This is a genomic window from Mycobacterium sp. FW102-FHT13B02, assembly GCF_058790275.1.
In genome coordinates this window covers 164156-218801 of record NZ_JBYTCM010000007.1, presented here as the reverse complement: position 1 = coordinate 218801, position 54646 = coordinate 164156, and the positions used below count along the sequence as shown (strand labels likewise).

At 64.8% G+C, this 54646-nt stretch carries 66 protein-coding genes and 1 pseudogene (1 of these 67 only partly in view); 18 read left to right on the top strand and 49 right to left on the bottom strand.

Going from position 1 to position 54646, the window contains the following annotated elements; genetic code table 11:
- Positions 1-527, top strand: the 3' portion of a protein-coding gene (locus AC3WTE_RS15170) for an NYN domain-containing protein (protein ID WP_492438665.1). The gene continues 145 nt to the left of window position 1, outside the view; only the last 527 of its 672 coding nucleotides appear in the window; its start codon lies beyond the left edge, outside the window; its stop codon occupies positions 525-527.
- Between the two features lie 214 nt (positions 528-741).
- Here the strand turns inward: AC3WTE_RS15170 and AC3WTE_RS15165 are convergent, their stop codons facing one another.
- The 27 genes from AC3WTE_RS15165 to AC3WTE_RS15035 form a co-directional block, all read right to left on the bottom strand.
- Positions 742-1248 (bottom strand): hypothetical protein, encoded by a 507-nt coding sequence (locus tag AC3WTE_RS15165; protein WP_492438664.1) that lies wholly within the window; start codon positions 1246-1248, stop codon positions 742-744.
- A 61-nt stretch (positions 1249-1309) separates the two neighbouring features.
- The gene (locus AC3WTE_RS15160; protein WP_492438663.1) at positions 1310-2194 is read right to left on the bottom strand and encodes a hypothetical protein; all 885 of its coding nucleotides are present in this window, start codon (positions 2192-2194) and stop codon (positions 1310-1312) included.
- A gap of 385 nt (positions 2195-2579) precedes the next feature.
- Positions 2580-2852: a hypothetical protein gene (locus AC3WTE_RS15155; protein ID WP_492438662.1), complete on the bottom strand. Its 273-nt coding sequence runs from the start codon at positions 2850-2852 to the stop codon at positions 2580-2582.
- A 55-nt stretch (positions 2853-2907) separates the two neighbouring features.
- The gene (locus tag AC3WTE_RS15150; RefSeq protein ID WP_492438661.1) at positions 2908-4365 is read right to left on the bottom strand and encodes an AAA family ATPase; all 1458 of its coding nucleotides are present in this window, start codon (positions 4363-4365) and stop codon (positions 2908-2910) included.
- A gap of 45 nt (positions 4366-4410) precedes the next feature.
- A complete protein-coding gene (locus AC3WTE_RS15145; protein ID WP_492438660.1) occupies positions 4411-4614 on the bottom strand; it encodes a hypothetical protein in 204 nt (67 codons plus the stop codon).
- Positions 4615-4622: 8 nt separating this feature from the next.
- Positions 4623-5405: a hypothetical protein gene (locus AC3WTE_RS15140; RefSeq protein ID WP_492438659.1), complete on the bottom strand. Its 783-nt coding sequence runs from the start codon at positions 5403-5405 to the stop codon at positions 4623-4625.
- 311 nt (positions 5406-5716) lie between these two features.
- Complete coding sequence (locus tag AC3WTE_RS15135; protein WP_492438657.1) at positions 5717-5941, bottom strand: hypothetical protein; 225 nt, start codon at positions 5939-5941, stop codon at positions 5717-5719.
- 127 nt (positions 5942-6068) lie between these two features.
- Positions 6069-6200 carry a hypothetical protein gene (locus tag AC3WTE_RS15130; RefSeq protein WP_492438656.1) on the bottom strand — a complete coding sequence of 44 codons (132 nt, stop codon included), beginning with the start codon at positions 6198-6200 and terminating at the stop codon, positions 6069-6071.
- A gap of 813 nt (positions 6201-7013) precedes the next feature.
- Entirely contained in the window at positions 7014-7823 is an 810-nt protein-coding gene (locus AC3WTE_RS15125; RefSeq protein ID WP_492438654.1) for a hypothetical protein, read from the bottom strand.
- Entirely contained in the window at positions 7816-7965 is a 150-nt protein-coding gene (locus AC3WTE_RS15120; RefSeq protein WP_492438652.1) for a hypothetical protein, read from the bottom strand. Before AC3WTE_RS15120 ends, AC3WTE_RS15125 begins: the two co-directional genes overlap by 8 nt.
- Before the next feature lie 138 nt (positions 7966-8103).
- Entirely contained in the window at positions 8104-8334 is a 231-nt protein-coding gene (locus AC3WTE_RS15115) for a hypothetical protein (protein ID WP_492438650.1), read from the bottom strand.
- Positions 8334-8480: a hypothetical protein gene (locus AC3WTE_RS15110; protein ID WP_492438648.1), complete on the bottom strand. Its 147-nt coding sequence runs from the start codon at positions 8478-8480 to the stop codon at positions 8334-8336. Before AC3WTE_RS15110 ends, AC3WTE_RS15115 begins: the two co-directional genes overlap by 1 nt.
- On the bottom strand, positions 8477-8800 hold the full coding sequence (locus tag AC3WTE_RS15105) for a hypothetical protein (RefSeq protein ID WP_492438646.1): 324 nt from the start codon (positions 8798-8800) through the stop codon (positions 8477-8479). Before AC3WTE_RS15105 ends, AC3WTE_RS15110 begins: the two co-directional genes overlap by 4 nt.
- A 194-nt stretch (positions 8801-8994) precedes the next feature.
- Positions 8995-9606, bottom strand: coding sequence for a hypothetical protein (locus AC3WTE_RS15100; protein WP_492438644.1), 612 nt, complete (start codon positions 9604-9606; stop codon positions 8995-8997).
- Between the two features lie 38 nt (positions 9607-9644).
- The gene (locus AC3WTE_RS15095; RefSeq protein WP_492438642.1) at positions 9645-10361 is read right to left on the bottom strand and encodes an HD domain-containing protein; all 717 of its coding nucleotides are present in this window, start codon (positions 10359-10361) and stop codon (positions 9645-9647) included.
- Positions 10362-10452: 91 nt separating this feature from the next.
- Positions 10453-10671 (bottom strand): hypothetical protein, encoded by a 219-nt coding sequence (locus AC3WTE_RS15090; protein ID WP_492438640.1) that lies wholly within the window; start codon positions 10669-10671, stop codon positions 10453-10455.
- Complete coding sequence (locus AC3WTE_RS15085) at positions 10672-11112, bottom strand: hypothetical protein (RefSeq protein ID WP_492438638.1); 441 nt, start codon at positions 11110-11112, stop codon at positions 10672-10674.
- Positions 11113-11186: 74 nt separating this feature from the next.
- Positions 11187-13127, bottom strand: a complete 1941-nt coding sequence (locus tag AC3WTE_RS15080; protein ID WP_492438636.1) for a beta strand repeat-containing protein — start codon at positions 13125-13127, stop codon at positions 11187-11189.
- A gap of 101 nt (positions 13128-13228) precedes the next feature.
- Complete coding sequence (locus AC3WTE_RS15075) at positions 13229-13483, bottom strand: hypothetical protein (protein ID WP_492438634.1); 255 nt, start codon at positions 13481-13483, stop codon at positions 13229-13231.
- Positions 13483-13614: a hypothetical protein gene (locus AC3WTE_RS15070; protein ID WP_492438632.1), complete on the bottom strand. Its 132-nt coding sequence runs from the start codon at positions 13612-13614 to the stop codon at positions 13483-13485. Before AC3WTE_RS15070 ends, AC3WTE_RS15075 begins: the two co-directional genes overlap by 1 nt.
- A gap of 252 nt (positions 13615-13866) precedes the next feature.
- Entirely contained in the window at positions 13867-15345 is a 1479-nt protein-coding gene (locus AC3WTE_RS15065) for a hypothetical protein (protein WP_492438630.1), read from the bottom strand.
- Between the two features lie 41 nt (positions 15346-15386).
- A complete protein-coding gene (locus AC3WTE_RS15060) occupies positions 15387-17147 on the bottom strand; it encodes an ATP-binding protein (RefSeq protein ID WP_492438628.1) in 1761 nt (586 codons plus the stop codon).
- A gap of 94 nt (positions 17148-17241) precedes the next feature.
- Complete coding sequence (locus tag AC3WTE_RS15055; protein ID WP_492438626.1) at positions 17242-17469, bottom strand: hypothetical protein; 228 nt, start codon at positions 17467-17469, stop codon at positions 17242-17244.
- A gap of 79 nt (positions 17470-17548) precedes the next feature.
- Positions 17549-17929 (bottom strand): LuxR C-terminal-related transcriptional regulator, encoded by a 381-nt coding sequence (locus tag AC3WTE_RS15050; RefSeq protein WP_492438624.1) that lies wholly within the window; start codon positions 17927-17929, stop codon positions 17549-17551.
- Positions 17926-18792 carry a hypothetical protein gene (locus AC3WTE_RS15045; RefSeq protein WP_492438622.1) on the bottom strand — a complete coding sequence of 289 codons (867 nt, stop codon included), beginning with the start codon at positions 18790-18792 and terminating at the stop codon, positions 17926-17928. The genes AC3WTE_RS15050 and AC3WTE_RS15045 overlap by 4 nt, the downstream gene beginning before the upstream one ends.
- A gap of 1 nt (position 18793) precedes the next feature.
- The gene (locus tag AC3WTE_RS15040; protein WP_492438620.1) at positions 18794-19705 is read right to left on the bottom strand and encodes a hypothetical protein; all 912 of its coding nucleotides are present in this window, start codon (positions 19703-19705) and stop codon (positions 18794-18796) included.
- Positions 19706-19877: 172 nt separating this feature from the next.
- A complete protein-coding gene (locus AC3WTE_RS15035; protein WP_492438618.1) occupies positions 19878-20153 on the bottom strand; it encodes a hypothetical protein in 276 nt (91 codons plus the stop codon).
- A 199-nt stretch (positions 20154-20352) separates the two neighbouring features.
- Between AC3WTE_RS15035 and AC3WTE_RS15030 the strand changes: the two genes are divergently transcribed.
- The 4 genes from AC3WTE_RS15030 to AC3WTE_RS15015 all read left to right on the top strand — a co-directional run bounded on the left by AC3WTE_RS15030 (position 20353) and on the right by AC3WTE_RS15015 (position 25142).
- Positions 20353-21522: a C2 family cysteine protease gene (locus AC3WTE_RS15030; RefSeq protein WP_492438616.1), complete on the top strand. Its 1170-nt coding sequence runs from the start codon at positions 20353-20355 to the stop codon at positions 21520-21522.
- Between the two features lie 23 nt (positions 21523-21545).
- Positions 21546-22052 (top strand): hypothetical protein, encoded by a 507-nt coding sequence (locus tag AC3WTE_RS15025; RefSeq protein WP_492438615.1) that lies wholly within the window; start codon positions 21546-21548, stop codon positions 22050-22052.
- 232 nt (positions 22053-22284) lie between these two features.
- Positions 22285-23337, top strand: coding sequence for an FtsK/SpoIIIE domain-containing protein (locus AC3WTE_RS15020; protein WP_492438613.1), 1053 nt, complete (start codon positions 22285-22287; stop codon positions 23335-23337).
- A 62-nt stretch (positions 23338-23399) separates the two neighbouring features.
- A complete protein-coding gene (locus AC3WTE_RS15015; protein ID WP_492438611.1) occupies positions 23400-25142 on the top strand; it encodes a hypothetical protein in 1743 nt (580 codons plus the stop codon).
- 261 nt (positions 25143-25403) lie between these two features.
- Here AC3WTE_RS15015 and AC3WTE_RS15010 read toward each other — a convergent pair whose 3' ends face one another.
- The 5 genes from AC3WTE_RS15010 to AC3WTE_RS14990 all read right to left on the bottom strand — a co-directional run bounded on the left by AC3WTE_RS15010 (position 25404) and on the right by AC3WTE_RS14990 (position 27444).
- Complete coding sequence (locus tag AC3WTE_RS15010; protein WP_492438609.1) at positions 25404-25898, bottom strand: hypothetical protein; 495 nt, start codon at positions 25896-25898, stop codon at positions 25404-25406.
- On the bottom strand, positions 25891-26265 hold the full coding sequence (locus AC3WTE_RS15005) for a hypothetical protein (protein ID WP_492438607.1): 375 nt from the start codon (positions 26263-26265) through the stop codon (positions 25891-25893). The genes AC3WTE_RS15010 and AC3WTE_RS15005 overlap by 8 nt, the downstream gene beginning before the upstream one ends.
- A 35-nt stretch (positions 26266-26300) precedes the next feature.
- Entirely contained in the window at positions 26301-26726 is a 426-nt protein-coding gene (locus tag AC3WTE_RS15000; protein ID WP_492438605.1) for a hypothetical protein, read from the bottom strand.
- Between the two features lie 113 nt (positions 26727-26839).
- Positions 26840-27175, bottom strand: coding sequence for a hypothetical protein (locus AC3WTE_RS14995; protein WP_492438603.1), 336 nt, complete (start codon positions 27173-27175; stop codon positions 26840-26842).
- 20 nt (positions 27176-27195) lie between these two features.
- Positions 27196-27444 carry a hypothetical protein gene (locus AC3WTE_RS14990; RefSeq protein WP_492438601.1) on the bottom strand — a complete coding sequence of 83 codons (249 nt, stop codon included), beginning with the start codon at positions 27442-27444 and terminating at the stop codon, positions 27196-27198.
- A 137-nt stretch (positions 27445-27581) separates the two neighbouring features.
- On the opposite strand from AC3WTE_RS14990, the gene AC3WTE_RS14985 reads away from it, so the two are divergent.
- A complete protein-coding gene (locus AC3WTE_RS14985) occupies positions 27582-27785 on the top strand; it encodes a DUF6003 family protein (RefSeq protein WP_492438599.1) in 204 nt (67 codons plus the stop codon).
- 200 nt (positions 27786-27985) lie between these two features.
- Here the strand turns inward: AC3WTE_RS14985 and AC3WTE_RS14980 are convergent, their stop codons facing one another.
- The 6 genes from AC3WTE_RS14980 to AC3WTE_RS14955 all read right to left on the bottom strand — a co-directional run bounded on the left by AC3WTE_RS14980 (position 27986) and on the right by AC3WTE_RS14955 (position 30950).
- Complete coding sequence (locus AC3WTE_RS14980) at positions 27986-28207, bottom strand: hypothetical protein (protein ID WP_492438597.1); 222 nt, start codon at positions 28205-28207, stop codon at positions 27986-27988.
- A 129-nt stretch (positions 28208-28336) separates the two neighbouring features.
- Positions 28337-28759: a hypothetical protein gene (locus AC3WTE_RS14975; protein WP_492438595.1), complete on the bottom strand. Its 423-nt coding sequence runs from the start codon at positions 28757-28759 to the stop codon at positions 28337-28339.
- 28 nt (positions 28760-28787) lie between these two features.
- Entirely contained in the window at positions 28788-29030 is a 243-nt protein-coding gene (locus AC3WTE_RS14970) for a hypothetical protein (protein WP_492438593.1), read from the bottom strand.
- 77 nt (positions 29031-29107) lie between these two features.
- Complete coding sequence (locus tag AC3WTE_RS14965; RefSeq protein WP_492438591.1) at positions 29108-29557, bottom strand: hypothetical protein; 450 nt, start codon at positions 29555-29557, stop codon at positions 29108-29110.
- A gap of 16 nt (positions 29558-29573) precedes the next feature.
- The gene (locus tag AC3WTE_RS14960; protein ID WP_492438590.1) at positions 29574-29909 is read right to left on the bottom strand and encodes a hypothetical protein; all 336 of its coding nucleotides are present in this window, start codon (positions 29907-29909) and stop codon (positions 29574-29576) included.
- Between the two features lie 600 nt (positions 29910-30509).
- Positions 30510-30950 carry a hypothetical protein gene (locus tag AC3WTE_RS14955; RefSeq protein ID WP_492438588.1) on the bottom strand — a complete coding sequence of 147 codons (441 nt, stop codon included), beginning with the start codon at positions 30948-30950 and terminating at the stop codon, positions 30510-30512.
- Positions 30951-31021: 71 nt separating this feature from the next.
- Between AC3WTE_RS14955 and AC3WTE_RS14950 the strand changes: the two genes are divergently transcribed.
- The gene (locus AC3WTE_RS14950) at positions 31022-31333 is read left to right on the top strand and encodes a hypothetical protein (RefSeq protein WP_492438586.1); all 312 of its coding nucleotides are present in this window, start codon (positions 31022-31024) and stop codon (positions 31331-31333) included.
- A gap of 136 nt (positions 31334-31469) precedes the next feature.
- Here AC3WTE_RS14950 and AC3WTE_RS14945 read toward each other — a convergent pair whose 3' ends face one another.
- Positions 31470-32552 (bottom strand): hypothetical protein, encoded by a 1083-nt coding sequence (locus AC3WTE_RS14945; protein WP_165682365.1) that lies wholly within the window; start codon positions 32550-32552, stop codon positions 31470-31472.
- 163 nt (positions 32553-32715) lie between these two features.
- Here AC3WTE_RS14945 and AC3WTE_RS14940 point away from each other — a divergent pair, with 163 nt between their 5' ends.
- Both AC3WTE_RS14940 and AC3WTE_RS14935 read left to right on the top strand, forming a co-directional pair.
- Positions 32716-33432, top strand: coding sequence for a Fe(II)-2OG oxygenase family protein (locus tag AC3WTE_RS14940; RefSeq protein ID WP_165682366.1), 717 nt, complete (start codon positions 32716-32718; stop codon positions 33430-33432).
- On the top strand, positions 33432-34334 hold the full coding sequence (locus AC3WTE_RS14935; RefSeq protein ID WP_165682367.1) for a hypothetical protein: 903 nt from the start codon (positions 33432-33434) through the stop codon (positions 34332-34334). The genes AC3WTE_RS14940 and AC3WTE_RS14935 overlap by 1 nt, the downstream gene beginning before the upstream one ends.
- Positions 34335-34606: 272 nt before the next feature.
- On the opposite strand, the gene AC3WTE_RS14930 is transcribed toward AC3WTE_RS14935, so the two are convergent.
- On the bottom strand, positions 34607-35509 hold the full coding sequence (locus AC3WTE_RS14930) for an SIR2 family protein (RefSeq protein ID WP_492438584.1): 903 nt from the start codon (positions 35507-35509) through the stop codon (positions 34607-34609).
- On the opposite strand from AC3WTE_RS14930, the gene AC3WTE_RS14925 reads away from it, so the two are divergent.
- A protein-coding gene (locus AC3WTE_RS14925) for an IS3 family transposase (protein ID WP_492438582.1) occupies positions 35471-36909 on the top strand; the annotation gives its coding sequence in 2 pieces (ribosomal slippage) (positions 35471-35822 and positions 35822-36909; 1440 coding nt in all). The two genes, AC3WTE_RS14930 and AC3WTE_RS14925, sit on opposite strands and share 39 nt — an antisense overlap.
- An 18-nt stretch (positions 36910-36927) precedes the next feature.
- On the opposite strand, the gene AC3WTE_RS14920 is transcribed toward AC3WTE_RS14925, so the two are convergent.
- The 3 genes from AC3WTE_RS14920 to AC3WTE_RS14910 all read right to left on the bottom strand — a co-directional run bounded on the left by AC3WTE_RS14920 (position 36928) and on the right by AC3WTE_RS14910 (position 40975).
- On the bottom strand, positions 36928-37440 hold the full coding sequence (locus AC3WTE_RS14920) for a hypothetical protein (RefSeq protein ID WP_492438580.1): 513 nt from the start codon (positions 37438-37440) through the stop codon (positions 36928-36930).
- A gap of 3 nt (positions 37441-37443) precedes the next feature.
- Positions 37444-39519, bottom strand: a complete 2076-nt coding sequence (locus AC3WTE_RS14915) for a S8 family serine peptidase (RefSeq protein ID WP_240919539.1) — start codon at positions 39517-39519, stop codon at positions 37444-37446.
- Between the two features lie 274 nt (positions 39520-39793).
- Positions 39794-40975 (bottom strand): AAA family ATPase, encoded by a 1182-nt coding sequence (locus AC3WTE_RS14910; protein WP_165682370.1) that lies wholly within the window; start codon positions 40973-40975, stop codon positions 39794-39796.
- A gap of 340 nt (positions 40976-41315) precedes the next feature.
- Here AC3WTE_RS14910 and AC3WTE_RS14905 point away from each other — a divergent pair, with 340 nt between their 5' ends.
- The 3 genes from AC3WTE_RS14905 (at position 41316) to AC3WTE_RS14895 (ending at position 43751) form a co-directional block, all read left to right on the top strand.
- Entirely contained in the window at positions 41316-41606 is a 291-nt protein-coding gene (locus AC3WTE_RS14905) for a helix-turn-helix domain-containing protein (RefSeq protein ID WP_165682371.1), read from the top strand.
- Positions 41607-41802: 196 nt separating this feature from the next.
- The gene (locus tag AC3WTE_RS14900; protein ID WP_205895710.1) at positions 41803-43338 is read left to right on the top strand and encodes a GNAT family N-acetyltransferase; all 1536 of its coding nucleotides are present in this window, start codon (positions 41803-41805) and stop codon (positions 43336-43338) included.
- Positions 43308-43751, top strand: a complete 444-nt coding sequence (locus tag AC3WTE_RS14895; RefSeq protein ID WP_165682372.1) for an ASCH domain-containing protein — start codon at positions 43308-43310, stop codon at positions 43749-43751. The genes AC3WTE_RS14900 and AC3WTE_RS14895 overlap by 31 nt, the downstream gene beginning before the upstream one ends.
- 491 nt (positions 43752-44242) lie before the next feature.
- Here AC3WTE_RS14895 and AC3WTE_RS14890 read toward each other — a convergent pair whose 3' ends face one another.
- Complete coding sequence (locus AC3WTE_RS14890; RefSeq protein ID WP_492438806.1) at positions 44243-44401, bottom strand: DUF1942 domain-containing protein; 159 nt, start codon at positions 44399-44401, stop codon at positions 44243-44245.
- 846 nt (positions 44402-45247) lie between these two features.
- Here AC3WTE_RS14890 and AC3WTE_RS14885 point away from each other — a divergent pair.
- Positions 45248-45457, top strand: a pseudogene (locus tag AC3WTE_RS14885) (L,D-transpeptidase); the annotation flags it as partial.
- Positions 45458-45728: 271 nt separating this feature from the next.
- Positions 45729-46949 (top strand): L,D-transpeptidase, encoded by a 1221-nt coding sequence (locus AC3WTE_RS14880; protein WP_165682410.1) that lies wholly within the window; start codon positions 45729-45731, stop codon positions 46947-46949.
- 14 nt (positions 46950-46963) lie between these two features.
- Here the strand turns inward: AC3WTE_RS14880 and ripB are convergent, their stop codons facing one another.
- A complete protein-coding gene (ripB, locus tag AC3WTE_RS14875; RefSeq protein WP_165682411.1) occupies positions 46964-47599 on the bottom strand; it encodes an NlpC/P60 family peptidoglycan endopeptidase RipB in 636 nt (211 codons plus the stop codon).
- A 298-nt stretch (positions 47600-47897) separates the two neighbouring features.
- On the opposite strand from ripB, the gene AC3WTE_RS14870 reads away from it, so the two are divergent.
- Both AC3WTE_RS14870 and AC3WTE_RS14865 read left to right on the top strand, forming a co-directional pair.
- Positions 47898-48272 carry a BlaI/MecI/CopY family transcriptional regulator gene (locus AC3WTE_RS14870; protein ID WP_165682373.1) on the top strand — a complete coding sequence of 125 codons (375 nt, stop codon included), beginning with the start codon at positions 47898-47900 and terminating at the stop codon, positions 48270-48272.
- Complete coding sequence (locus AC3WTE_RS14865) at positions 48269-49207, top strand: M56 family metallopeptidase (protein ID WP_165682374.1); 939 nt, start codon at positions 48269-48271, stop codon at positions 49205-49207. The genes AC3WTE_RS14870 and AC3WTE_RS14865 overlap by 4 nt, the downstream gene beginning before the upstream one ends.
- On the opposite strand, the gene lnt is transcribed toward AC3WTE_RS14865, so the two are convergent.
- Positions 49166-50842 carry an apolipoprotein N-acyltransferase gene (gene lnt / locus AC3WTE_RS14860; RefSeq protein ID WP_165682375.1) on the bottom strand — a complete coding sequence of 559 codons (1677 nt, stop codon included), beginning with the start codon at positions 50840-50842 and terminating at the stop codon, positions 49166-49168. The genes AC3WTE_RS14865 and lnt overlap by 42 nt on opposite strands.
- Positions 50843-51307: 465 nt before the next feature.
- On the opposite strand from lnt, the gene AC3WTE_RS14855 reads away from it, so the two are divergent.
- Positions 51308-52090, top strand: a complete 783-nt coding sequence (locus AC3WTE_RS14855; protein WP_492438804.1) for an MlaE family ABC transporter permease — start codon at positions 51308-51310, stop codon at positions 52088-52090.
- Positions 52091-52127: 37 nt separating this feature from the next.
- Here AC3WTE_RS14855 and AC3WTE_RS14850 read toward each other — a convergent pair whose 3' ends face one another.
- From AC3WTE_RS14850 to AC3WTE_RS14840, 3 genes are all read right to left on the bottom strand, one after another.
- Positions 52128-52982 (bottom strand): alpha/beta fold hydrolase, encoded by an 855-nt coding sequence (locus tag AC3WTE_RS14850; RefSeq protein ID WP_165682377.1) that lies wholly within the window; start codon positions 52980-52982, stop codon positions 52128-52130.
- A gap of 272 nt (positions 52983-53254) precedes the next feature.
- Positions 53255-54025 (bottom strand): hypothetical protein, encoded by a 771-nt coding sequence (locus AC3WTE_RS14845; RefSeq protein WP_205895718.1) that lies wholly within the window; start codon positions 54023-54025, stop codon positions 53255-53257.
- Positions 54022-54646: DUF302 domain-containing protein (locus tag AC3WTE_RS14840; protein WP_492438575.1), on the bottom strand; the 625-nt coding region annotated here is incomplete at its 5' end. The genes AC3WTE_RS14845 and AC3WTE_RS14840, both read right to left, overlap by 4 nt.

Below are 54646 nucleotides of genomic sequence, written 5' to 3'. Positions count from 1 at the left end.
CTGCAGCGGGCCGCTGCAGCGCAGAGCTCGTCGACGTCCAGGTCTTCCGCGGGCTGCCCGAACCGGAGTATGACTTGCCCGGCTACCAGCGCAACATGGCTCAGCAGGAGCACTGGCAGGCCGACCCGCTCGTGCATGTCACCCATCGCCCGTTGCGCTACCGGGTCATTCGTGAGTGCTACAGCACCGGCCCGGGCTCCGACGCGCCGGCCACCGAGGTCGAGGCGCGCGAGAAAGGTATCGACGTCCTGGCCGCGCTCGCGGTGGTGACCGCCGCCAGCCGCGACGATATCGACCTGGTCATCGTCGCGACTCACGACGGCGACCTTGAGCCTGCTGTTATCGCGGTCCAGGAAGGTGGTCACGCCAAGATTGAAGCCGTCCAGTGGTACGGGGGCCACACCTCGCACGGGCGGCTCCACGGCGCCGGCCGGCTGTGGTGCACGCGGCTCAACGTCGAGGACTTCGCCGACTGCCGTGACGGCCGCGACTACTCCTGCAGCGACCATCTCCGCAACAGCGCGTAACTACTACCAATCAGCGGTTACCGCATGAGCTGCATCTGCCAACCACGCATCCGGGATAAGCATTGCCCTGTGCACGGCCGTCGCGCGATGCGCGAGCACTACTACGTGCAGGACATCACCGACGAGTACGTGTGCGCAGAGTGCGGCGAGAACCCTTGTCCGATACTTGAACCGAAATTTGCCGCTGGGGCCACCCCCTGAGCCTGGCCGCCCCTCAACGTCGTCCCGGGCTCGGCCCATCGGTGGAGTCGTCCACGACGCTCGTTAGAAGTCTCTGAGCAGCAGATGCCAGGTCGGTGGCCGTGACGGCCTCCAGCGGGTTGGGCTCGGCGACGCCGGTCCATTCACCCCGGTACCGGCGCAGCAAGCCGGTGCGGACCAGAATTCCGGATCCGTCCTTGGAGCGGTGTAAAGACTCGGTTCGGGCGATCTGATCGATCCGTTGGCGTGCATCGTGCACGTTGTCATGTGCCTGGAGGTAACGGTCGGTGTGGTTGTGCACGCGCACCCAGGACGCCGATCCCCACTGGACTCGCGTCGGCAGAAATTCATCAAGAGCGGCACACACCATCGCGGCGAGTCGCTGCGACTCTGCGCCGCGGTACCCTGCGGCTTCGACCGTCTCCTCGATTCGCCTGCGGATGAACGGCCTTAGCTGTGGATCGGCACCCCGCTCGGAGTGTTCCGCAGCGTCGGTCGGCGACGTATCAAAGTCAGGCATCTGCGACTCCATACTCGAAAAACACCGATTGATGAATCATTGCTCTCGCCAAGGTGTTTCATCACCGCGCGTCTTCGCGCGGCGAGGGCTGACGGTGTGGGACCAGCGCCGTTGACTCTGCTCTGATCGAGTCCGATAGGGCACCGAACGCAGCGGTGATGTGGGCGATCATCAGGGCCACTTCCGCGTCGTCGATGTCGGTGGGGCCTGACCCTGGCTCCTGGAGCAGCAGTTGCGCTCCCCGGCGCTGGGCGCCGGGATGGCGATGCTCGGTGGCCTCGATGCGATCCAGGAGGTCATCGATCGCATCGAGCTCGCGACTGTACGCGCAGAGCTGTTCGACAGCCCCGACTACCGCGTCCCAGTCCCCCAGCCGGCGACGACCCCTACTGCCGGCAGTGCAGGCGTGCTGACGCCACATGCGGTGGGCGCGCAATCGGATGTTGTTCACTGTCGCGGCCAGGTCAAAGCCGGCGTCATAGCGATCGCACAGCCGCCGCTGCCAGGCTTGCGAACCTCGGATGCGGCCGGCCATGAATTCGGCGATGCCGACCGCGTACGCCTCGGGCCACACGCGAGCGGCACTGCCTACACCGCTGTGGGGACTGACGGTGTGCCACTCGGCGAGTAGCTGCTGGCCATTGGCGTAGGCCTGCAAGTCAGCTGTCACGGCCGGCCAATTGGGGCGGGCGGCGGCCAGCTCCGCCCGGTATGCGCTCGATGTCAACAGCGAGCGCAGGCGCCCTGCAAGTGATGCGGTGCTACCGGGGCCGCGGCCGGCGGCCTGATCATCGGCGTAGCGGGCCGCGGCATCCTCCGACAGCGCCGTCACGTCGACGATCTGTGCCGGCGTCGACGACGCCAGACTGATTGAGGCTGTCGTGACCGGGCACAGTTGCGCCAACCTGTCCCACCGATCGTCACAACCTTCATCACTGTCTGCCATGACCCACACGCTAGAGGTCTGTTCGGACATCCCGAAGCGATCCCGGCATCATTGCCTCACTTTCCGTGTCCAAATCGTCGGGCGCAGCGGGTATTTCGCCGACCGCGCCTGAGATGCCCTCGCTGAACTCATCCGTGTTGTCGACAGGGGTGTAGGTGCCCCCAGCATCGCGCACAACGCTTTTCGACAGGCACCATCGCGACGATGGTTGTCGTGCACCTGCCGCTGACGAACAGCGCGCAACATTTTGGTCCTGGCGAACAGGTAGTCGACCCTGGTCCGGCGGTGCCACGCCATCAGCTGGCCTGACCTGGCCTCTACTGCGCTCTCGGCCGCGGCGACGTCGTTCTCACCGCGCTGGCCTGCGGGACCGGGCCCCCGGTTCTCATGGGCGGTGGTCGCCAGCCAGATGCCCGCGCCACTTGACGTCGAATTCAGCGAGTGCTTCTTGCTTGAGTTCGGCTAGATACTGCGCGTATTCGTCCGGGTGTGCGGCCTTCAACCGCGCCAAAGCCTTGGTGGCGCACCGTGACACAAGCAGGTAGCGCACGGTGGACCGTCGTGCCCCACAGCTGCATTCAGTGACCAATTCCGGCGCGGGGTCCTCGTCGAGCACCTTGGGGTGGTCAAGGTCGACCACGTCCGCGTCGTACACCATTGGTTACTCCCTCGCGCCGTTGAGCGGAACCCACCAGGCCTGGAGGGTGTCCCCGTCAGCCGGCCCGCAGCTGGGTCGGCTGACCGACTGGTTTCGGCCGCGCGGTGAATCGATCAATCCACGCCAGGCCACGCCGATCGAGCTGATGACGCGCCCGCGTCACGGCGACGTAGCCCAGCATGGCGTCCACCTTCGCGATCTCACCACTGCTCGGCTCGGTGAAGTCGCCGGCGATCCGCACTGTGTCCCACTCACGCCCCTTGGCTTTATGCGCGGTGGAAACCACTGTGGTGGCGCGCCTTTCGTCAACCAGGGCGTCGACAGCCTCGATGATCGCCTCTGCGCCGTACTCCTCGACCAGGTCCACCAACGGCTTGAGGTCGCGGCCGGCCTGATCATCCTCCACGTACTCCACCAGTGCTGCCCAGGTTGCAAACAAGAACAGTTCGGGGTGGCTGGTGCGGCGGCCGTTTTTCAGGTCCTGGGCCGCCTTGGCCAGCGCTCGGATACCGCCGCCACCGCCGGCCAGTGCCACGCGCTGCCCGTCTGCCAGCAGCGCCATCACCTGTTTCATCGCCTCAGCGTTGGTGCGACACAGGATCGCTTTCGGCGCGTGCAGGTCCGCCAATTCCGATGCCAGATCGGGGTTTCCCGTCAGACGCATCGGCGTGCCGATCTGCTGCAGCCACTGATTGGCCTGGGCGGCGATCACTGGTCCAAAGCGCCACGATCGCGACAGGAATAACCGTTCGTCGGCGGGCCAGCTATCGAGCGCATCGATAGCTCCGCGCCATTGATACAAGGACTGGCACGAATCGCCCACGGCGATCTGCTGGGCATCGCGCTGATTCTGAACGAGCTGCGCGACAACAGGATTGGAGTCCTGTCCTTCGTCAAGCATAATGACATCAACAGACAGTTGAGGCTTGGTCAGCGCCCACATCTTCAAGTAGTGATCATGCTGAAATTTCAACGCTCCGTCGTACGAGCACACATCTTCCCAGGCCCGCTGCGCGTACGGCACAACGATCTTCGCCAGCGCGTCGTGCTCGGTGCCCATCACACCGTTCTGCTTGGGCACATGGAAGACGTCGAGCTCGTCGTCGGCGGAGTAGCAGAAGCGCTGGACGGCGTCCACGGCGATCCGGGCCATCTGCACCGGCGAGATCGACCGTGTCTTACTCAACTCGAGCCAGCTGGTGCCCAACACCTCGGCGCGGCGGGCCGGCAGGTCCCGCGGCGCGTCCAACCGGTGGCGGTACTTGTACCCCACCGCGGCCATCGCCAGCGAGTGCGCCGTCCTGCAGTCCACGTGTGCCGGGAAGGCGCGTGAGGCTTCCCGGGCGGCGTCGCGGTTGTATGCGGTGTAGATACCCGTGCGGCCGCCAAGAGCGTGGGCCACCATTTTCAGCGTCGACGTTTTCCCGGTGCCGGCACCGGCCTGAATCACCAGGTGCTTTTGCGCCCGAGCGGCGTCGATAATGGCCGCCTGCTCCTCGGTCGGTTTCAACATATCCGCAATCTATGCCCGGACTCTGACATCCCGAACCCACGAAAGTTACATCGCGGCCGGGTGCTCTATTCGAAGGGGCGTGGGAGGCGCCACGGCGGCCAGCAACGCCCGCAGCGCCAGCGCCGTTCGTGGGCTGCTGGTCCGATATCGATGTGCTTGCCTGCGTATGTAGGTGGCTTCCATCGCCACCAGTACGGCATCGTCACCGAAATAGAACTCGCGTACATGCAGGATGCGCAGAACGCTCATCTGCCGGGTTAATCCAGTTGCCAGGGAACAGGTCCGGACGAGCGCAGCTCGAATGCGTCGAACCGGGCCTCGCGGTCGCGAAGGTCCTGGAAAGACTCGATGCGCATCATCTGGCCGGGCTCGGGCTTAGGGCGGCCGAAGTTCACGGGTTCAAGGTCGCTGAGCGCGTCGATATCTCGCCGGGTCGCGGTGGACATGGTGGCATCGCGGAAGACGAGTACTTCGGCGTCGACGACGGCGCAGCGCGGGTTGGTGCAGTGCAAGCGGATACGGCCGTGGTCGGCGGCGGTGTCGCCGGCGGCGAGCTCGTTGGTGTGCTCGCCGCAGAACAGACACACCGTGGGGCCGGGGTTGCGGCGGACGTGCGGGGCGGTGCCGGCGGCCCAGTCCTGATCGCTGCGGATGTCCCACGTGGGCCGCTTGGTGACCGGACCGAAGTGGTCGAGGATGCGGACGTCGGACCGGTTGCGGGTGGCGGTGGTGTTGTCGTCGACCACGATGACGTCGTATTCCCTTGCGGCGCAATCGCTGTTGTCGCAGTATGCGCTGACGCGGCCGTTGTCGGTCGGCTTGTCGCCGAAGGACCGGATGCCATTGGAGTGACCGCAGAAGTAGCACTCGAACGGCTGGTTGGAGGGGGTGCGCATCCAGGGGGTGGTGCCGCGGCGCCAGGTGCGGGTGGCAGCGGGCGCCGAATGATCAACGGCGCGCATGGCGTCGGGGCGGTTGGTACCCGGGTTGGCCTGCTGCAGGGCCTTGGCGGCGCGCTTGGTGGCGTAGTTCTTCGTCATGACAGTCCCTATCACTCTGTGTGTGACGGCGACCTGTACTCACCGCCGCTGTAGTGACGGTTGTCTTCTCGCAGATCCAGTGGACCTCTGCCCTCAGATGTCGACGGTGGTACAGGCACCAGTGCGACTCGGGGTCAACCATGCGATTGGCTCTGCAGACGACTGTACCGCGGCCCGCCGTCCCCTGGCCGCGCCGCCGTGCCGCGCCAGTCGTTCTCCCGCCAGTACCGCACGTTGCCGCAATAACGTGCGGTACAGAGGGCATCAGTGGCGTTTGTGGTGAAAAGGTGCGGCATGGACTGGGCCAGGAGCTATGCCGGCGGGGCTGCGGCGGCATTGAGCGCCGACAGCTGCGAGCCGCGGAGACCCCACGCGGTCACGGTCAGCTGCAGCCCGTCGGGGAACCGCAGCCTCTGCGTGTCGGTGAGCTCGCGCTCGGCGATGGTATCGCCGACGGTGACGTTCAGCGTGACGCCTGTAATGCACTCGATAGCCCCGGAATTGGCACTGCGCAGTCTCGGGCAGTGCGTAGTCAACGGCGCTCGGCGCATGCAAACCAGCGGCGGCGTACACCTCGCTTTCGGGTACGGCCACGAGGTACGCGAATCGCCTCAATGGAGGTGTTCGTTGGCCGAGTCGTATGAGTGCGCTGGCGTAGCCGGTTCAAGGTTGCGAGATGCGGTGCCCTCCCTGCTGGGCGATCTCGGCCAGGCGCAGACCCGTCGCTCCGCCGTGACGTTCCGCGGCAACGCCAATCAGCGCGCCCAGCCCGATCGGCGAGCGGATCGCCGTCACAGCGCCGCCTGGACAGCTGGATTCGGATCGCTCCCGCGAGCCGGCGCCTCGCATGTGAGACCGCGCACCGGCCCGGTCCGAATCCTGGCGGCGTAGCCAGCCGGGCACTTCGCGCACGAGGGTGGACCGCCGTTGGGATCAGGCAGCGTCACAGCATCAATCGGGCATTCGCCCTGCACGGCGCCAGCAGCAACGGGAAGGTCAGCGCCCGCAGCCAGCACCACAATCGCTGACAATGCGGCTGACACGCCCAGCCGTAAGAGGCGGTGCGTGAGGGCGAATGCCCTTCCGGGGCAACTCGATGGTGTCGGCATCACGTTCCCATCGACGTGTGCTGTCGGAGTTCTTCCGCTCCCCGGGGGCGGTGTGGCGGTGCTAGCCATCGGCCCGTGTCCTTGCTTTCGTCGTGCATTTGTGGAACTCGCCCTCATGAGATGTTATGGGCGCCCAGCATTTTCGGCACATCGGCGAACAGGACAGATGCCGTACTCCTTGACCGCACGCGACGGGCTGGCCGCATTCAGTGCAGTTGGGTCCACGCCTGCTCATCGGTCGCCGGCCCTCATGTGCTCATTCCTGTGTCGGCTACCGGCATGCCTTCGCCGTGATGACAGCACCACGCTGGACGGAAGTGGCCGGTATAACCACACACACGCTCCCCGGCTTGGCCATAAATGCAGTGACTAGGTGCGAGTGGATCGACTTGTGGTCGTCCGCCAGCAGCTACGTCGCCCGGCCCGTCGACCTGCTTCCCCGCAGCGCGGTCGGCCACGGTCGCGGCACCCATCGGCGTGGCATCCATTGACTGACTGCTCACGCGGCACCCTCCTCAGCCCGGTCCAAGACGTCCACGATGTGGCCCTTCCGGAGCTCGTGCCCGTCAACGTCCGCCTGCAACTCAGGTCCACTCAACGTCCATGTGCGCCTGCAGTCTTGACACTGTGCGGTGATGACGCCGTCCGTCGCATGCGGGTTCACGAAGGCCTGCGAGGGCTTCTCGACGCGTCGCTGGGTGACGGGCGCGGCGAAATCGCCGCGCCCGGGAGCTGGTGCCGTCGATGCCGCCGCGGCCGCTGACGCAGCCGCCGGCGTACGTGTTTCATCCGCAGCAGGCACGCCTCGGCCGCTTCGGTGCGTGAACCTCGGATCAACCGGTGGTGCCCCGACCTGCTCTGCGCTCCTGCGTGCGCACCTATCGGCTGAGGACGGTGCGCAGCGCCACCCGGTTGAAGTCCGGGTATACCGGCGGGTGCCGTCGCGACCGCAGACCTCGCAGATGTGCTTGACCGCGTCCTGGGCCTTGCGGGCGGCTATTCCAGCGCGGGACGGCTTGTGCGCGGCTTTTACTTCTGCGAACGCCGCGGCGACGTTCGACGAAGGGGCACCGATCCTCGACGCAGCGAGGGCTACATCACGCAGTTGCGCCTGCTGTGCGGCGGCGGAGATGTGGCCGACGAGGCCCTCGACCACGCCGGCCACGATGTCGTCCCTGCGGGCGTGTAGGTCGTCGATCATGCCGTGGATGAAGCCGCCGACGATGTTCTCGATAATGAGTTGGATGTGCTCGTCGTCCAGGGTTTCAATCGCTGCACGGATGGTGTCGAGGCAGTTGCGTTCAGCCATCGACCCGCTCCCACATGGCCACCACATCAAAGAGGTCGTTGGCCGCATGTTCCTGCACATGGCCGTTCAATACTGGGCGTCGTGGCACCGCCACTTCCGGAGCCTCCTCTATAGGCTCCATTCCATCGTCAGCTGCATTCATCGCTCTTCCTAATCAATCCGAAATATGCGCACGCTCACCGTGCGCCTGGGTTCCCTACTGCTGCGGCGACGTCTCGCTGGCATCCGTGTGGCGGGAAGGTCTGGGCCACCAGGCGGAAAGATGCGACGGCGGCGGTGATCATGCCGGTACCACCGGACGCGCAGGCGGGTACTGATCCCAGATTTCACCGTCGAGCTCGCGGCCGGCGGCATGCTTCCCGAGCCGCCACACCCCGCTCCAGTCGCCCCCGGCGTCCAGGGCCCGCTGCTCGTCACCGACTTCGCCTGTCAGCAGATTCACGTAGGCCTGCGGCTCACGGTGGTCCGCACCGTCGAGATAACTGCGCCAGGAGCCCCATTGTTTGAACATCAGTGGAACACCGGCGTTTTGGCACTGGTCTCGAAGGCTGCGCGCCATACCGACTGCTGCCCAAAATGTTTCGGCTCTGGCTGGCTCTGCGCCGTCAGCTCTGGAGCTTCTCCCACGGGCTCGACGCCGTCTTCGGTGGCGTTCATCGGGGTCCTCCTGTGAGGGGTGCCCCGATGAAGCTGCGGTTCACTGAGGACCCGCCGCGGCCGGCTTCCAGGAAGGAGACGACACCGACGGCACCGCCGACGACGGCGGCAATGACGACGATCGGGCGCAGGAGCACGTCGATCAATGGAGGGCCGAACAAGCCCGCGATGACAGGCGCGAACGTCTCGTGGAGGCCGAACAACGCCACCACGAAGGCGAACAGGAACAGGGACGATGCGGTGAAAGCGAGGATGGCCATGAGGGCCGCCCGCGCGATCCGGCGAGCCAGCAGGTGCTGACGGGAAGTGGTGGTGCTCACTGAGAATCCTCCTCGATTGGGACTTGCGGTGGGGGGAACGTTGAGGTCATCCGGTAATGACGGAGCCAGTCGGCCGTGTCTTGATCGAGTTGCACAGCGACACGGCGATACCCGCCCACTGGATCGCACCCAAGTCCGCGATCCGCATCCGGTGGCAGTAGTTGGTCCCCGCTTGAGCCCATCCCTCATGACGCTCATTCCAGCCCCCGGCGCCGCACCTGGTCACGGAAGGCCTCAGCGCGGACCCGGTTCGCCCTGGCACGGGCCAGGAGATCCTCGGCGGTCTGTTCCAGCTGGCGCGCGAATTCGACCTGCATGTCCGCCGAGCGGCTGGCGCTTTCGCGCGCAGCTTCAAGGACGCGTGCCGTATCGGTTTCGACACGTAGTGCCCATCCGATAGCGGCGCCACCGCTGATGTCAGGTGGCCACGCCGGATAGTCGACCGCAGATACCGGGGTGTCGTCGAGATCGACCAGGCTTCGTAGTTCGTCGATTTCCTCGGTCGCGGCGCCGCGCTCGGTGAGCTCCCAAAACACTCTCCTCCCAACGGCTCCCGATGCGCGCCGCACGATTCCCCGTTTCTCGAGCGCCACGAGGTGCGTATAGACCTGCGACGTGAACGGTCGGGCTTCACATACATGCCAGGTGATGTGGCACTCGACCATTCGCCCCTTCTGGTGTTCGTAATGCGCGATGGTGGGGTACTCAGTGCAGTCGGTGTCGGAGCGGAAGCGACGCCACGGCATATGCGGCACAAGGGCACTCGCGGTCATAGGTCCATCGGCTGACCGCAGCGCGACGATCATCGCGTCCCGCAACATCTGGGGCGGCCACACCGGGACATTCATCGCAGGCCTGCCCCTGCCGGCGAGCGGTCCACGGGAATCCCGAAGTACGTACCCATCCTGCGCAAGACCCCGCGGGCCTCACTGACCGGGCAGCCCGTGGTGCTAACGAGGTCAGCCGCGGCAAGGACCAGGCGCGCTTCAGCAACCAGCAGCGGACCGTACCGCTTGAGCGCTCGATGCACCGGATGATCGCTCTGGTACCGCACCAGCACCTCGGCGATCCGCTCACTGGGCGTCACCGCTGTGCCGTCGGGGCCGGTGCTCAGGTCGGCGCAGCTCAGAATCAGCAGCTCGATCGCGTCGGGCACCGGATAGGCGCGCAGCTGCCCGTCCAGCCCGCGTTCCCGGGCTTCGTACACCGCGCCTGTGTGGTGGGCAATCAGGCCAACAAGCGCGGGCCCTGCGGCGGTTCCCACCGCGGTGCCCGCGACAAATGCCGCACCGTCGATCGGGTGAAATCCGGTGTCCGCCACCGCGGGTGCGTACCCGATATCGTGAAGTAGCGCGGCTGCCACCACGACGTCGACGCGCTGCGGTGCCAGAAACAACGACGCCAAACTGCGCGTGCGTTCGGCGACCGCCACGGTGTGGGCATACCGCCGCGGCAACGGGTCACCGAGATGCTCGCGCGCCATTCGCTGGGCGCGGTCGATGAGATCGCCCGCGGGCTGGATCGTCTCCTGTGCCGGTTCTGTTCTGATTTCGGTTAACACGTGATTGCCTCCCAGTTCGCCTCGGACTTGCGTATGTCGTTTTCGCCCGCAGGCTCAGCCAGTTCGGTTCCTTGCGGGTGCGGGCGGCGGGTCATCGCATGCCGCCGAGCAGTGGACTGATCGCGTGCGGGTGTGTGCCGCCGAGAAACAGTGCGTGGATGCACTGGTCGCAGCATTTGGTGATGGTGGCGCTGTCCACCAGGCCGGGGTGGCCGACGGGCTGATTGTTCAGCGTTGCTGCCGGTAGCAGGCCGTGGTTCGTGCAGCAGATGCACTGTGGCCCTGGTTCGGGGACTCGCGGCGCGCTCATCTACGCATGTCCTTCGGTCAACGCGGTGGGGCCGCATCGGTTGACCATTACCTGCTCGGACTTATCCAGGCCGGAATGGTCTGTCGATTCATGGTGGTTGATCTCGGCTCCGCGTTCCGCCAACGCGTAGATGTATTCTCTGGCAGCGGAGTTCAGGTCCGATGACACGCCGCTTTTGTCCACGTTGTCCAGGGCGTTGGCCAAGCCCACCAGGTCATAGTCGCGGTGAAAGGCGGGATCGGGGCTGGCGGCCGGCGACAGCGACTCGTGGGCGAGATAGTTGACCGCCGCGAATGCGCCACACGTTCGGGCGTCGGGTGTCTGTGTCGTGCTGGGCTGCGCATGTGCCGGCCATGTGTATCCCGCTGCGCCGCAGCCGATTACCGCTGTGGCCAGCAAGAGTTGCCTGGCCACAGCGCTGCGTGTCCTCAGTGGTGTCATGCTGGTCCCCTCGGTGCGTGGTGGGGCCGTTGGCGTTTGGTCTCCACCGCGAATCCTGTTGCGGTTTCTCAGTTTCATTTGTGCGTGGCGTGGGTCTGAGTCCCGGTGTCAGTGCTGGCAGCGGCGTGCTTGCCACCTTCGCTCGATGGGGTGGCTTTGACCGGGGTGGGGGTCTTGGCGTTGTCGGTGTCGGGCTTGCCGTGCTTTCCCGAGGTGGAGCTGGTGAGGTTGGTGGTGCTCGGAGCGGTGCCGGCCGTGGTTTCCTTGCCGGCGGCGGGCGCCGTGGCTCCGGCCTTGGTTGAAGTGTCGGTGGCGGGCTTGTCGCTGGCGATGCTGGTGGCCTTGGCGGTGCTGATGGCCTTGGTGGAGTTCGACGCCGTGGTGGTTCCGGTCTCGGGGGTAGCGGACGGGGCCTTGCTGGTGGTGGCCGTCTTGGCCGGTTCTGAGGTGGCCGCGACGGCTGCCGCGGAAGCACTGGTAGCGCTGGTCTTCGTCGCTGCCGTTGTCGCCGTGGCGGTTTGGCTGGCGGCGGCCAGTGACACCAGCGACTTGGCGGACGTGGCGGGAACCGCGGCGGCCGGGGCGGGGCTGGAGAGGCCGGTGATGGAGGTGACCGCGCCGATCAGAGTTGCGACGGTGTTCAGGCTGGCGGTGATCGCCGCGGCGGCCACTTTGATGCCGGTGTTGAAGGCGCCCGCGACGCCGTACACGGTGTTGGTCAGCAGTCCGGGGACACCGACGGCGGTCAGCAGACCGGCGGCGATCTCGGCGACACCGTTGCTGAACGCGGTGACTGAGTCGGCTGCGGCGTTGACCAGTGCCGCGCTGACGGTGAAGGGAATGGGCGCCAGTCCTGCGACGACGGTGGTGGCGGTGCTGGTCACGGTTCCGATGGCGGCTTGGGTCGCGGTGTTCAGGGCGGCGACCCAAGCCTCGGGCGACAACGGTGCTGAGCCGATGGTGTTGATGATGGTTTGAATGGCCCCGTTCGAGGTGCCGTTGCCCAGCCAGGTGTGGGTGATGTGCTCGGCGGCGGCCGCCACGACGCCCAGTGTGCTGGTGGCTCCTCCGGTGATCGCGTTGGTGACGCCGTTGACACCGGCCAGGATGGCTTGCAGGGGTGCGGCGACGACTCCCTGGACGGCGGTGATCAGCCCATCGACAATGTTGTTGTCGATACTGCTTTTCACCCCGTTGACGAGGGTGTTGACGGCGTCGACGATGTTGCCGATCTGGGCGGTGACACCGGTGACGATGGTGCCGCCGAGGCTGATGGCGTTGGCTCCCAGGTCATTTGCGGCGGTGATGACGTTCGACAGGACGCCTCCACCGAGAGTGAAGGGCACATCGAGCAGGCCCACGTAGGACGCCAGGCTCAGCGGGTTGGTGGCGATGCCGGCGAAGGCGAGCAGCGCGGTCGCGGCCGACCCGGTGATGGTGGAGGTGAGCAGATTCGAGATCTGCTGGGTGGTCAACGTGAGGTCGGCGTTGGCGGCAGTGACGGTGCCGGCCAGCCGGGTCAGGCCACCGGAGCTGACCGCTTCCAGGGCCTGCAGGGCGCCCGAGAGCAGAGGGCTGGCCGCTGATGCGGTGATCAGGGATTTCCAGAAGCCGCTGTTGAGGGACGCGGCGCTGGTCAGGACGGTGGCCAGGGTCTGGCCGGGGACGCCGACAATCGTGGCGATGGTGGCGTCCAGTGAGGCCAGTTCCGTGTTGACAGCATCTTTGAGGGACTGAATCTGATCAGCGGCAGCGTCGAGGTGAATGCTGGGCACGGTGATGCTGGGCAGGACATGCTGCGGCAGCGGGGTGTGCAGGGCGATCGGGGCGAAGGCCACGGCGGTCGCGGCGGTCAGGGCGACGGCAGCGGTCGGGAACCGCAGCGGCGCGGCCACGGCGACGCCGGATCCGCCAGCGCGGTGTCGGGCGCTGTTACGCGCGGCGGGCAATCCGAGGAATTCGCGTACCGGAACGGTTTTGGCGTTGCGGGAGTGACGGCCAGAGTTATTGGGCATTGGGTTTCCTTGTTTTTCGAAGAGTCGGGTATGGGGTTGAGGTGTCGTAGCTGGGATGACGTCGGCCACGGCGCCGGTGCCGTGGGTACGGGTCTGGGTGCTCATGCGGAAATCCGTTGGTGCGCACGCAGGTAGAGATCGGTGGGGCCGCCCGGGCGCGCGAACCATCCGGCGGCGATCAGCGCGTCCCGCGCCTGCGGGGACGTCTCGAACAGCTCCATCGCCGCTGTGCTGTCGGTACAGCCTTTCCAGCCGTGCGCGTACCAGGCATATGGTTGCCCGTCGGGCATCACCACCAGCCACCCGGCGACGGGGACCGCCGCAGACACCGACGCGTCGTCAAATGTGTTGCCCATCAGTGCTTCTCCCCGTCGCAGGTCTGCACGATCGGCCATCGCACGCCGCCTTTGGTGTCCGCGCGGGCACCGCGGCCCGCAGCGCGCTCAGCCGGGCTGGACGTGCATGTGATCGTGGCGCGATTAGCCATGTCCGAATCTTCACCCCCAGATGTGACATCCCGTGATCTCACTGCTACGGGAGTGCTGGGCACCGATGAGATTGCGCCGGGAACGGCGTTCAGCGCCACGACGCCGGGCATGCCGGCGGTGCGAAAAGGGAGGGGAATGATGCCTCACGGCGCCGTCGAACGAACACCAGGATCACGGCCCTGAGGAAGTGGTGCTCGAGCTCACGCGGCGTCCGAGACTTCCGAACACCACGGCTGGCAGAGGGAAAACCCCTAGCTGTGGGGGTAGGTGAAGTGCAGCGGACGGCCTTCGCTTTGCCGGACGCGCTCGACAATGAACTCCGGCGGCTCGAACCCGTCGAATTCATCCATGTTCGCGCCCGCGTCGATGAACAGCAGGATCACCGCGCGAGCCAGCTCGATGGTTGTGTTCTCGCCCGGCCAGCTCGCGACCGGGACCGGCCAGATCGCCCCGCTGGTGTCACGGAAGAATCCGCCGTTCTCGGTCATATAGACGCGTGCTGCCATGCCGGTCGCGGGGACCACGGGGCCGATCGTGTGCACGATCGTTCCACCTTGGCAGGCGATCCAGCAGTCCGGAAGGTTCGGGTGCACCAGGTACTCGATCGGCCCGCCGGCCCCGTCGAACTCGCGCTCCAGGAGACGGAATCCGAGCTCGTCGGGAACCGGTGCCGCGACCAGCCGCGCCAACCACACCTCAGCCAATGGCCCCGTCAAGTCCACGCGCCGCACGGCGTTGACGACACCGCGCATCGGAATGGCCTCGAAGTCGACGGCGGCAGCCAGCTGCGCATCCGGTGCCCGCTGGTGCAGCAGCAGCGTCACCTCCCCGGTGCTCACCGGCGCGGGCGCCGGGATATGCGCCGGCCCCGCGGCCACATTGAGGCCCGGCAGGTCCGCGTAGCGGTAGCCCTCAGAGGCTGGGTCGCACGCACTGACCTCCCAGATCAGCTTCTGCATGCGGTGACTCAGGCGCCCCACAACGTCTTCGACGACCGGTGTATGCACTGCGGCGAGGGCTTTGCCCAGGGCCTGCGGGTCGTACTCTTTGGTGCCCACCGTGATCTCGGTCGGGCGATCCCCTGGCCGCCACGCCAGCATGGCCTCGCGGTCCCGCAGTCCATAAGGCCAGTACGGCAGCGATGTCCCCAGTAGATGGTTCAGTTCGCTCCATCCGAACCGTTCGGTGCAGATGCTGACGGTGTCCATCGCATGCGACAAGCGGCCGTCGGCCACCCACACGCCCGGTTGCGGCGTCTCGTAACCGGGACGGATCGGCGCATCACCGCCGCAGAGGATCGCCACAGCACTGGCCCCCGTCAACCCCAACAGCGCGTCAGCGGCGCGCTTGCCCTTGGCTCCCTCCGAATCGCGCACGGGATACCCCACCGCAATCACACCGCGGCCATCGCGCGGATCCCAGCTGTGCACCACGAACTCCGCGTCCAGCTCGGCGATCACAACATGGCTGGTGTGCAGCAGCCGCGCTGGGCCGCGCTCATCAGAGAGCGGAAACAGCCGAGGTATCCGCTCATCGCCACCCCGAGTGTCCAGGTAGGTGTAGATCTCCGCCAGGCTCCACCGCCGGCCACCCGCATCAGGCTGCGCGCCGAAGAAATCTGCCGCCAGCGACCCCTCAGCATCCCCCAGGTACCGCGCCACTCGGTCCGCGGTCAGATAGCTGTCATACCAGCGCGACGAAGCGCGCCACTGCTGCTCCCCGCCATACACACCTCAAACGGTATCCCCACCCGCTGACATCCCAGCCCGCGTCACCGCTTACCGGGAGCCGATTGCCCGTTGAGGAACAGCACCTCGGTGACCGCCACCTGCCCCGGACTGGGATAGTCAATCAGCCCTAAAGTCCGCAGTGCCCCAAGGTTATTGGCGTACCCGCTCGACGCAATGGCCACCCCGGCGCGCTCGGCCAGCTCGCCGCGACTGACCGCCGACGGATACATCGCGATGAGTTGTCCAAGGAGCTTCCAGCGTGCCGGCGGCACCATCTCCCGGATCCGTTCATGCAGCTGCGCGGTCGTCGGGGCCAGCGCCGGCGCCGCGGCCGCAGCGATGCCGGCGTCGGTCAGCGCCACCTGCCCGCCGGCGGGATAGTCGATCAGGCCAGCGGTCCGCAGCTTCCCGAGATTGTTGGCATAGCCACTGGACCGGATGCCGACTTTGACCCACATAGCCAGCTGCTGGCGGGTGGGCGCGGTCAAGCCGATACCAGCTAGCTCGGCCAGGGCGTTGAGGATGCGCTGCAGCGCCGGCGCCAATCCACCCGCAGGTGCATGCTCCACTGCCGGCGGCGGCCCAGCGGCGGGCCGCTCGACCGGCGCGGCCGGCGCGGCCTGTGCGATCGGCTGCACGGACGGTGGACCGGGCGGATCGGGGACCTCGGCCACGGCAGCCATCAAGTCCTGTGCCGCCTCCGCAGCCCGGCCAAGGCCCTCACGCACCGAAGCGATCGCGTCCACAAGGCCCCCGGCCGCGGCCACCACCGCCTCGGGCACGTACGGCACCTGCACGTGCACAATGCTCGGCTCAGGTACCTCAACCGCGGCCCCGGCACGCAGCTGCGCGAGCTCACGCTCAAGCTCAGCGATCCGCGCGGTCAGCGCCCGTGGATCGGCCGCCGCGGCACGCTCCCGGGTCGCCTCTATCCGTTCTGCGATCTGGCGCAGGTCGACGTCGGCGCGGGTTTTCGGTTCCCGCGCCACGCTATTGCCGCGATCCCTGGTCGGGGAACAGTCGAAAGTGTGCGCCCGCCGAACCTGTACGCGCATCAGGATCGCCCTCTCGGGTGCCCACCACCAGCCTTCACCAACCGCCAGCGTCGGCAGCGTGGCGGACACCGTGGCCCACCGCTCGTCATCGCCCTGGCCGCGAACCCAATCCGCAATGGCCGCACGGTCATTGGGCGCGGTCACCCGCATCGCCGCCAGGATATCGACCTGCGACAAAACATCCTTGTTCAGGACGGCCGGCCTCTGGGAGGCAAGTGTCGTGCCCAATCCGGTGTTGCGGCCGCGCCGCACGATGTTCTCCATCGCCACCAGCAGCTGCAGATCATCACGCCGCGGCTTCTGCGGCGCGAACAGATCCGCTTCGTCGATGATCAGGTGCAGCAGATGCTTATTGCGGCGGTAGATCCGGTCCAAGAACGCCGCCACGAACGTGCGCTCCTGGGTCCGGCTGGTGAACCCACTCAAATCCAACACCATCGACAGGCCTTCGTCGACAGCCAGATCCGCCATCAGCGTGCCCGCCGAGGGCTCCAGCGGCGCATCACCGTGGCTGCCACCGAACACCGGGATCGGCAAGCCCTCACCGGTACCGTTGGCGCTCGAACGCAAGCCCCAGAACACGCCCATCGGGTCGATGATCACCGTGTGCACGTGGGCGGCATTGAGCTCCTCGGCGATCACCCGGCACGTCGCTGACTTGCCCGCGCCGCGCTTGCCGAGCAGCCCGAGGCTGCGGCCGGCGACGTAGTCGACGTCTAGATCGAGCCCGTCAGCGAGATTCATCATCACCTCACCAGCTCAGCCGCACGTAGGCCCCGCACCAGCGTGCAGACGCCAGATTCGTTGCGTGCCAAGGTGTCGGGCATGGTGCGTGTCCTCGTCAGTGGAGATGCTGCATGAGATTCTGGGCGAATTGGGCTACACCGCTGGTGGCGCCGCTGCCCGCCACGCCACCGCCCGCCACAGCCATGCCGACCGCCACGATTGCCCGCACGGCTAGCCGTTCGATCCGGATGATCACATGCACGATGAACGACAGCACCAGTCCGATCCCGACCCCGATCATGATTGCGGGGTGCGAGGTCGCGAAACTGATGGCAGTGTTCACGGCGCACCGGTCCTTTCGTGTGTGTGCCTCTGATCAGGCATATTCGGTCATCATTGCACGCAGGGTCACTGCGCCGCCGCTACCTTTTGGTCGGACGGCTCGGGTTTAGTTCAGCTGTGTAGCCAGCTCGTCGAAACGTTTCCTTTCGCGGGTGAAGGCGCCGCAGCGTTGCGGCGGCCAGCCCCCGGCCGGGGAAGTGCCGCGCGATCGGGTAGTGCCCACAACCGATGGTTCGCGCCACTTCCAGGACCGAGCATCCGCCGTCCAGCAGAGCCTGGGCCTGGGCAATCTGCTCGGGCGTGAGATGTTTGGCCGCCGGCCTGGCGCAGCCGGTGGCCACTCGGTGCCGCAAGACCGTCCTGGACGAAATGCCCAGTGCCTCTGCGATTTCCCGAGCAGTCAGGCCAGCGGCGGTCATGCGCTGAACCCGCACGGCCCGGTCTGCATCCGGCTCCGTCATGACAGGACCTCATCGGTTGTGGCAGCCAGACCGGCGGCGACGGCGGCGGTGAGCATACTCAGCGTGTCCGGGTCGGTGATCACCTCGGCACCGGCGCCGTCCAGATGCTCAAGCAGCAGCCCGCGCGCGGTGGTGATGGTCTCTGCGTGGTTGGTGATGAATGTTGTTGCGGCGGTGAACGCTTGATCGAAAATATCGTCAGCGCTGGCGTAGCCGCCAAGGCCGGGTAGGTCGACACGGTGATGGTACAGATCCGCACTGATCCGGTGGGCCGTGTCGAAATCGGGGGTGCTGAGGAATCCGGGGACGCCGTGGGCCCGGTCATAGGCATTGCCGGTCAGCGTCGTGACCAGGGCGGCCCAGGCGCTGTCGGGGGTCATTTCCCGCGGGCCATACGAAACGTGGCCGGTGAGACTGAAGTCTCCGCTGACCCGCCGGCGAGAGCGGACGCAGATTTCAGTCACCGGGATTCCGTGCGCGACGGCGGCAACCAGATGCGCCGCCTCGTGGCCGGCGGTGGCCAGACGCTCATCGTCGGGTATCAGAACCGGCACCAGCCCCCGCGCCATAGGAAAGGCTGCCCGGGGGAGGGCCGCGAGAGAAGCCTTACTGAAATCTGGCCAAACGAGGGCCGCAAGAAAGGCCAGCGCGCCGATCAGCGGCGGAAAGCCGTGGTACGGGTCGAGCGCGGCCATCACGACCAGCACGACCAGCAGATGACCCGTCACCCACGCACAGCTCCCGGTGACACCGGCCAGCAGGAGCCGGCGGACGTAGGTTCGGAGGCGGGTTTTCCGCACGGTGGGCAGCGCAGGGATGGTTACTGCACCCGCCGAGTCCGCGGCGGCTGGCGGGTTACGCATCTCAATCCCGGGCACTGGCGGTCAGCTCCGGCCGGTGGGCCTGCTCCAGGCTCAGGGTCAGCTTCGACACCAACCGTTCAGGCACCTGCACACCCACCGCGTCGAGCAGCTCCAGCGCTTTGGCATGCGCCGCCTGGGCCTCCTGTGGCGTCGCACCCGCATCGAAGGCATTGGTGAGCAGCTTGCGGGCCTGATCAACCTTGTTGCGCTGCGGCGCGGTGAATTGCCGTCCACCGCTGGTGTATCCCAGGCGGGCCTTGCGTCGCGCGTTGTCATCGGCGCGCACGAAGGTATCTCGCGCCTGTTTGGCTGCGGTAACGAACGCCTCGATCACCGCGTCGTCGGTGGGGATCGTTTCGGTATGGCGCTCGGTAGCTAGACCGTAAGCCGTGTAGAAGTCGGCGCTGGCGGGCTCACTGGTATCGGCCAATAGCGGCCGTGTGATGTACACCGACATCGGGTCGTTCTCGAATTCCCACAGCCCGGATGACGCCTCGCCGTATGCGGTGACCCCGATATTCCACCGGTCAATCTGACTGCGGCGCAACGCCTCACGTTCGGCAGTGCGTTCGCGCCCGCGTCGGACGGCCCGCCATGCCAGCCATACCAGGGCCACCACAATGGCGATCGCTGCGATGATCGCGGCGATGTAGCCCACGGCCGTCCAGTCGAAAGGCGCATCAGCCTGCGGGGCCGGCGCCGGCTGCGGGACGGGCGCCGGCTGCGGGACGGGCGCCGGCTGCGGGACGGGCGCCGGCTGCGGGACGGGCGCCGGCGCCGGGGCCTTCCCTGCATCCGTGCCTGTGAGGTCGGCGAATATCTGGCGCGATTCGCTGACCATGTACGGCAGCAGCGCGACCGGTACCGAGAATATGGCCAACGTTCTGAGCAGGCCGCCTAACGAGTCAGACATCAAAATTCTCCTCCGGTCAGATAGCGGGCGAGACAATGCAGTCGGCGACGTCCAGCCCTGGGGCCGACATTGATTCATCGCGAATCACCGTGTGCCCGTGCAAGTCGTCGCCCCTTCCGCTTGCGCGCATCCTCTCGCGAGGATCTGACATCCGGTAGGCACGCCCACGCGGCTACCCCGCTGTCCGGCCGGCAGGCTGCGCCAACGCGGCGCGCAGGTCCGCCGCCAGCTGCGGGTACTGCAAGGCACAGGAATCGGCGTAGGCGGCCAGAGCGACGGCCGCGTGCGGGTCGCTGGTGTACGCCAGAACGAAGTACGGGCCCTTCAGCTTTCCGTCGACGCGTTCGACGCGATACTTCCCGTACAGGCCCCGGTTCTCGTCGCCGCCATCGCCGGCATCAACGGTGCCGTAGGTGGATTGTTCTGCGTGCGAGTCGAAGTCGTTCATCTCAGCTCCTGTGAGGTGGGTTTCGGTGGTCGGCAATCACTCCATGGCGATCAGCGGCATGACCGCATCGTCCCGCCCAGATGTGACATCCCGCGCATCGACTGCGCACTTTGAAACCGATACCCCCGCCGCATACCGCAACCGGGTGTCACAACTTCCGGCCACAATGAACCTCGAAGACCAACGGCAGGAGTAGAACGTGGCGGAACTGAACGTCAACCCAGCGGACCTGTTGCGGTTCGCCGACGCCTACTCCGGCCTGGCCACCCAGATGGCACGCATCGCCCCACAGGCAATCGCCGAAGCACAACGCGTCGCCGACACCCACGGCCCGATCGGCTATCCCACCGCCATCGGCATCGCCGCGGGCCTGGTGAACGCCCAAGGGCCACTTCAGGCCAAGATCGCCGACTTCGGCGCCTACTCTCAGCGGTTCACCGAGCACGCCGCCGACTACACCACCACCGACACCAACGCAGCAAGCGCCCAGAACGCCATCAAGTTCGCCGACGACAAAACCCCCAAAGACCCCAACGGCAGCGTCCAGGCAACCGACTTCGATAAGAACCGTGCCCCCCTCCCTCAAGGACCCGGCGACGCCGTCCACAAGACCCCCAAGTGGACCGACAAGAACCTCTTCCCGACCCCACCCCAGGCCGCCGACGTCAAGCAGAACAAAATTGGCGACTGCTATTTCGCCGCAACGATGGGCGCGGTCGCGCACGCCAACCCCCAGTGGATCAAAGACCGCATTCACTACGACGACCAGAGCGGCAACTTCGACGTGACGCTGTGGAATGGTCATGGATGGCAACACATTCCGGTCACCCAGAATGACCTTCAGACAGACCGGGACCACGGCGGCGCGAGCTGGCCAGACCCGAAAGCACCGATGTGGCCCAGCGTGCTGGAGTCCGCGTACGCCAAGATGCACTCCCCCAGCGACGAACTGGGGCACGCCCTCGATCACGGCATCGGCCAAGGCGGCCAAGCTCACGACGCACTGCAGGCCCTGACCGGCAACCGCGGAATGACCATCAACCCCCAACATGCCTGGTTCACCCAGGAACACATTGATCAGGAGATCACCACCGCGCTCGCCAACCATCAGCCGGTGACCATCTCCAGCTCCGAACATGGCGGCCCGATGGTCAGCAACCACACCTACATCGTCGAACGCGTCGACGGCACCGGCGACGACGCCTACCTCATCTTGCGCAACCCTTGGGAAGCCAACCCCAACGACCCGACCAATTCAATGAGTGCCGTCCGGCTGGGTGATGTCATCGGCACGGGCCCGACCGGGATGTTGGACCGATGGGGAAACCACCCGGCATCCGAGATCAACATCGGAGACCTCGGCCAATGACCCGGCGCGCGACGTTATGGTCCGTGGTGGCAACCGCTTTCGCCGTGTTCGCCCTCTGCGCGTACTTCATCGGTCAATACGCGGCGGCGCAGAAGCCGGTGTCACTGGACGCCCTGCCTGAGTACCCTTTCGCCGGCTCGGCCTACTCGCTCGACGACCTCGCCCCGGCCGACCGTGATCGCGCCGAGGCGGTGTTGCGCCAATTCGCCAGCAGTGTCGCCCCCGGCTATCGCCCCACCGGCGAACGCTTCCTGGCCGCCAAAAGCGGTGACTTCATCTGGGATGCGGTCCGCAGCAGCGTCGGCGGCTACCTATCCAGCGCCGGCTTCCATAGTCACGATGCGGGGCAGAAGCTGCACACCAGTAGCGACGTCGCGTTCATTGTGTGGGACCGTGCGAACCGGGTGCAGCACCTGATCAATCCTGCACAGGTGCTGGCTGTAGACCTGCAGAGCCCTCTGCGCGGCGGACCATCTGGCGATCAGCCGGTACACATCTACGCCTACTTCGAACTCACTCCGTCTCATTGACTCCTCCCGAGAGAGCACCCGCGTCCTTGCGGATGTCACCGGCGCGATCTACATTTTCCTTGGCTACCGGCGCGGTGGCCCGACTCCCGGCAAGAGGCAATCGCCCACATCGATGGCCCCCACCGATTCGGGACAAGACACTCAGGGTCCCGCGCTGATGCACCCAGACAGAGACCGTCGCACGCAGATGTGGGCTGCGCGACAACGACTTTGAATGGGATGTGATCTCGCAATGACCGACAACGCTTTCAAAAAGTCCGCCCGCCAGCACCAAAAAGCGACCGGCGAGTCCTATACCCGCGCGCGTCGCCACGTCGACAAGCGCACCAGCGACGAAGACTCCTCCACGGCAGCATTGTTGGCCGCGCTGGGCATCACCGACACCCGCCACATCGATCCCGCCGCACTATGGGCACCACGGCAACGTCCCGCCGGCGAACCCGCCGGCACTGACCAGCTGCTTACTGTTCCGATTGGATTGAGCGACGACGGCACGCCGCTATGGCTCGACCTCAAAGACGCAGCCGAAGGCGGCAGCGGCCCCCACAACCTGGTAAGCGGATCCACGGGCTCGGGCAAGAAAACGCTGCTGCGCGCCTTGGTGTTCGGACTGCTGGTACGCCACTCCCCCGATGTGGTCCAGGTGATCTTGGGAGACCCCAAAGGCGAAGGAGGATGGGATGAATTCGCGTCCTACCCGCACACCACCGCAATTTTCGACGATAATGACGCCCTGGTCGATCACGTGCTGGACCTGATCGACCAGCGGGGCCGAACGTTGCGTGATGCCGGTGTCGAGCTGCGCGGCAAGGGCTTTGACAACCTCGCGCAGTACAACACCGCCCGCCAGACACCAGCGGGCAAGGACCTGCCGCCGCTACCGACCGTGTTCGTCGTCGTCGACGAACTCGCCTCCGCGAGCCATCACTCGCCAGAAGATGTTGCCGCCGCCTTTGGGTTGCTCCTGCGCAAAGGCCGCTCCCTCGGGTTGTACGCGATGCTCGCCACGCAGACCGTCGCCGCCAAACACGTCCAGCCCCAAATCATGGACTGCATCAGCCAGTGGATCGCCCTGCGGGTCACCCACCGTGACGAAGCCGATATCCTCTGGCCCGGCCTTGACGCCGCTGCCCACATCCCCGATGACCGCGACGGCAAAGGGACTGGATTTGTTGCCACTGCCCCCGGAGCCGACGCAATCCGGTTCCGCAGTTTCCGTGTGCCCGATTCGCTGGTGAGGACCGTTGGCCGGCAACTGGCCACCGTCACCAGCGCCGAAAGCTAGAAGTGGCCCACGCTGATCTGTGCAACGTGTCGATGGCACCGCCAAGGATGACGGAGCGTGGTGTGACGTTCAAGGCCGACCCAGACCACGACCTAGACGCGCTCCACCTTCCCTGGGCACACGGCACCCGCTGGTACGACGCGATCCTGGACGCATCGGATGTGTCGGCCATCCTCGGGATGGCCGATGGATCGGTGCGCCAGTACGCCTCGAAACCGACTGTTTCCCCGGGGTTTCCAGCGCCGAGCGTGCGCGAATCGGGACGGCCAAATCTGTGGACTCCACACCAAATATTCGAGTACATCGCCGCGGTCCGGTCGCAGGCCCGTGATCGGATACCCCGCCTGTACTGCCCACCATCGATCGGCCCGGCCCAGTTCCTCTACGCCGAACCCGTCACCATCGCACTACCGGCGACGACGATAATGTGCCGGGCCACAGTCGAATTCGTGATGCATCACTGGCAGCCAGCTGATGGCCGCGGCCCGATCGCCCTCGCGTACCCAGGTCCCCCCACCGGCGGGGGCGACACCGCCTGGACGCACGCCGCCGCACTCCTGGAAACCCTCCCCTCGCTCACCGCCGTCGTGCTGGTCACCGATGACGTGTGTGACGGCCAACAACCGGCGATCGGGGTGGCCGAGCGCGGCCACCCACCATGGGAGGAACTGGGCGTCACCTGCCGGACCAAAGCCCACTCCGGCACACCGGCGGTCGCCGAGTTGGGCTGGGACGACCTGGCCAACCTTTTACGCGTGGACATTCCGTGGTGGCCCCCACTACTGCGGGACATCGGGCAGATGACGGCATGGCGCCCGGGTGCAGCACGCCAACGGATCCGGCCCCGCACCGCAACGCTCAGCCCGACGGATCTGGAGGGCCTCGCGACGGCCGTACCAGCGCCCGACGCCGCCCGCGTCCTCAAGATCACGCGCCGTATGCACCGTCTCCTCGAGGGCGACGACATCCCGGTGCTACCACCCGGCGTCCACACGCGGCCCGGAATGCTGCCAGCCGCAGAACCCCTGCTCGTACTTCGAAAACGGCCACCAGAGCCCACCGCGACCGAGGTCCGGTGGCTGCTGCATCGACAGGTCCACAGCCCGCTGATCGCCCAGCGAGCATCACAGGCACTGCGGGCTGTGCCCGGGGTGGATCGCCTGCTGGCCGATACCGTCACGATCGACCTGGACTCACCCGGGCCCCTCGCCGCCGAATGGATGACCGGGCTACGGCAGGTCACCAGTGAAGAAGCCACAGAACTCGGCTTCGCCTACACCAGAAGTTGGGCACCGAACCCTGACCCCACCGGGGTCGAGTACTACCGCCACCGGCAAAACACGCATTCCTGGATCGTCAAAATCCCCGGCGACCCGCACGGGCAACTTCTCGTGCCCGTCGGCACCCAGGCCGCAGCCCAAGGCACACTCACCGAGTTCGAATTGTTCGACACAGCAGCATTCTTCCGCGATAACACCGGCCAACTCTGGCCGATGCCGGTTGTCGATACCGGTTGCCGTTACGCCACCGGGTTCCCCGGCATCGGTCCCGGCAACCTCTTCCGCGCTGTGCGCGCACTAGCGTCAGACGCAAGCACCAACTTGCGCGACAGCCCACATCCCAGCCAAACCGGCGACCCACTCTGGCAGCACATCGTTCGACACGAACCACCACTGATCGTCACGCCCGACCAGATGACCGACCTGGCGCCACCGCACGCAATCCCCTGCACAGAACAACCGTCCACCTCGCGCTCACCAAACAAGCGCGCACGATGGCGCAGGGCTAAACACCATGTCCCATAAACTGATTGGTTTGCGGAGGGCGGAGGACTCGAACCCCTACCTGTTACGGCACCCCGGGTTTCGAAGCCGGTTGCAGACCATTCCGCGGCGCCCTCCCAAAATTGGAGAGCACGATGGGGACGCCACCGTCAAGTAGGGTGCAGCCCCAATGGATTTGACCCTCCAGCGTCTAGCGCGAGGACTTCGATGATCGGCGGACGGATCGCATGGATCGAAAGTATCACTGCACGCAAACCATTTAGCGCCGGATACCCCGCCCGTTCACCTGACCAGCTGCGGCGTGGTCTCGACGACGTCGAGATAGAGGATCGGGCCCGCCGATCGTTGCTCAATGGCAGTGCGCCGCAGGCGCGCTGCCTCGAACTCAGGGATCGGGCCGTCAATCACGATCGGATCGTCGTGCCAGAAAAATCCGGTGGTGATGTACCAGCCGGGCTGCAATCCGTCGGTCTGCGCGCGGATACCGTCGGCCCGCTCCGGGTATCCGTCAACGATCTGTGAGGACTCTGACGGCGGCCGGTGCGTCAGTGCTTCGTCGATGTAGAGCACCGTGAGCAACGCTCCGTCGCCGCCTTCCAAGGTGTTCCACGCATCGCGGTCTGAGCGCAGGCCGAGGTATCCCACGACTTTCCAGCAGCCGGGGTACCTGATCGCCCGCGCCCACACCTTGCCGCCACCGTCGGCAGAGCCGACGACCGCACCGACCGGCTGGGCGACAAACCCATCGAAATCCAGCGCCTCAACCTGCTCACTCATGCGTGCCGGCCCCTGGCCTCACCGCTGTGCTGCCCGCGAGCGCTACACGCCACTCCTGGTCACGCTGGGCAGCAAGGTCCATTTCGATGCCCTGGCCGCGCCGTGCCGCCGGCATGAGTACGACGGCCGCCGAGCGCGATAACGGCATGGCGTCCGTCGCTGCACGGGCGCCCAGGACGCCGCCGCTGTCGATCAGCAGCGCACGCAGCTGCTCCCCCTCGGCTGATTCGGCGTCGATACCGAGCAGCGACGCCAGCACCATCGTCGCAGTGTCCACGGACGTGCACGTCGACGGAGCTGCCCGCAGCGACAGCGGGTCGAGTACGTAAGTGATGCCCATGTTGAATTCCTTTGCGCTAGTGGCCATGTGGGTTCCTCCATCCGGGATAAGCCGCAAACGATCTAGCCGTCTCGCTCGCCCCAGTTGTTCGTTGCCGATCGGATCTCGCCCCCGAACCAGGCCGGACTACTCCAGGCAGAGCCGCCAGTTACCGTCGCGTCGAAGTACGCAACGGCCTTCGCGTACAACTCGTCACACTGATTCACTGTCGAGCCGTCCCACTGCTCTTGCTCGTCTGTCCACGCCGCCAACGGCAATGCCTGGGCCGCACCGGGAGCAGCGTGATAAAAGGCGAACTTCGCCGGCTGTCTCCACGTACCGGTCGGGATGGCCGCAACCATCGCGCCCGTGCCGAGGTTCAGCCACACCGCAGCACCAAGGTTGTTGGATGCAAAACCCAGCGCCTTGAACGGCTCCGGCAGCTCGTCGTCGTTGCCGCGGTAATACATCACCGCCCAGCCGGCCGGAGCGCGCGTGAGATCACTCATCGCAGATCTCGGCGATCGCGCACCGCGGCCAGATTATCGAAGAGGTCATTTCAGAATCATCACCTTTTCTGTCGCACTCGGGCTGCTCTGCCTTCGCAGTCGGAGTCTGCGCGCTAGACGCGGCCGTCGACGCGAACCCGCACCGACGCCCAACTCGTGCCATCAGGTCCGGTCAGGCCCCACACCGGGCGCGCCCAGCCGTCTTCATCGAACACCCCCGACTGCACGCAGGACAAGGTGAGCGATTCGAGCAGCGCGGGCGCGCCCGGGACGTAGCGATAGACGGTCGGCAGCCCATCGCCATACCCGTAGGTGCTGTACTCGATGTCTTTCGACAGGTGCTCGGTGAGTGCGTCGATGTCGACCATGCGGGCCGGGCTGCGTTCTGCGTCGCCGTAGTCGATGATGAACCGCTCGTCGGTCCGGTCGATGGTTTCCGGGGTGGTCATGATTCAGGTCTCCCTTGTCGTCAGCGAGCGGGGTGCCGGTGGGGTTGGACAGAGATGTCTAAGTGTCGCCAACCCCATTCGGAGACGCCGGCCACGACGCGGTCGAGCAGGCCGGGAGTTTTCACTGCCGGGGCTGGCGCCAGTCGGGACGGCGGGGCCGTGGGGTGGTCGGGGATGGTGTTAGGGGCGAAGTTCACACGAGCGACGAGGACCGGCCAGGCGTTCACCTCGATGCGGCTTCCTTCGATCTGGATCAATGCGGTGCGCATGGCCTTCCTCCCTTGTATTTGTCTACCCGGTGGGTGTGACACCCGAAAGTATGTCTCATACGCTACATGTAGCGTATGAGACAGGCAAGGGGATCGAACGATTGAATGTCCGATGCGCTACATGTAGCATTCGCTGCATGACTGCGCAGGAAGCCGAAGCCGCGCTAACCCACTGGCGCGAGACACTTGAATCCCGCGACCAGCTGGTCCGCGACGCCCTGGCCAGCGGCGTCAACCTCAACCGCATCTACGTTCTGACCGGTATCGCCCGGTCCACCCTGTACCGGATCAGAGACGGCGTCGAACCAACAGGTCGAACCCGGTGGCGCCGAGGAAACTGAGCGGGTGAGTCCTGGTCGCCGGCCGATGTTGCAATCCGCGTTGTGCGTTGACAGTTCAGGCCACAACGCGTTCTCGGTGCTCACCGCACGCCTCGTACCAGAAACTAGAATCTAGTACCTGGCTACGCTGGCCAGGTCCTTGACCAGCGCCTTCAGGTTACCGACGGCCCCGACAAAGGCCCGCGGCGGCGGCAGCGTGGTTAACAGACCCCAAATCCGTAGCTGGCCAGAATCGTGGCGGCGCCGCTTTCGACGGCAGCGATCTGTTCCGGTGTTGCGTCAGCGGGCGCCTCGAACGACACGATCCTGCTCGAGCTCGAATCAGCATTCCACCCGTGCGAAACGTAATGAGCAGCTAGCTGCTCGAACGCCTGCTTTTTCATCTCGCCGGAACTGCCCATCAGCATCTCGTGCATCGACATCGCTACATCCTCCCCAACGTGAAGTTCTCGTTCAACGGAATTCGGGGGCCCAACCGAGTCAGGGCCGCCCATCGCCGGCGGCCGCGGTGTGCCTTGTCCACGGCGCCCCAGCCACCCTGTTCACCACATTCACCGGTCCTTGAAGGCGGCTAGCTTGGGCAGGCACGCCCGCCCCAGCAGAGCGCCGAGCCCCACAACTGCCCCAGCAACCGCAGGGATCGCACTATCGGTGACGTAAGCGACCATCAGCCCGCTGAACACCGCGAAAACAGACACCGTCAGAACAGCTTCCGTCAAGTTCGCATCGGCCCGCCGATCAACATCTACGGGATCCTCGGCGGCCAGCTTCCCCAGCTCGTGCACGCGCCACAGGCCATGGCCCGCCCACACCGCACCCACCAGGATTGCCGCAGCACCGGCCATCAATACCGGTACATCCCGAACACCGGCACCCACCATGCAGACCGCAAACGCCGCCCCGGCGAGGACCAGCTGAAACCCGATCGCCCGCTTACGTTTCGCAGCCACATACGCGTCGTAATTCGTCGTCATCCCCACACTCCTTGTCAATCTCTTACCGTCATTGGACATCGCCCGTCTGTCGTTTCTCGGGCGACAACCCGTCACCCAGCGGGTATCCGGCAGCCGCCAGCGCACCCACAACAACAGCGGCCAGCTCGTCGATGACCGCGTCGGCATCGGCCACAGGACTGCCGACCTTCGCCAGGACACCCGCCAGCGACAGGCTCAACCGCAACTCACCACGCAGCGCATCGGCCACGACCTGCACGGGTGTCATCGCCGCACCGGTCGCCGCCTTCATCAGCACCGTGGCTCCGCTGCCACAAGCCGCCCGATCACTACCCTGAATACTGTTGCTACCCAACGCTTCACCAGCCATCACCGCAGCGCCTTCCCGTCCTTCAAACGGATTTCGATACACCGCTCGCACTCAACGAAAGCCCGGTTCTTCGGGTAGCGGGTCTCAGCCCAACTCATGTCGAAATTCGATGCCGTTGCCCCGCATAGTGTTTCGGACTGCGGTTCACGGTAATCCCCCACGAACCGCATACGCGTGCTGTGGCTGTAGTACTGGTTGCCGAGGTTGGGGCCCGCTTTCTTGCGGATGTGGACGGTGCTTGCGGCGCGATCGAGTTCGCGGGCCCGCGCATGGGCCCAGTCCTCCGCATCGGCGAGAACCTGGAATCGTTCAATAGGATCAGCGGTGCATGCTTTCACGGCCTCGCGCACGGCCGCCAGGGCTTGCTCACGCTCGCCGGCCGGGGCACTCAGTTGGCGCAGCACGGCATCGCGCAGCTGCTGAATCAGATCAGACGCCGCGTCCCCCATCGTTGTTCCTAGCCCTTCAGCGGATCACCGCGGGATCGAAACAATCCCGGTGGCCATCGTTGGAGTAGTGCTCGGTCGCGCCACTGCAGCCGCGGGGGCATCCGCCCATCGCGTTGCGGCTGCCACCGGAGTGCTCGCAGACGCCTCCCTGCACGCCGGAGTGGGCGTCGTCGACGTGGTGGACTGGCAGCGCATCGTCGGCCACGAACTCCTCGTCGCACCCGGTGCAGATGCCCGTGTTGTCGTCGTACTTGGCGGCCCACGCGCATGGCCCGCTTGGCGTGTCACACGCCTGAGAATCGGTGCAGGCACAGACGCGACAAACTCGGTCGCCCGCGATGGGTGTCGTCATCAGTAGATCTCCTTGTCCGGTCGGCCATTGTGTCGATGGAGGTATGTCCGTTTGAACTTGTTAACGACCAGGTTCACCAGCCACAACGTGATCACCATTGACACTGCAGTTTCTGCGAACGGATTCCTGAGTACCGCCAGGACCCATTCAGCGAGGCTTACCACGGGACCGCGACCCCTTTCCAAAATGTCTTGCCTGAGTGCGTCTTTGCGGTGATGCCGCCCGATTCCGCTTCGGGATCGCCAGCGATCAGATCTATCTCAGTGGCATTGTTTCTACTCCGCGGGTGTGACATCCCGGCGCGCCTCACACCGTACATGTAGTGTACACTACATGTAGCTAATGATACATCTAGTGGCTTTCGCCGCCAGGCCGATCCGCCACACGCAGCCGCCCCGCCCGACCGAGCCCCGCGCTGCGGGTCGCCGAACGGTCCGGCACCTGGGTCGTTATATGTCGTCGACAGATTCGCGATCGCGGGACCGCCACCCGAGAACCTTCCCCCGGGTGTCGCTTCCTCTTAAGTGCGCACCAGCCCCGTACCCCTGAATATTTCCCCAAGAAAATTCCTCAGACCGCAAAGCCCCAGCTCGCTGCCCGTCAGTCGCCGTGCGACCGCAACCGCGGTGAGACCGCACATAGGCTCACCGCCTGGTGCCGAATATCCCGCAACTGGCCCCGGCCCGGACGACCGAACGCCGCCTCAGCGGTCAGAAATGCACTCTGCTCGGCGATCGCCTCGGTCAGGTCCCACATCACGCTGCTCCGCGCTTCCTCAACCAGGGCGTTCTGCTCGGCGGTGATCATCACGGCGATCTCGTCGGCCCACAGCCGCCGGCCATCCACCACGCGATAGGCCAGGTCAGCTGCCCTGTCGACGATGTCGTCGAGTTCGACAAGCAACGAGCTCGCCGCTTCGTCGGCGTGCTGTTCGATGAATGCCGTGCGCTGGTCGGCCGGCCACCAGGGCGGGATCGGCAACTGCGCGGCGTACACCGCCGCGATATCGGTCCGCAGCTGGTCGACGTCCCACGTGCCCATGCCGGCAGTCTCGCAGTCGGCACCGACAAGGCCAGCCCACAGCGTGCAGGCAGATGTCAGACCTCTAGAGAATGATCGCCACCATGGACGCCAACCCCGACCACCCCGCCTCCGAGCAGGCCTTCACCACGTTCCGGGTGCCGAGCCGGCTCCCGCAGCTGGCCTTGGTCCTCGTCCTCGCTGTCGTCGGGCTGCACACCATGTGGGATGCCATCACGGCCACCGGAGCGTTCACCGAGGCCCCCGGCCCTATGCGCGCCGCCGTGGTAGCCGGCGTCAGCTACCTGTCGATCCGATGTGCCCGGGCCCGGCTGCACCGCTGGCTGATTTATGGCCGTCGCCGTGGTTTCGGCCCGGATATCGAACGCATCGAATCCCCGTAACCGCCAAGTTGTGTGCGTTCTAAATCTTTGGCATACCAATGTGAGGGACCTGTAGAAAACCCCGAGAGCCCTGGATAACCTGGTTGACGTTTTGGCGCGCGGAACGCGGCAAGCCCGATTTCGGAACGCGCCGGGTCTATCCCGCTGCGGGGACCGCCGGTTGCCGGTCAAGCCAGTCGGCCATCTCCAACGGCGTGCGTGGCAGAACCGTGCCGAAGACGTTCAGTTCGCGACTAGACCTGACCGCATGCATCGCCTGCTTGTCCGAGTAGACGGCATCGCAGTACGCCACCGCGACGGCCAATGCGTCGATGTCGTGTACGTCATTGGAGGTCCAGTTCTTGGACGCATTTTTGAAGTAGTGGGTCTTCATCGCGATCGCCACGCGGGTCGAGGGCATGCCGTCGGTGAACCGATGAGCAATCTCCGGTGTGGGCAGGACCTCATCGGGTGCGCGCCCGGACTCTGCAAGCTGGCCAGCGATGATCTCCTTGAGCTCGACGCCGACTTCGTTGACTGTGACGATCGAGCGCAGCTTGTCCATCGGATAGCCGGGGTCTGCGTCGATCGCTGCGGCCTGCGCAATCTCTCGATTGGCGCGGCTGTCGAGAATCGACCGCCAGTTCCCGGCGGGATGCCCAGTGTCGCCGCCGTTGAGGAAGAACAGTTGAGCCTCACGCTGCAGGACAGCCAGGAACTGATCGAGGGTCTGCTGGCCAGCGTTCTCGCGGATCCTGTCGGCGGCCGCGGCCCCTTCGCCCTCGAGTGACACTGACGTCACAAGGCCGAACGGGTAGCCAGCGCCGAAGCCGAGCAAGTCCAGCGGCTTGAGGTCGAAGATCTGCGGGCCGACCAGCTCGGCGAGCGAGCCTTCGACCTCGAACTGCTGAATGAGAGGCCTGCCCAGCATGTAGGTGAAGTTCGACAGCTCACCCATGACATCGGCGATATCGGCGCGCTGCCGAGGATCCTTGATCGCGGTGACCTCCATCAGGTGTGTTGCCGACAGAACGAACACTGCGCGGCCATCGGCCGCGGCCCGACGTGCACTGGTCAGAAGCTCCCTGTTGCCGTCCGGCGCCACCTTGCTAAGGACGACTTTGGCCATATTGATGTAGTGGTTGAGATCGAGGTAGACCAGGGCCGGCAGCCTGCTAGGCAGATTCAGCCGCGGCGGCCACACGACATCCTCGAGGATCGTGAATGCACTGTTGGTCATGGTCACCTCTCCGCCACCGCTTCGCATGTCCGACCGCCTCATGGTCTAACTGCCAGATGAGGCAGCGCAATGTGTTTTCTGAACTCGGACGACAAATCTGGGCCCACAATTTGGTACCGTCTCGAAAGGCTATGTGGTTCAGTCCATTTCACTGGAGCAAAGGGTGAAGGCGTTGGAGGAAATCGCCGCGCACGTGCGGGCATCGGTGCATGTCGCATTGTCGAAGGCCAGACGGGCCGGTTGGCATGTCGTCCGCGGTGACCTCATGGAGCTCGCAGACGGGCTGCGGCAGGCCACCGAATGCGGACGGGAGCCATACGCTCGCATCGTGCGCGCGCGGTCCTCCGACGATGACGTGCAGGTACTTCGTCCGCGGACCGAGCAGCAAGCGCCCGCCCGCTCGCTGAGCGGGCAGTTTGGTTCTGGAGCGTTCCCGTTCCACACCGACGGCGCACATCTGGACATGCCGCCGGATTTCGTGTTGTTGGCCGCCAAAAGTACGGGAGCTCGGGACGTGCCGACGCATCTGCTGCGGTTTCCGGTACCTCACCCTTCACTGGAGATCAACGAGGACATGCGATTGGGAGTGTTTCGCGTGGACGCGGGCACCAACGGGTTCTATCGGGTCGGCCAGTTTGCCGATGGGTTGTCACAGGACTGTGTCCGATTCGATCCCGGCTGCATGAGTCCCGTCGATCCGCGGTCGCGCCGCCTTGCTCATGCAATATCGTCGAGTTCGCCTGATTACTCGCACATCTGGCGCGACCCCAGGGAGATACTCATCGTCGACAACCACCACGTCCTGCATGCGCGCGACGATGCGAGCGCGGCCCAGGACCGAGAGCTCCATCGACTGCTGTTGTCGGGCGTGGGTGTCTGATGGCGGACAGGTCTTTCGACTACGAGCCGATCTGGCTCAAGGCGGTGGCGTTCACCAACCGAGCCCTCAACCTCACCGATGATTTCGAGGAGCGGGCATTCTGGGCGGCATGCGCGCTCGAACTGCTCGGCAAAGCAGCGCTGACTAAGGTCAACCCAGCCTTGATTGCCGATATCACCCCCGACGCGCAGTCGCTACTCATTGCCACCGGATTGCATGAGGACGCATCGCATTTTGTGTCGGTACAGGCCAAGACGGTATTCATGCGATGTCAGTCGCTGTCGAAAGGATTCGACCTTGTCAGGGCGAAGCGGATTGCGGGCAACCGCAATGGCTATCTACATTCCGGGGCGCCATTTTGTACCGGAATCCCCGCTGAACGCTGGTGGGAGGAGTACTGGCCGTTAGTGAGCATCTTGCTCGCCGAACAGGGCAAGGAACTTGCCGACCTGGTCGGCGCCGACCGCGAAGACGAAATCAACACCATCCTGGCGCGGTCACGGCAACACGCAGAGCAGCGGGCCCAAGCGCTCATCGATCGCGCGAAGCTGATGTACCAGCGGCTGCAACGCGATGAACTCACCGAGGCAGACCTCGCCGCTATCCGGTCCCGCGCCAGCGGCCACTTCGACTATATTTCCGGGCACACGTGCCCGGCCTGCGGCAACGAGGGCACACTTCGCGGCGGCACTACCCTGGAATCCGAGGACGTATACGACTACGACGAGAACGACAACTACATCTACACCGTTCGGGAAATAGCGACCGACGAATTCGGATGCCGATCGTGCGGTCTACTGCTGCGGGGCCCCGAAGCCGTGAGCTACGCCGACTTGCCGTCGTCGTTCGAGTTTCGCGAGGAAGGCCCCGACGAGTTCGAACCCGAATACGGCAACGACTGAACCCACACCGCCCGCGCACTGGCCAGCGGTCAGAGGATTTGTTGTGGTGCAACGTATTAAAGATTCACGACGAGATGCGTGCGTCGATGGCGTGAACAGTTTTGATGGCATCGTGGCCCAGTTCGGGGTCGTGGGCATAGTGGTGACGCAGCAGATCTGCAGTGTCTGCGTTGACCACGCCCTGAGCTCACGGTTCCGTTCGTCGATTCCAGCCATTCCGGCAGCTTCATCCATGCTCGTACCCGCGCCCCACTGCCAGCCCACGACGACGATCAGTGTTGCGGTGGGTTGTCCAGTAGGACCGCGAGTCGCCGGCCAACGCCGAGTGCCGCGTCTGCCTCGGCTTGCGTCAGCTCCGATGCGGCAGCCGCCCTGACCACGAATTCTGCTTCGTCGGCGAACAAATTCTGGAAGCGGATGTATACATCGCGGACTGCGGGATCGACGACTTCGCCTTCAGCGTCAACCCGCGGGTCGTAGGTGTCGGCGGCAACAGCTTTCACTGTAGCGAAGCGGGCAGCCATCTCGGACAGGTTGTTTCGCGAATCCTGGTTCGCGAGCGGGGTGACGATGGGAATGGTTGGGCCGGTCGGTGAGGTGCGAGGCGCAGGTCGCGATACGTCAGAATCGTCGACGGCACGAAATGGGTCACTGGACAGGATGGAGGCCAGGAACTCTGGCAGGTCCGAGTGGTTGGAACCAAACGGCACTACGGTGATGTGTTCTTCGGGGCGATGTTCGGTCTCGGCCGCCTGAACGTCATCATTGCGCACGAGGCGGTAATGCGAGTATTCGCTATTCGGATAGGTGCGCAGCCAGTTCCGAAGCGCGGTGAAGTTGGGATCGCGCAGACCGGCACCGAAGCCGCAGAAGAGAACTGTCTTGCCCCACACCAACATTCGAAGAAATTCAGCGGAATGCTGATCATTGAGCACGTCCGCGTAAGAGGACGCACCGAACACAACTGATATCGGGTCACGCCAATAGCCGTGTAGGTGGATGATCGCATGATCGTCGCCCTCTCTGTCAACCTGGGTTGAGGCACCCGCCCCCTGACAATTAGTGACCCGAGGGCGGGGATGGAGAGACTCCCCGAAATGACAAGCAAGGTGACGACGTTGGCTCGCGCGGCCGGGATGGAAGATCCTGGTCGGGTGGCCGATGATGCAACCCAACGTCCTGATCCCGAGGTGCCCGAACGGGCCCGGCGGCGGACGTTCACCGCGAAGTACAAGCTGGAGGTCCTAGCCGCCTACGACGCGGCGCCCGACGGTGAGAAGGGCGCGGTGCTGCGCCGTGAGGGGCTGTATTCCAGCCACATCACCGAGTGGCGCAAAGCCCGCGACGCCGGCGCGTTGGCGGGGCTGGCCGCCCCACGCGGGCGCAAGCGGCGCGACCCGCAGGCCGAGCAGATCGCCCGTCTGCAAGCAGAAAAGCAGCGACTGGAGCAGGAGCTGGCCAAGACCCGCTTCGTGGTGGATGTGCAGGCAAAACTGCACGCGCTCTTGGAGACGCTCTCCGGGAGCGCGGATACCGATCCGAGGTCGACGCCGTGACTGATCAAGCCGTCACGGAGCTGACACCGCAGCTGGGCGTGCGGGCCGCCTGCGAAGCCGTTGGTGCCGCGCAGGCCAGCTACTACCGACGGCATCGGCAAAGCCCGGCACCGGCACGGCCAGAGCCCATCTCGCACCGGGCGCGCCGTCAGCCGCGGGCGCTGAGCGCCGCCGAGCAGCAGGCCGTCCTCGATGCGTTGCACAGTGACCGGTTCGCCGATCTGGCGCCGGCTGAGGTGTGGGCGATCTTGCTCGATGAAGGTGTCTACCTGGGCTCGCAGTCGACGTTCTACCGGTTGCTGCGCCGTGCCGGCGAGGTGCGTGAGCGCCGCGCCCAGGCCACCCATCCGGCGAAGGTGAAACCCGAACTGGTGGCCAGCACCCCAAATGTGGTGTGGTCGTGGGATATAACGAAATTGCGTGGCTCAGCGAAGTGGACCTACTACTACCTGTACGTGATTTTGGACATCTTCTCCCGCTACGTCGTTGGCTGGATGGTTGCCAGCCGCGAATCGGCCGCGTTGGCCGAGGTGCTGATCCGCCAGACCTGCGCCAAGCAAGGCATCGACCGTGCCCAGTTGACCATCCATGCCGACCGCGGCAGTTCCATGACCAGCAAGCCGGTGGCGTTCCTGCTTGCTGATCTCGGTGTCACCCAGTCACATTCGCGACCGCACGTCTGCAACGACAACCCGTTCAGCGAAGCCCAGTTCAAGACGCTGAAATACCGGCCCGATTTCCCCGGCCGGTTCGGCTCAATCGAAGACGCCCGAAGACACTGCCATGGCTTCTTCGGTTGGTACAACGATGAACATCGCCACACCGGGCTGGCCCTTCATACCCCCGCCGATGTCCACTACGGCCTCGCCGAGGCAATCCGCGACAAGCGCGCCGGCGTCCTCGACGCCGCCTACGCCGCACACCCCGAACGGTTCGTCCGCAAACCGCCCAAGCCGCCGAAGATCCCCGAGGCCTCATGGATCAACCGACCCGACCAACCAGAGGAGGAAACTCAGTAAATACCGCTCAACGGTGCCTCATTCAGGTTGACAGGTTCCGTCGCGATGAAACACGCGCTGGATTGTCGTGTTGTCGCGCCAGGTGACAGTCGGCCATCCTGTCGCATCTGACGCGATGTCGTCGTAATTCGTCGTTGCGATAAGTGATCCACGCTCTGCGTAGCGCCGAATGACATCAGTAAGAGCGGTATCTTCGATATGAAGTGAACCGACGGCTTCCCGCAGCCATTTGCCGTAGTCCGCACCCAGGCGCCCGCCCAACCCGCTGGTTGCTTTCTCGGCTGCAGCTATAAGGTCGTCATCGTATGGACTGTTGACATCGGCTTTGGCGCGCTCGGCCCATGTTTTGTCACGATGGCCAAGTTCGACACATCGGTCGATGGCATGGTTCACCAGACCCGTCCACGAGCTCAGGGGGTGGCGGTTGGTCGCGGCCGCCGAGATGCCTGCGCCGAGGATGAGGACCAGTTGGTTTTTCGACAGCGCAGTACGCATCGCGTTGACTGCTGAAGCGACTCGGTTGTCGTTCATCGGCTACTCACCAGCTTCAATGTCAGTTCCCACTTCGGGCTCGATCGTGATGACATGCGGCCGTAGCGTTGGAAATTGGGCTAGCACCGCCTGGTACAGATCGGTTCCGCGCGGACATTCGAGGGTGACGAGCATGGTCCACCTAAGCGGTGCAGTACCGCTTGTCATCGTCGCGCGCTCGCGCGAGTAGTGTGCCAACTCGATCTGGGGTTGCACCGGCGCCGCGTCTTGAACCTTGTGATCGATGACTTGCACCGATTCCCATTTACCGCTGGCTCGTCTGCTGGCTTCGGTTTTTGATCGAACTTTCCAGCTACGTGTCATCGGCGTACCCGCCGGCTCCCAACCTTCGGCCCTCAGTTGGGCGACCTTCTCTGCGTCGCGAGTCAGGCTGAGCTCTTTGGTTTTCCCTGCGGGTGAGGTGAATTTGTAGACCGTGTTGTCGGGGCGGAAGGCGACCTCCAATCCTGCACCGACATAGTCACCGGCGTCAGTGGCGTTGACTTCCGATGTAGACACAAGCGTGATCCGTATATCGACCGGCGCAGGCATCCCCTCGGGCATCGGGAGGGCAAGAACGTCGACTTCGCCACGGACTGTTTGGCCTTCGTACAGGACGTGCACGATGTGTGATTCGTTGTAGTCGATCTCGGGGTAGTCCGACGGCAGGTGGCCATATCCGACATGGTCGTGCTCCTGACCTCTGGAGGTCTCCGCGAAATGAACAGCGCAGCACCGCAACACCGTCGAGGTCCGGTAGTCCAACCCCAAACGGCTAGCGGCCCTGGCCAATCCGTGCACGACCAGTGGTGCCGCACAACTTGTTCCCTTGAACTGCAGCGGGGTTCCGTCGTTGTCCACGGCCACAAACGGCTCCGCCTCCGACCCGCCAAACGCGATGCCGGTAGGCAGAATTTGTGCTGCAGTGCGACCTGGACCTTTGGCGCTATAGGAAGCTCCAGTGTTACCGGCCGGGCTGCCGGTCGCTCCGACGGTGATGCCGTTGACCGTGTCGGCTGGGACAAGAACCCGATTCAGGCCAGTGACTGCGTCCAGATCGCCATTGTTCCCCGCAGCGACGACAAACAGCACATCGTGCTCAAACGACAGTTGGTCGATGGTGGATGTCCAGCGGTCAATATGGTCATCGGTCACAATCAAATCAGGACCGATGCACACGAGTACCACATCGAATTCATTGTTGCGCACCACATCTGCGATGGTGTCCAGCAGCCAGTACATCTGCAGGTCGTGCTCGCGGCCAGCCTGCGGGATCGCCGCATAATGAGTGATGTCCACGTTGGCCGGCGGTGGCAAAACCTGGCCGGTGAGGTGACCGTAGAGCATCGCACTGGTCACCAAGGCGCCGTGAGCTCTGCTGGCCACAGTCGGTGTTGGCGTACCGATTTCACATCCAACGACCCTGCCCTGCCAGATATCACTGTCGTCTTCAACGCCGCCGTCGAAGACGGCCACCTTTAGTGGCGGTACACCCGTACTCGCAGCTGGACCCGCCCGTTGGAACTCCAGCGGCAGATGATCCATGGGGATCGGCGTCGGTAACTGTCGCAACTGTGGCATTGGTTGGCACAGCCGTACCGAGTTGTGGTTCAGGATTTCTCGCAAGCCCTCACTACCGACCCTGGCCGGGATGAATGTTGCTGTGTCGCTGTTCCTAATCCACGCGTCCTCGATCGTTCCGCCCGATGCAGAAACCAAGGCTCTGACGCTTTCGACAATGGCCTCACCGGCCGGCGAGGGCGCGCCGGTATTGTCAGGTTGTCCGTGCAGCACAATCTCGACGAGCACCTGTTCTTGATCATCGGTCGGCTCCTGATCACGTTGCGCACCATGAGCGACACTGATGGTGTTGACAGCCTGTATGCCGTCTTGAATTTTTCCCGATGCCGTAGCCGAGTCCAGCGCGATCTGCTGCAGCGTCTGCAGACCGTTATCAGGGGTGGCAACATACACCGTTCGTTCGTTGTTGCGGACCGCAGAGCCTACGTGCACAAATCCACATTGCTTGAAGAGTTGCTTCGGATACCACGAGGCTGCCAGCGCATACTCGTGCAGCACGATCTCCAAGATGGGCCGCCCACCGATATACCGACCGTCGATGGACGTCAAAACCTCTGCGGCAGAAGCTGCTTGGGATACTACTCGTGCAGCGGCATCGGCAAGGGATACAGGCCATTCCTTCCCACCACCCGATGAGGGGGGACTGACGTCGAGCTTGAGGGTCTCGCCCCTCACAAGAAGTGGCCTGTTAGCCGCTGGATCGAACTGCGGATTGCCGAAGTCGCCACCCACGCTGGAGGTCATCGGCTCAGCTTAGAGCGCGATGCGGATTTCACCGCCGATTTCTGATCTTATTTTGCACGGTGGTGTGGCTGACGCCAACCACCGAAGCAATCTTGCGTTGTGAATAGCCGCGATCAGCAAGAGCCTCGATGACCCCGGGTTGATCTGCGCAGTCGAAACCATTGAGGCTGAACAACTCCAGGACATCGGAGAGCTTCGGCGCCCGGTTCTGCATTCCCGCCGCTCGCCGGATTCGCAGTGCGTACGTTGCGATGTCTGAGCCCGACCAGTCGTCGGACATCGACGCCACCAGTGCCGCGTCCGAATCCGACAGGGCCGGGATGTGAGTCTGCCAGATTCGTTCGCGCGCAGCCTTTGTGGGTTTAGGCAGGCATACCGCGACCTCAAATCGCCTGTGCACCGCCGCATCCAGCAGCTGGGGGTGATTGGTGGCACCGACCAACAGGTGATTTTCGGGCCAGCTATCCAGCGCGAGCAGCAAAACATTGACCAGGCGCCGGATTTCACCGATATCGGAGCTGCTCGATCGAGCGCTGCCGATCGCGTCGAATTCGTCGATGAACAGCACCGCGTCCGTATCAGCAGCCGATTCCAGTGCAGCGACGAGGTTTTGGCTGCTTCGGCCGAGTTGTTTGTTCATCACCGCGGCCAGGTCCAGCCGTAGCAGCGGCCGGCCCAGCTGTGCGGCGATCCATCGTGCGGTCATCGTCTTGCCGGTTCCCGGGTCACCGGTCAGCAGAAGCGTGCGGGTAGCTGGGATGCCGAGGGACTTGAGGGACTCGCTGCGGTACTCCGCAACAATCGAAGCCAACAACCGCTGGACGGAGGTATCCAGCACGGGGTCAGCGAGGTCGGCGTCGTCCCAGGCCAGACTCTCCGGCAGTTCTACTTCCGGTTGATCGTGCGGCAGCTGGAACCGGTGGCCAGGAACGCGTCGCGGACCTGCCCACTGCGATAGGCCGCCGTCGTCGTGCACCGCCGTTGGGCCAGCTGGAGCGGTGATCGTTGACACGGCGGCGAGCAAACTTTCCAACAAGGCTGGATTGGTGGTCAGTGCAGTCGGCGGACGACGGAGCACTCGACCGAGCATCTGCTGCATCCGCGCCGGGTGGCCCCGCAAGCCGGCGGTGACAGCGTCGACGAACTCCGCAGACTGCGTGTCCAGTTCCGCGCGGAAAGCTCTGATGCCGCCTACTTGTGCAGTTGCCACTCGCCCATCCTGACATGTGTCGATATCGATCGCGAACCCGGCAAGTCTCGGTGACGTATCGGCCGATCTTGCCACCGCGGTGCGATTCCCGCTGGATTAATCATGAACCCGGGGTCCGACAAGTCACGTTGACGTGCGGTGACGGCCGCACGACGACTACGTGTCGTGGCGAACTGCACTCCGCCGGCAACACCAGTCACATCACTTCCCTTTGAAACATCGGTCACATCACCGCAAACACCCGCTGTAGGTGTCGCACCCCACCGCGTTGTCACGAGCTCGCACCCCGGTCTACGATGCTAGTTTCTATATTGGAAATTAGCATGTTGGAATTGGAACCATGGACATCGACGCGCGGTCCCGAGTCCTGACGGGCAGGTTTGAGGCAATACGCCTCTGGAGTGCCATCAGTCGGTTCCCCAAGCCGGAGTTCACCACGGGTCAACTAGCGTCGATCACCGATGTCTCGTCGGCGACCTGCTCGAAGGAACTCAAGAAACTCACCGCGATCGGCCTGCTCAACGCAACATCGCGCCGCGGCAACTACTCGCGCAACGAATCCGACTTCTGGTCCCTCGCCAACACTCTCGCCGACACGTGGTCCGAGCATGACGATGCGCCGACCCCCTAATCACGGTGCGGGATACCGGATAACCGCACACCCTGTTGCCGGCAGTTCGGTGCGCGGATACCCCTCTCCGAAACAGACCCCGACTAGCGCGGCCACCCACCAACACGGGCTCCGCCGATATCGTTCGCGGAAATCCGGTGCCGGATGGCGCGTGTCACGCTGCAGAAACACGGCGTCCAAAACCGATAATCCAGCTGTGGCCGACGAGCGCGTCAATACCAACAGCTCAACGGCTCCCACTCGGTTTCTGCTGGATACCAACGTCATTATCGCGTTGGAGCCGTATGCCGGCCAAATGGAAGCTGGTATGACCCCGGCCGCGACCTTCGTCCGACTTGCAATGAAGCAAGGGCATCACGTCTTTGTTCACCCTGCAAGCCGCGACGAACTCGCCGAGGGATCCGATCCGACTCGCGTGCAACAGCGGATGGCCGAACTCAAGAAGTTCGACCTGCTGGCCGAGTCACCGATCAGCTCAACGATCAGTAACGAGCTCGGCCCTGTCGAATTGGACAGCAACGACCACCGGGACAGAAGGATTCTGGCGGCGCTGAATTCGAATGCCGTGAATTTCCTTGTAAGCGATGATGTTCGCCTCGGGCAACGAGCGAAACGTATCGGCGTCGGCGACCGGGTCCTTACCTTGGCCGATGCGGCCGCGATGCTTGAGGGATTCGAACCGTCGATCGCGCCACCTCCGCCGCGAGTCACAGTGCTGCCACCATATGCGTTAGACCTCGAACAAGACATCTTCGACAGCCTTCGAATCGAGTACCAGCCGGACTTCGATGACTGGATCGCCAAGGTTCAGGCCGACTCGTCGAATCGCGAGTGTTTCGTCATCGAGGAGGCCGATGGGACCTATGCGGCCATCGCGATCGTGAAGATCAATGAGTCTGACTGCGCCTACCCATTCACGCAGCCGGTGTCGAAAATCTCCACATTCAAAGTTGCTGAACAGTTTTCAGGATCGCGGTACGGAGAATTGCTGCTGAAGGCAGTGCTGCGGTCGCACTATGATCATGGAGTCGGCAGCGCGTATGTCGAGGTGTGGCCGCACCACCAGCCGCTTATCGACTTCTTGGGGCAATTCGGCTACGTCGAGGGCGCGCAGTCCGCGCGCGGCGAACTCGTTCTGCTCAAAAGCTTTCAGCCGCGCGACAAGAGCCTGCCGCCGCTCGACTACCACATTAGATATGGGCCACCGGCTATCTCGACGGATGCCTCGGTGTTCGTCATCCCGATTCGCGCGCACTGGCATGATCAGCTCTTCCCCGAGTGCGCATCCGATGCAGTCGGAGACCAGCTCACTTTCCCCGACATCGCCGGCCAAGCGACACGACCGTGGGGGAACGCGTTACGAAAAGCCTACTTGTGCAACGCGCCAACGAAGCAGGTGCGCCCGGGCGATGTAATCCTGTTCTACCGGTCGGGCCTGCAGGTCGTTTCAGTTGTCGGCGTCGTGGAGCGCACACACCGCACCTCCGCCCCGGATGAAGTGCTCAATCTTGTTGCGGGGCGCACGGTCTACGGCACCGACGACATCTCAGAGCTCGCAACACATTCCCGCGGTGTACTTATCCTGCTGTTTCGTAAGGATCGTGACGTCGAGCCACCGTGGACCGACTCAGAGCTCATTGCCAATGGCGTGCTTAACGGTCCGCCGCAAACGGTAACCAAGGTGAAGGAGGTTGGCACCCAATGGGTTCACCAACAACTGGCCGACAGGTAGTTCTATCTGTACATCCCCGGTTCGCCGAAGCCATCATGGACGGACGCAAACGGGTCGAGTTTCGTAAGCGGCCGCTCGCCGACGACGTGACCCGCGTGTGGGTGTACGCCACCGCGCCAGTGCAACGGATCATTGGGTACTTCGAGGTCGAACGCACCATTACGGCTGCACCACAAGTACTTTGGCGCAAGTTTTCCAAAGTCGGGTGCATCGACCGCGTCGACTTCGATCGGTACTACGCCGGAAGCGCCTCCGGCGCAGGCATCGGCATCAGAGCTGCCGTCCGCCTTGAAACGCCACTGGCGATATCTGAACTCCTGCCGTCGGGGGTGCCGCCGCAGAGCTTCGCGTACGTGAGTCCACCCTCTGATCACCAGAACGCGAGAACACATCATCAACTCGCTCGGGCCTGAATCGATCCATAGGAGGCCGCAGCTACGTCATGTTGCAGCACAACAGTTTCCTTCAACCTAGGTGTCGACTGTTTCGGCCAGTGTCCCGCTGAGCCCCACCTGGTAGCAGCCACCGAAGATCGGGATACACGACTGGCTGGTCGTACGTCGGCCGCGTCGTACTTCTGCACGGGGTGCTCGCTCTAGTTAATCCTCTATCAAAGTTAGGTCGGAATCAGTATGCGGTGAACCGACAACCCAGCACCTGATACGCCAGGTGCCCGGTCACTTCGGGTGCCTATGGTCTGTGCGAGTTCCCTAGGGACACAGTAGGTTTCATCCCAAGATGGGTGTGAACGAATTGTCTTTGAGGTGACCATGTTCCGTCCGGGCCGACGCCGTGCCCGGCTGGACGGGTAACAATCCCTGCCGGGGCTGGGCCGACTTCGATTGCCACGCCATGGGGCCCAGTCGGATTATCGGCGCCGGCGCCTGTCCGTCCGAAACGGCGCTTAGGACATCCAGAACGCGATGGCGTGCATGCCGCTGCTCAATGCAACGGTGGTTGGCAACCGCCCGGCGACGTCGAAGCAGACAGGGTCGGTCGATACATGACCTTTGCCGACCGTTGCTCCGCCTATGGCACGCGAGTTTGCCCGAGCCGGCGAAATTGATCGGTGCGCATGCGGACCTCACTGACCGATGGTCCACGCAGACCGCTGAGCCACCGAATCGCGGCAGGCAGTGTCGGTCAGCTGACAGTGTGACGGCGCAGGCACTGGATCACACCCATAGTTCGAGGGTGACAGCTTGTGCGCTCTCGACACCATTTGCCCTCGTGAAAAGGACCATCCGCGATGTACCGACTCCATGAGCTCAACACAAGATGCCCCCTACGCGGACCATGGGCCTGCCCCCGCGATACGGGCGCAGCGCGATGCGGTGTGCCCTGCTCGAACCCGGCGCCGCGGCCACGACATCGCTTTCGCCAGCAGAGTTCGACGTGATCATGGTGCGGAGACTTCGGCCATGTGCGCCCTCAGGTTTCCCGTCGCTTGGATTGGGATGCGACGTCTGCTACTCGCGCCAGCAGGCCATGAGGCCGCTGATTCCGAATATTCAAGGTACCCAGCGACATTGCTTCCCGTGGTGATTGCCATTGCCGCATCTCTGCAGGCCGCTTCGGCGCCAGCGAGCATTGCGCGCAGGCGGGGGCCCATTAAAGTAGTCGGTAAGTACGTAGTAAGTACGGAGGTTTATGGTGGCGTCCATGTGGGTTGGTGCACGGGGTGGGTGGCTCCATCGTGCGGGGTTGCTAGTGCTCACCGTGTGTTGTGTAGCGGTTGCGCTGTCCCCCGCAGGGGCGGCGGACCCGAATCAGCGGGCGGTTGATCCGCCACCTGGGGTCGATGCGGCAACGGATTTGGCGGTGCCGACGGCCGACGTCGCGGTCCCGGGCGGTACAGACTCCACTGCCGGCCCGGGGTTGGTGAGGGCTGCCGGGCCTGTCGGGGGCCAGGATCTCGAACACCGGCATTTTTGTGCACGCAGCCCCGTGGTCGCTGTCCGATCAGGGCAAGCGCAACGTCAGCCACGGCTGCATCAACATTAGCCCCGCCAATGCGAAGTGGTTCATCGACAATGTGCAACGCGGCGACCCGGTGGTGGTCAAGAACTCTGTCGGCATCTACAACCAGAACGATGGAACGGACGACTGGCAGCGCTAAACACGTTCTGCCACACCATCGCTGACTTCCTGCGCCCGTCTTGCCGGCACTGCGCGATGACACCAGGAGCAGTGGCCCAGACCCCGTTGATCGGCGAAGCATTCGGAGAGGCGTTGTGATGTTCGATTACCGAGATCCAAATTTGTGGTTGGGTGTGGCGTTGGTGATCATGGGCGTGGCCGTGGGGATCGTCACGCGAAGCGCTCCCGGTTGCGGCTGCCGTCGTACCGGCAGCGACACCGAGGACGCGAGGGTAGCGGTGCCGTGGCTGATGGTGCTCGCAATGGTTGTCGGCGTGACGATCATCGTGTACTCGTTCACCGGTTCCGGCACCGGATTCCGCGGCAGCCAAGGCACCGCGACACCGTCCACATCGGTCGCGCCATCGGTGCCGCCGGCCATGGCCATCACTCCACTGGACGGGGTCGGTGAGGTGGATCCGCTGAGCGCTGTGGCGGTGACCGCCACAGCGGGAACACTCGCCGATGTCGTGATGCTCTCGGACCGGGGTGATCGCATCGGTGGGATCATGACGCCGGACCACCTCACGTGGAAACCGGCAGTCCCGCTGGTCTACGGGCGCACCTACACGGTGACGGCCACAGGGGCTGGAAGCGACGGGGTGCGTCGAACGCAGGTGTCGACTTTTTCGACGCTCACGCCGCGCAACCAAACCAAGGCGTACCTGACCACTACGGCGGGGACGGCACTGACCGATGGGGCTACCTACGGTATCGGGGTGGTGGTTGTCGCTCATTTTGATGAACGAATCAGCGACCGTGTCGCTGCCGAACGACGGTTGTCGGTGACGACCTCCCCGCCAGTACCAGGATCCTGGTACTGGCTGGACGATCAGAATGCGCACTGGCGACCTGAGCACTATTACGCGCCGGGCACCGTCGTCACCGCTGCAGCCAACATTTTCGGCGCGCAGCTCGGAGATGGCCTGTACGGGCAGGAGGACAGCCACGTCGGCTTCCAGATCGGCGACGCGCACGTGTCGATCGCCGACGACGCCACCAAACAGGTTCAGGTGTACGACGGGAATACTCTGGTGCGCACCATGCCGACCTCGATGGGCCGAGGGGGAACGGAAACCATTGCCGGCAAGGATATCTCGTTTTGGACTCAGCGCGGCACCTACACGGTGATGGACAAGGCGAGCCCGGTGGTGATGGATTCCTCGACCTATGGCTTACCGATCAATTCGCGGCTGGGATACAAGGAATCCATCAAGTATGCGACCAGGATCAGCACCGATGGGATCTATCTGCATCAGCTTGACAGCACCGTGTGGGCGCAGGGCAACACCGACGTGTCCCACGGCTGCCTAAACCTCAATGCCGATAACGCCCAGTGGTTCTACGATTTTTCCCGGCCGGGTGACGTGGTGGAGGTCCGAAACACCGGCGGCGAGCCGCTGCAGGTCTGGCAGAACGGCGATTGGAGCGTGCCGTGGGCGCAGTGGCTGGCCGGCAGCGCGCTGACATAAGGCTCTGTGCTGCTTCAGTATTCGATAATCCGCGTGACGTACTGGGTCATCCCGCTACGGCGTACCGGGGACAACTTGACCGGTACCCCGTTCTGCTGGGCCTCAAGCATCTTGCCGGCTCCCAGGTAGAGGGCTTCATGCTGGCTACCGCCTGGCCCCCAGAACAGGATGTCGCCCCGGCGGGCTTCAGACAGGGGAACGTGCCGGCCGGCGTTGTACTGGTCACCGGAATAGCGCGGCAGCAGGACTCCGACGCCGGCAAAACCGTAGCGGGTCAACCCCGAGCAATCGAACCCGACTATGCCGGCGCCGTCGTCGACGCCGCGGCTCGGTCCGGTCAGGCTGCCCCCACCCCATGAATACGGCACACCGATCTGGCTGGCCTCGCGGCGGATGACGTACTCGACCGCCTGCCGGCCCGACACTCGGTACCCGCGACCGGGCGTGAAGGCCGGGGCCGAAGCACTAGCGCGGGACCCGAACCCGAGGCTGCCCAAAAAATTGCGCCCCAAATCCATCACCGTCTGGGTGGCCGCGGTAGTGGCCTGTAGCGACGCGTTCGCGATGGCCACGGGATCCCCGGGCGCCCCCGCACTCGCCCGCATCGGCAGCAACGGATCCCAGCTCTCGCCGCTGGCATGTGCCGACATCGGCACGGCCAACGCCAGTGACACCAACCCCGCGACGACGCTGGTCCGGCGCGCAAACTGTCCGGCTTTGATCACGGTTGTCCTCCCGCAGCGACACAACTACGCACTTAATACGTATGTATCTGCACCGCACATCACACGGGACGCACGAGTAACTATCATCACGGGTATCACTTCGGTAACGAGCGGTGTGTCGCCCAGGGAGGAGCGCGTCACTGGGTTAGCTTTCACCGTTTCGGTGGAAGCGGTCGACGCGGTAGACAGGACCGTGGTGCGAAACGAAAGACGGGGGCAGCGAGTGCGAATTCGCGGGTTCGGCGAGCTCGAGGCGGTCATCATGGACCGCGTGTGGTGCCGCGCGGAGCCGGCCACCGTACGCAACATTTTCGATGAGCTCAGTGTCGACCGGCCGATTGCCTACACCACCGTGCTGTCGACCATGGACAACCTGCACAAGAAGGGATGGTTGACCCGCGAACGGGTCGGCAAGGCGTTCGAGTATCGGCCGGTTCTCACACGCGAGGAGCACACCGCCCAATTGATGCATGCGGCGTTTGATGACGGCGGGGACGCTGAGCTGGTCTTGGCGTTCTTCCTACACACGCTCGACAGGAACCAGTCGGCGCGCGTGCGGGCGGCGCTGCGGCGAATCATCGACGGAACGGGCCGATGACCACACTGGCGATCTTGATGGTGGGCTACGCCTGCGTTGCGACATGGTTGGGGCCTCGGCCGCTGGCCAGACTGACCCGCAGCGTCATTTCACCGGGCCTGAGCGTCGTGGTGTGGCTCGTGGCGGTGATGAGTGTTGTGGGTGCGTGGGTAGGTGCACTGGCGGTCGCCACCGCCGATGTGCTCAGCGATGCACTCCATGGCCGGGTGCCGTCACTGTGTGTTGAGATCGCCGGCCGTGTCGGCCACGTGGGCCTGCCGGGCGCCCTTGGGTGGGTGGTCGCGATCGCCGCCATGGCATTCGGGTATCTCGTGACCGTGCGCTGGGCCAGGCGGGTCGTGTTGGTGGCGCGGCGGTTGACTCGCCAGAGCTACCAGCACGCCATCATGGCCAGGGCTGTGGGCACGCACACGAACGTCCCTGGGGTGGTGGTGGTTTCGGCCACCCGGCCGGCCGTCTATTGTGTGGCGGGTCGGTGCCCGGCCATTGTTGTCACATCGGCCGCGCTGACCGCTCTCGATGCGCCCGAACTAGCGGCCGTCCTGGCCCACGAACGAGCGCACCTGTCCGGGCGCCACCATCTGCTCTTGACGATCCTGCGCTCATTGGCCACGACACTGTCGCGGTTGCCGCTGTTCGCCGCGGCGGCAGCGGCGGTGCCCCCGTTGCTGGAGATGTGCGCCGACGACCGTGCCGCGCGCCGCTACGGTGCTGCACCGCTGCTGCGCGGCCTGTTGGCGCTCGTCGGCGGTGCGCCCGCCCCCGCCGAGGTCCTCGGGGCCGCGGAGAGCGCCGTACTGGTGCGGTCGCGGCGACTCGCGGCACCGCCCACCGCCGGCCGTCAATGGCGGCACCGTCTCACGATCGCTGCCATTGTCACCGCGATCGCTGCTCTACCAATACTTTTCGCCGCCGCGCTGCTCTGTCAGCGCTAACGATCGTCTTCGCCGCGGCCATCGCCGCCCACGCTGCAGCCAACCAAGGACCAGGGCCGTCGCGCCGATACCTACCAACATTAGGTGCAGGAGAGGTCCCCAGCGGGTGGCGGCAGTCAGCGTGGTGTTCAGCCCCACCTGGGTGTCCAGGTAGGCGGGTTCGAAGAACCTGGTGCGGGCCAGTTCTCGGCCATCGGGCGCGATGACCGCACTGATGCCGGTGGTGCCGGCAACCACGACGTAGCGGTCGTGTTCGACGGCCCGTAGCTTACTGAAGGCTAGGTGCTGCTCACTCATCGTCGCGTTGAAGGTGGCATTGTTGGTTGGCACGGCCAGCAGCTGCGCGCCATTGAGCACCGATTCGCGGGCTGCCCGGTCGAAGACGACCTCCCAGCAGGTGGCGACCCCGACCGGTACGCCTGCGGCGTGCACCACTCCGCTGCCGTGCCCGGGCACAAAGTAGCCCGCGCGGTCGGCGTAGGCCGACAGGTGCCGAAAGAAGCTGCGCCACGGTAGATATTCGCCGAATGGCAGGACGATCTGTTTGTCGTGTCGGTCGCCGGGACCACCGCCGGGGTTCCACACGATCACCGTATTGGTCGTCGCCGGGTGATCGGGCGTCCAGTCCGGGTGCATCAACACCGCCCCGACCAGGATGGGTGCGCCGATCGCGCGTGCGGCGCTGGCGATCTGGTGGGCCGCGTCGCGGTTGCGGAGCGGGTCAATGTCGGAGGAATTCTCCGGCCAGATCACCAGATGCGGCTGCCGGGCGCGGCCGGCACGCACGTCGGCCGCCAGGCGCAGGGTTTGGCTGACATGGTTGTCCAGCACGGCGCGGCGCTGCGCGTTGAAATCCAGCCCGAGCCGGGGCACGTTGCCCTGCACGGCCGCGACCGTCACGGCGGTATCGCTGGCGACGGCGGCCCCTGATCGCTGAACGTCCGGCGAGATCACCGCCACGCCCAGCGCTATCGCACAGAGACACAAGCCGGGAAGCTCCACCGCGGGGAAAGGCGAGAGTGAACGCCGCCCAGGAGGGCGCCACCGGCGTATCGCCACGGCGATGGCCGTCACGCTGAATCCACCGAGCACCACCGCGAACGACAGCAGCGGCGCGCCGCCGAGCCGCGCCAATGGCAGCAGTGGGCCGCTCGTCTGCCCGAAACCGACAATCCCCCAAGGAAAACCGCCGAATGGGACGGTGGATTTGAGCCATTCGACGCCGGCCCACACACCGGCGAGCCACAGTGGCCAGCCGGGCCGGCCTCGAACAACGGTGGCCAATGCACCGAACATGCCGGGAAACACCGCGCAGAACACCACCAGAGCCAGCCACGGCGCTGCACCGACGAGCGCGCCGACCCACGGCAGCAGCGCCGCGTAGGAGGCTGCACCGAACACCACGCCATAGCCGAATCCACTGGTGGCGCTGATGGATTCGCCGGTCAGGACCCAACCCAACAGTGCGAAGGCGATGAACGCGGTGAACCACCAGTTCACGGGCGGGAAGCTCGCGTACAGCAGCAGCCCCGCACCCGCACTGACGGTGATTCGCCTCAGCGTGGGCCGGCTCGCTACATTTCGGGCTGCGCCGCCCGCGTCGGGACATTGCTGGGATGGCGGGTCCGATCTCACGCGACCTACGGTACTGGTACGTAGATGCCGCCGTGCCGAACCGCAGGTGGCGGCGTTGGCCTACGCTTCCTCGATGGCGCCGAATGTACGTCGGTGGCGGTCGGTGCACGAGTTACGTTGACTGCGCGAAGAATTGGTCGGCATCGGTCGCCCAATCGTCTGGCGGTATGGCCTGCAACCGGCCGAAGGGGTAGGGACGACCGGTTGCAGGAGCACGCGACGGCACTACGGTGTCCAAGGGTGCCAGAGCCGTCCGCGCTGGCGTGAAACATTGTCACCTTGCGGACACATCGCTAGCGAAGGTCCGCTGTGGGCGGCATCCTTCGCGGATGCTCACCCCTCCTGGACGCAGCGAGTGTTGGCCATTGCCGACGGGTCAACCCGTCATCGCGTGGCGCACGAATCCGGCGGCATGGCCGCTTCCCGTCCAGGAAGGCTCGACTGATGGCGGCCTCTGACGACTCGATGCTGGGGTATCTCAAGGACCAGCTGGACAAGCCGCTGACGGTGGTCGGGGGCTTTGTGAAGATGAGCATTCTCACCTTTAAAGCCTTGGCGACAAGACCTTTTCAGTGGAAGGAGTTCGTCCTTCAGAGCTGGTTCCTGATCCGGGTGGCCTTCCTGCCCACGCTGGCGGTCTCCATCCCGCTGACGGTGCTCATCATCTTCACACTGAACATCCTCCTCGCGGAGTTCGGCGCGGCCGACGTCTCCGGCGCCGGCGCGGCCCTGGGTGCTGTCACGCAGCTGGGCCCGCTGGTGACGGTGCTGGTGGTCGCCGGCGCGGGTTCGACGGCCATTTGCGCAGACTTGGGCGCCCGGACCGTGCGTGAAGAGATCGACGCCATGGAGGTGCTGGGTATCGATCCGATCGAGCGGCTGGTGGTGCCCCGGGTGGTCGCCTCCACGTTCGTGGCCTTCATGCTCAACGGCGCGGTGATCGTCATCGGTCTGGTCGGTGGCTACTTCTTCGGCGTGTACATCCAGAACGTCAACGCCGGCGCCTACGTCTCGACCCTCACGCTGCTAACCGGTTTCCCCGAAGTGGTGATCTCCGTCGTCAAGGCCACCACCTTCGGTCTCATCGCCGGCCTGGTCGGCACCTACCGCGGCCTGACCGTGTCCGGTGGGTCCAAGGGTGTCGGCACCGCGGTCAATGAAACGCTGGTGCTCAGCGTCATCGCGCTGTTCGCGGTCAACGTGGTGCTCACCACCATCGGTGTCAAGTTCGGGACGGTGGCGGGATAGCAACACCTGCGGTTCCCGTCATCGCACGCGTGTGGACTCATCCGAACCGGTGCATGACCGCCGCCACGACCCGATCAGCGGCATCCTCCTGGAAGAAATGTTTAGCACCGTAAAGCTGTACGACGTCGACATCGCGGAACGCCGCCCGCATGCGCGGAACCACCTGTTCATAGCGAAAGAGCGCGTCGCGCATCGGGAAGGTGATCAGCAGGGGCCGGTCGCCCAGGACGCGCGGGACCGCGGCGGCCAGCTCGGCCAGCCACGGGTCAGCGGCCCGTAGTTGCCGCGGAAACTCTGCGAGGCCCACGCGGGCCGCAGCCGTAGGCTGTACGGCCCGATAGTGCTGCATCTCGGCCGGAGTGAGCGTGCGCGTCACCGCATGTTTGAGCGCGACGTCGACGAAGACATTGCGATGCCGGAGGAGCCATTGCAGGGGCGCGCTGGACATGATCACGCTGAATGCGCGCGCTCGAAAATCCAGCGGCCAGAACCAGGTGTTCCCGAGCACCAACCCAGTGACGCGAGCAGGCACCGATACGGCCATGCCGAGTCCGACCGGTCCGCCCCAGTCGTGTGCCATCACGATCGCATCGCGCAGATCGAGACCGTTGACGAGCTCGGTTGCGATTCGGGCGTGCTCGGCCGGGGTATAGCCGTATCCGACGGGTCGGTCAGAGAGCCCGAAACCGGGCAGATCGACGGCCACACAACGAAAATGCCCACGCAAGCCCCGAATGATGTCGCGGTACAGGAAACTCCACGTCGGATTGCCATGGAACATGATGATCGGTCGTCCCTGACCTTCGTCGATGTAATGCACTGGGCCCGCTGAACTTTCGAAAAACCGGGACTGGAACGGATATAGCTCAGCAGAAGGCGTGAAGTCGATCATCGGCTCACTGTGGCCAACCGCGGCTACGGCGGCAAGGGCATTGTCTCTGAACTGACACTGCGGTCGTCCCGCCGGTCGTTGACCGGCAGGCGCCGCGGGCTTGGTGGTACGTGCGGGTTCGTCAGCGGCCCAGGGCACCGCCGATCGGGCCGCACCGTTGGGTTGGGGACGTCCGCTATAGCCGCAGCGGGATGCCGCTGCCGGCGCGCCGGCAGCGGCATCCCGCGCATGAGAGCTGTAGCCACAACGCATGAGAGCTGTAGCCACAAACCCTAGCCGGCGGGGTTCGCTGGCCTCCTGGTCAAGCCGGCGACCACGGCGCGCTGCAGCTCCCCGAGCACCGACCACAACGGCGGGAGCCCGCGGGCCCCTCGGTACACCAGTAACCCGAGAATCGCCCCGAACACCGCGTGCGCGAGGTACACCGTGGTCTGAAATTCAGACACGCTCACCGTGGCGAAGATGCCGCCGATCCCGAGCGAGCGCGGCAATGGACCGCTGACAAAGCCGTAGCCGAGCACGAGTCCGTAGCCCATACCGATCAGCGACGCCGCCCACATCTTGCCCGCCGGGAAACCGCCCATGATCAGCGCGAAGATCACCCCGAACAGGGCCCCGTTCCAGTAATGGTCGAGGTAGCCCAGGATCGTCGAGCTGGTGCTCGGGCCGACCATGATGCGGCCGGTCGCCTTGATCCCCATCAGCATCGGCAAGTCGCCGGGCATGGTGTGAAAGATCCGAAACCCGCTGTAGCGCACCACCTCCAACCCGATCGTGGCCAGTACTCCAGCGGCCGCTCCGACGATGATGCCCCGCGCCAGCCGCCGCCAGCCGGCGGCGACGGCCAGCGCGAGCACCAACACGACGACGACCGCGGCGGGAACCCCGACGTGCAGCAGCAGCGACTGAAAAGTCCACCGCTCGGTGGCGGCGAGCGCGAACAGTTCGGCACCACCGACCGCAGCGGCCGCCATCACGATGCCGGTGGCCGCCAGCTCCGCGATGATCCTCCACAACGCGGCCGGGCCGTGCCGTGCGGTCACGCGACGGCGCCGGCGACCATGGCCGCGGCCTGCGACATCTTCTGGCCGCCATCAGCCAGCTTCGGATCAACCGCGGCAAACATCGGCGCGGGGTCGAAGTAGCTGACGTGCGCCTTGCCGTCATCGCCGGCCCAGACCAGGATCCGCAGCGGCAACACCGTGCCGATCGCCGGGTTCATTTGGAAGAACATCTTGCCCATGCTGGGGTTACCGACGAAGAAGGTATGCGCGCCAGCCAGATTCAGCCCGGTCGGCTTGAGTGCCGCGGCCTGATCAAGATCCCCGAGAATCATCATGCCGTTCGAGGACACCGCCGCCTTGAGCGCATTGAGCGCGTCATCAAAGCTGCCTCGAGCATCAACGGTTTTCAGCGTCAGGGCCTGAGGTGCCGACGGGTGGCCCATGCCGCCGCCGGTGGCCGCTTTGGTGAGCATGGCCGCCGCGTCGGACATCTTCTGGCCGCCGTCGGCGAGCTTGGGGTCGACCGCCGCGAAGGACGGTTTGGGGTCGAAGTAGCTGACGTGCGCCTTGCCGTCATCGCCAGCCCAGACCAGGATCCGCAGCGGCAACACCGTGCCGATCGCCGGGTTCATTTGGAAGAACATCTTGCCCATGCTGGGG

Bases quoted from the DNA above. Each gene is read 5' to 3' on its own strand.
- AC3WTE_RS14990 (WP_492438601.1), bottom strand. From the start codon at position 27,444: ATGCGCACCGCATTGATCCAGATCGAAGGAAGCCGCATCGAGGTGAAC.
- AC3WTE_RS14970 (WP_492438593.1), bottom strand. From the start codon at position 29,030: ATGAAGGCGGCGACCGGTGCGGCGATGACACCCGTGCAGGTCGTGGCC.
- AC3WTE_RS15160 (WP_492438663.1), bottom strand. From the start codon at position 2,194: ATGGCAGACAGTGATGAAGGTTGTGACGATCGGTGGGACAGGTTGGCG.
- AC3WTE_RS15165 (WP_492438664.1), bottom strand. From the start codon at position 1,248: ATGCCTGACTTTGATACGTCGCCGACCGACGCTGCGGAACACTCCGAG.
- AC3WTE_RS15020 (WP_492438613.1), top strand. From the start codon at position 22,285: ATGACCGACAACGCTTTCAAAAAGTCCGCCCGCCAGCACCAAAAAGCG.
- AC3WTE_RS14980 (WP_492438597.1), bottom strand. From the start codon at position 28,207: ATGTCGATGCACGAGATGCTGATGGGCAGTTCCGGCGAGATGAAAAAG.
- AC3WTE_RS14850 (WP_165682377.1), bottom strand. From the start codon at position 52,982: ATGATCGACTTCACGCCTTCTGCTGAGCTATATCCGTTCCAGTCCCGG.
- AC3WTE_RS14995 (WP_492438603.1), bottom strand. From the start codon at position 27,175: ATGACCACCCCGGAAACCATCGACCGGACCGACGAGCGGTTCATCATC.
- AC3WTE_RS14865 (WP_165682374.1), top strand. From the start codon at position 48,269: ATGACCACACTGGCGATCTTGATGGTGGGCTACGCCTGCGTTGCGACA.
- AC3WTE_RS14895 (WP_165682372.1), top strand. From the start codon at position 43,308: ATGGGTTCACCAACAACTGGCCGACAGGTAGTTCTATCTGTACATCCC.
- AC3WTE_RS14945 (WP_165682365.1), bottom strand. From the start codon at position 32,552: ATGACCAACAGTGCATTCACGATCCTCGAGGATGTCGTGTGGCCGCCG.
- AC3WTE_RS15110 (WP_492438648.1), bottom strand. From the start codon at position 8,480: ATGAACGCCACCGAAGACGGCGTCGAGCCCGTGGGAGAAGCTCCAGAG.
- AC3WTE_RS14960 (WP_492438590.1), bottom strand. From the start codon at position 29,909: ATGACGACACCCATCGCGGGCGACCGAGTTTGTCGCGTCTGTGCCTGC.
- AC3WTE_RS15000 (WP_492438605.1), bottom strand. From the start codon at position 26,726: ATGAGTGATCTCACGCGCGCTCCGGCCGGCTGGGCGGTGATGTATTAC.
- AC3WTE_RS15045 (WP_492438622.1), bottom strand. From the start codon at position 18,792: ATGCGTAACCCGCCAGCCGCCGCGGACTCGGCGGGTGCAGTAACCATC.
- AC3WTE_RS15085 (WP_492438638.1), bottom strand. From the start codon at position 11,112: ATGACACCACTGAGGACACGCAGCGCTGTGGCCAGGCAACTCTTGCTG.
- AC3WTE_RS15075 (WP_492438634.1), bottom strand. From the start codon at position 13,483: ATGGGCAACACATTTGACGACGCGTCGGTGTCTGCGGCGGTCCCCGTC.
- AC3WTE_RS14920 (WP_492438580.1), bottom strand. From the start codon at position 37,440: ATGAACGACAACCGAGTCGCTTCAGCAGTCAACGCGATGCGTACTGCG.
- AC3WTE_RS14950 (WP_492438586.1), top strand. From the start codon at position 31,022: ATGATCGCCACCATGGACGCCAACCCCGACCACCCCGCCTCCGAGCAG.
- AC3WTE_RS15005 (WP_492438607.1), bottom strand. From the start codon at position 26,265: ATGGCCACTAGCGCAAAGGAATTCAACATGGGCATCACTTACGTACTC.
- AC3WTE_RS14955 (WP_492438588.1), bottom strand. From the start codon at position 30,950: ATGGGCACGTGGGACGTCGACCAGCTGCGGACCGATATCGCGGCGGTG.
- AC3WTE_RS15050 (WP_492438624.1), bottom strand. From the start codon at position 17,929: ATGACGGAGCCGGATGCAGACCGGGCCGTGCGGGTTCAGCGCATGACC.
- AC3WTE_RS15070 (WP_492438632.1), bottom strand. From the start codon at position 13,614: ATGGCTAATCGCGCCACGATCACATGCACGTCCAGCCCGGCTGAGCGC.
- AC3WTE_RS15155 (WP_492438662.1), bottom strand. From the start codon at position 2,852: ATGGTGTACGACGCGGACGTGGTCGACCTTGACCACCCCAAGGTGCTC.
- AC3WTE_RS14935 (WP_165682367.1), top strand. From the start codon at position 33,432: ATGGCGGACAGGTCTTTCGACTACGAGCCGATCTGGCTCAAGGCGGTG.
- AC3WTE_RS15140 (WP_492438659.1), bottom strand. From the start codon at position 5,405: ATGACGAAGAACTACGCCACCAAGCGCGCCGCCAAGGCCCTGCAGCAG.
- AC3WTE_RS15115 (WP_492438650.1), bottom strand. From the start codon at position 8,334: ATGTTCAAACAATGGGGCTCCTGGCGCAGTTATCTCGACGGTGCGGAC.
- AC3WTE_RS14975 (WP_492438595.1), bottom strand. From the start codon at position 28,759: ATGACGACGAATTACGACGCGTATGTGGCTGCGAAACGTAAGCGGGCG.
- ripB (WP_165682411.1), bottom strand. From the start codon at position 47,599: ATGTCGGCACATGCCAGCGGCGAGAGCTGGGATCCGTTGCTGCCGATG.
- AC3WTE_RS15145 (WP_492438660.1), bottom strand. From the start codon at position 4,614: ATGAGCGTTCTGCGCATCCTGCATGTACGCGAGTTCTATTTCGGTGAC.
- AC3WTE_RS15080 (WP_492438636.1), bottom strand. From the start codon at position 13,127: ATGCCCAATAACTCTGGCCGTCACTCCCGCAACGCCAAAACCGTTCCG.
- AC3WTE_RS15150 (WP_492438661.1), bottom strand. From the start codon at position 4,365: ATGTTGAAACCGACCGAGGAGCAGGCGGCCATTATCGACGCCGCTCGG.
- AC3WTE_RS14965 (WP_492438591.1), bottom strand. From the start codon at position 29,557: ATGGGGGACGCGGCGTCTGATCTGATTCAGCAGCTGCGCGATGCCGTG.
- AC3WTE_RS15090 (WP_492438640.1), bottom strand. From the start codon at position 10,671: ATGAGCGCGCCGCGAGTCCCCGAACCAGGGCCACAGTGCATCTGCTGC.
- AC3WTE_RS14880 (WP_165682410.1), top strand. From the start codon at position 45,729: ATGGTGCTCGCAATGGTTGTCGGCGTGACGATCATCGTGTACTCGTTC.
- AC3WTE_RS14905 (WP_165682371.1), top strand. From the start codon at position 41,316: ATGGACATCGACGCGCGGTCCCGAGTCCTGACGGGCAGGTTTGAGGCA.
- AC3WTE_RS15035 (WP_492438618.1), bottom strand. From the start codon at position 20,153: ATGAACGACTTCGACTCGCACGCAGAACAATCCACCTACGGCACCGTT.
- AC3WTE_RS15125 (WP_492438654.1), bottom strand. From the start codon at position 7,823: ATGGCTGAACGCAACTGCCTCGACACCATCCGTGCAGCGATTGAAACC.
- AC3WTE_RS15040 (WP_492438620.1), bottom strand. From the start codon at position 19,705: ATGTCTGACTCGTTAGGCGGCCTGCTCAGAACGTTGGCCATATTCTCG.
- AC3WTE_RS14985 (WP_492438599.1), top strand. From the start codon at position 27,582: ATGACTGCGCAGGAAGCCGAAGCCGCGCTAACCCACTGGCGCGAGACA.
- AC3WTE_RS15010 (WP_492438609.1), bottom strand. From the start codon at position 25,898: ATGAGTGAGCAGGTTGAGGCGCTGGATTTCGATGGGTTTGTCGCCCAG.
- AC3WTE_RS15060 (WP_492438628.1), bottom strand. From the start codon at position 17,147: ATGATGAATCTCGCTGACGGGCTCGATCTAGACGTCGACTACGTCGCC.
- AC3WTE_RS15120 (WP_492438652.1), bottom strand. From the start codon at position 7,965: ATGAATGCAGCTGACGATGGAATGGAGCCTATAGAGGAGGCTCCGGAA.
- AC3WTE_RS14855 (WP_492438804.1), top strand. From the start codon at position 51,308: ATGCTGGGGTATCTCAAGGACCAGCTGGACAAGCCGCTGACGGTGGTC.
- AC3WTE_RS15100 (WP_492438644.1), bottom strand. From the start codon at position 9,606: ATGATCGTCGCGCTGCGGTCAGCCGATGGACCTATGACCGCGAGTGCC.